Below are 56,860 nucleotides of genomic sequence, written 5' to 3' on the forward strand. Positions count from 1 at the left end.
GATCGCGGGCACCGAGGACAATCTCGCCTTCAATCTGAGCTACAAGGTCTATGACGCCGACGACACGGCTGCAACGGCCGCGACCGGCACGCTGACCGTGACAGTCGACGACGACATACCGGTTGCGAAAGTCGTGACGGCAACCCCCGTACTGGACGACGATGCACAGACGCTGTTTACCGGCAATCCGGGAGGGACGAGCGATGTCGCCGACGCGAAAGTCTTGTCGGGCGGCGCGGGGTCGCTGTTTACGGTGGGCGCGGACGGCCTGAAAGCACTCAGCTTTGCCGGCCCCAATGTAATGGCGATCTACAAGACCCCAAGCGGGCTCGCCGCACAGGAGGGAGTGCAATACGCTACGACGACGAATGCCGGGCACACGATTCTCACCGCGACCGGTGTGATCTCAGGCAGCACAGTGTTCGTGCTCGACGTTGCGCCAGACGGTTCCTACGCCTTCACTCTGTCGGAACCGCTGGTGCACCCCACCGTCGGCACGACGGAAGAGACCATGAATGTGACGATCGGCTTCACGGTCACGGATGGTGACTCCGATGCGGCAACCGGCTCGCTTACAGTGCAGGTGAACGACGACACACCGACCTTCACGCACATCACGAATGGTATCGTCGCCAATCAAGACAACAACGTTGTGGTTGGCACGCACAACCTTGCCTTCGGTGCCGATGGCGAGCAGTCGATCGAGATCACGCCGCTAACCAACATCAGCGGACTGACATATCTGCCTGTCGTCCACAATGCTGATGGCTCTGCGGATCTCATCGCGCAGGCAGGAGGATCGAATTTCTTCGATCTGAAGATCAATGCTGATGGAACCTATAAGTTTACTTTGATCGAATCTCGCCCCGTTGCCAATCAGACATTCGATTTCAGCGGCGTGTCTGGCGGTGCTAGTACCATACAGTTCACACTGGGAGATGCTACCTTCAAGGCGGTTGATACCAACAACAACGGCAGCATCGGCAGCACCGAAGAACTGAAGCCGACAAGCAATGGCTTTGGCGTCCAAAATGGAAACCTGGATGTGGGAGAGCAATTTCAGGTCAACTTCGCAACAGCAATCGACAAGCTAAACTTCTTCGTGGAGCATGAGGCCGCCGGTGCTTTCACGATGACCTGGACAACGAATACCGGGCAGTCGGGTACCGCCACGACCAGCGTGGACGGCTTGCTCACCATCGATCCGACAGGCGATTTCACCTCCATCACGTTCACTGTCACGGAAGGCAAAGCCAAATTCGACAATTTCGGCTATTCGAAGCTTATCCTGCCTTCAGACCAGACGTTCAATTTCTCCGTGTCAGGCGTGGACGGGGACGGCGATCATTCCGCCAGTCAAACGCTGTCGATCACCGCTCTGGGCGAACACCCGGCAGGCACTCCGATCAATGGGACGGCAGGCGACGATGCCATAACAGGGACGTCCGGTAGCGACACCATCAACGGCCTCGCGGGCGGGGACACGATGACCGGCGGAGCCGGCGCCGACACCTTCATCATCGGGACCGGCGACTCGACGCCCGTCATCGGCGGATCCGGCAATAGCGGCACGATCTCCGGCTATGACATCATCACCGACTTCGTCGCCGGGACCGACAAATTGACCCTGCCCGGTACGCTGGTGGCGGCCACTGCCGGCCTCATCGACGGGGCAGGAGATTCCGTCCTGACGATCGGCGGAGACACGGTTGAGTCCCATTCGGTCACGAACGGCATCGCCAGTTTCTTCGGGACCGATGCCGGCGCCTCGCCCTTGGCGATCGCCACAACATCGGGCGTGGCCGCGGCGGTCCAGTATCTCATGGGCACGGACATCGGCAATGCAGGGGCGACGCTCGCATTCACGGCAACGATCTCCGGGGTGAATCACACCTACGTCTATACCCAGACAACCGCCAGCGCCGGCGTCGGAGCGCTGGTCGATCTCCAGGGCGTCACCGTAGCGAACCTGAACACGTTGATCGGTGGATCGGTCGATCCCGTTATCCTCGACTTGAACCACAATGGCTTTACCTTCTCCGATGTCAGCCACGGTGTTCAGTTCGACATGAACGGCGACGGCACCAAGGAACAACTGGCCTGGAACACGTCGAAGGACGGCATGCTGGCGGTCGACCTCAACCACGACGGCAAGATCAATGACGGCACCGAGCTGTTCACGCCGAACTTCGGCGGCGGCCATTTCGCCAGCGGGGCTGCCGCACTGACTTCGCTCGACAGCAACCATGATGGCGTCATCGATCACAACGACGCGGCGTTCAGCAGCCTGCTGATCTGGAAGGACGCCAACGCCAACGGCACCAGCGACGCCGGAGAACTGTCAAGCCTTGCCGACAATGGTGTTGCCTCCATCAGCACCGCAGCGCATCCGGCTGTCGGCGAAATCGACGGGCAGGCCTTGACCGGCAACGGCACGTTCCAGATGACCGACGGCACGAGCGGCAACTATATAGAGGTGGAACTCGATACATCGCTGGTTGCCCCGGCGCAGCCATCGGTGGCCTCCGATGGTACCCGGACATTCGCTATCGGATCGCTCGAAGTCGCCGATCTGATCGCCGACTTCCACGACGGCGCCAACGGCGACAAGATCGATCTCTCCTCGCTGCTGAAAGGTCTGGCCGGCGTCACCGATCTCGAAGCCGGCGGCTTTGTGGAGATCTCGCAGTCCTTGGCCAATGCGGCGAATGCCGAAGTCAAGGTCGACACGAATGGCGATGGCGACAACTACCATACGGTCGCCGTGCTGGAGAACTATACGTTCCACAGTGCTGCGGAAGCGGTGAAAATACTCTACGATGACAGCCACGGCACCAAGACGGACGTGGCCTAAGGGGCGAAAGGGACGAGGTGGATGAGCATGAACAGAATTTTGCGTGTGGCTTTCGGGGCCGGGCTGCTGTCGATTGTTGCGACCGGGCTTGAAGCCGCGGACATCATCGAGGGACCTGTAGGCGACTATTGCCGCACCGTCGGCACGTCCAACCTGGTGTTGAACGACAATATCGTCGACCTCAAGCAGCAGGTGGTGAAGCTGATGGACGAATCGGTTGCGGTCGCCAAGAGCCCGGAATGGATCAACTCATCCCGGCCTGCCTTCGTCTGGGCTTCGGAAGCCAAGGTCGCCTGCGGCATGGCCTATGGCTATCTGAAGACGAACTACAAAGACGAAGACACGCTCAACAAATGCGAGTGTTTCCACGATCGCATGGTCGAGTACATGCACTGACCGGATGGGCCGCGCCTGTTGGCCATCATGACATCGGACGGATCAATTTCATCGGCGATCGCCGCAACGATCGCCCTGTCCAGCCTTGATCTGTCCGCCGCGCAGGCCGGCGCCAACTGGCTGGGCCGGTGCCGATTGCGTGCGCGGCGTGTTCGTACCCGGGCCACGACAGATGAAATGCTACCGACTATCGCGCCGCCAGGCGCGTCAAGGCGCCGACTCCCGGCTTTCGCCGATTAAAGAACAGCAAGACGGCGCGGCAAGTCCGCCGTAACATGAATTGAGGACCAGACCGGGCAATATCCGGCGGCAGACGAGTGGAGCAATCATGGAAGCTGTCCGGCAGGGCCGCAGTCCGCGGATCTGGGCAATCGCCCTGGCGCTCACCATGCCGTTGTCGGGCTGCCAGTCGAAAGGCGGCGTTTCCGAAGTGCTCGATCCGGCCGCCGTCGCCGCGCCCGCGGGACAGAATGGCGCCGCCGGCGCCGCTCCGGCCCGGGCGAGCCAGTCGCTCGGCACCGGTTCGGCCAAAGTCACGATGCTGCTGCCCTTGTCCGCTCCCGGCCCGTCAGGGGAAACCGGGCGCAAGATGCTCGACGGCGCCAAGCTGGCGATGACGGATATCGGCAATGGGTTGCTGACGCTGACGATAGAAGACACGAAAGGCGACAGCGCGCAGGCCGGCAAATTGGCCGTGCAAGCCATCACGACGGGATCCAAGGTCGTCATCGGCCCGACCGAACTGCCGGCGGCCCAGCATATTGCCACGCTGTCCGGCTCGACGCGCCCCCCGGTTCTGGCGCTTGCCGACAATTTCGCCGGCAGCGCCGGGGTTTATGCCGTGCGCCTCAGCGAAGCCGACAGCGCCGCGGCGGGTGCCGCGGGGCTCGCCGCGAAAGGCCGCAAGAAGTTCGTGTTGCTTGTCGCGGAAGGCTCGAACGCCAGCGCCGTGGAGAAGCGGGTGGCGAACGGCCTCAGCATCTATGGCGCGACGCTCGCGGTCACCCTGCCCTATCCGGCCGGCGACGGGAGCAGCAAGGCTGTCGACCAGATGGGCTCACTCGTCGACGCTCCCGACGCTGTCATTATTGCCAGCGGCGATGCCAGCCCCGCGCCCGTCCTTGCCGCCCTGAAATCAAAGGGCATTCCGGGGAAAGCGGTTTCAGTCGTCGGAACCGACCGTTGGCTGGAGCGCCCGATGGATCCACTGTTCGAGGGGGCATACATCGCCACGCTCGATCCAGGCGAAACCGGACCGATCGCCGACCGCTTCAGGACGACATACAACTACCCGGCCGACGTCAATGTGGCCTATGCCTATGATATGGTTGCCCTGACCGCAGGAATTGCCAGCGCGGTCGGACCCGACGGCTTCAGCAAACAGACCCTCGAAAACCCGAACGGGTTTCGCGGATCGACGGGTTTGTTCCGCTTTCGCGCTGACGGTTCCAGCCAAAGATCGATGCCATTCTATCGGATAGAAAAGGGTGCGCTCAAACTGGTTGCCAAATCGACGTCGGGCTTCTGACCGGCCGCCGGCGGGACCTTGCGTGAACGCCGCGCCGGCCTGATGGGCCGGCATGCCCGCCTGGTGATCGCGATCGGGGGCCTCGAGCTAATGCTCGGAATTGTCCTGATCATGCAGGCCGGAGCCTTGCTTTCTCTCGGCCGGCCTGCCCGTGCGCCGTCCCTGGAAATTGCCGGCAAGCAAGCAACCCCGACGGCCGCGGCCATTCCCGACGGACAGTTGCGGGAACCGGCGCGGCGTATTGCCGAGGGCCTTATCGCTCCCCCGCCGGTCGACGTGTCGGAAATCGAGCGGGTCGAAGCCCGGCCGCCGCTCGGAGAACTCGGCCTAGCCGTCCGCCCCAAAACGCCCATGCCGCAGGACTGGCATGAAACCCTGCTCTACCGTCCGATTGCAACGTCGTCGGCGGTTTTCGAATCGATGGGGTGGAAGGTGGTCATCAGCGGGGCTCAGGACATCGGCGTGGACCAGACCTGTTCGTTTCGCGACGAGGCCTGGCCCTGCGGCCAGCAGGCCCGCGCGGCCTTCAATGCCTGGCTGCGGGGGCGCGCGCTGAACTGTTTCCTGCCGCCGGGAACCGAGCGCTTCGCCATCGCCGCGCCGTGCCGTCTGGGCAAGCAGGATGTCGGCGCCTGGCTGGTGTCCAACGGCTGGGCGATGGCGCTGCCCGGCGGTATCTATGGCAAGGCGGAAACAATTGCCAGGAATGCCGGAATGGGTATCTTCGGACCGCCGCAATAGGCAGAGTTTGATCGTCAAAATGCAGGGTTTTTCGCAGACCGGCTTCGTCCCCGGTATGGAAAAACACCATTCGGCCTTTTTCCATCAAATTGTACAGTTCGGCGAAACCGAAATTACGGCAGGCAGGCCTTATACCAGCCGACCTGACAGGAGATTGGCCAATGACGAGACCGATGGCGACCACCACTGCCCAGCCCTGGAAGCAGGTCGCGTGGCTGACATTGCTAGGGACCGCCGGAAGCCTCGGCCTTTCCCTTGGCCTCAACTACCTCCTCCTGTTCAGCGACGCGCTGACGCCATTCGCCCGCAGCATGATCACCGCGGGACTGCTGCCGGTCATCATCGGCCTGCCGCTTTTCGCGCTGATCGGCTGGAACCGGGTCGAGATCCACCGCTACCGGCAGGAACTCAACAGGTCCGGGACGTATGACAGGCTGACGGGCTGCCTGAACGGGCCGGTTTTCACGTCGATGGTCGAGCGACGTGCAGCCAGGCGATCGGGGCCAGGACCGCGCTCGGGCGCCTTCCTGATCATCCACCCCGAACACCTTCGATCCATCAACATGCGCTTCGGCCTTGAATGGGGCGACGAGGCCTTGCGGCTCATCGTCTCGACCATCCAGTCGTCGGTGCGCGAGGAGGACCTGATCGGACGCATCGGGGCCTCGATGTTCGGGGTTTTCCTCGCTGGCGCGACCGAATCGGAGGCCAAGGAGATCGGCGAACGCATCCGCACCCGTATCGCGCAAGTCTATTTCGCGCCAAAAGGCACCGAGGATGTCCTCACCATCAAGGTCGGCGGCGTGATGCTGGAGAAGGAAATGGAGTTCTCGGACATGTTCCGGTCGGCCGAACAACACCTGTCCGACGCGCAGGATGAAGCCGGGTTCGAACTGACGCATCTCCACAGCTGACGACAGCCGGGGCGGCAAAGCGGGTCAATTCAGGGGAACTGGTGCTGCGAGAGAGGATTGAATTCTGAATACCTCTATATAAATCAATATCTTACGTCAATAGTTTGTAACATTGTGACGACCGACAAGATGACCCCGAAAGACACCTCCGGTGCCGTATTAAGGTCAGCACCCGCTGAAACCTTTACATCAGTCCATGCGCTATTAGTCGCGCAGCCGGCATCCGCCGCAGCGCTACCATTGCGACAACGCCAAGCAGCGGGCCAGGCGCGAGGATCAGGAAGCTCCAGCGCCAGCCGAAAACCTCCGCCACCGATGAAGTCAGGTGGATCGAGACAAAGGTGAGCGCGATGCCGACGCTCAACTGCAACGAGAGTGCCGTGCCGACATAGCGCGGGTCGCTCAATTCGGTGGTCATTGCGGAAAACTGCGCGGAATCGCCGATGACGGTCATCCCCCAGAGAATGGCGATGGCGATGAACAGCCAAAGCGGCCCGTCGAAGGCGAGGCCGATCGTCAGCGCGCAAAATCCCGAAAGCGTCATCATCATTGCTGCTGTTGCCGTGCGGCCGATGCGGTCGGCGACAATCCCGCCCAGGATCGAGCCGATCCCGCCAGACGCGACGACAAGGAAGGCAAGCAGGGACGCCATCCTTGGGCCATCGGTGCCTAGGCCGGGGCTTCCCGCCCTGATATAGGCCAGCATCCAGCCCCACATGGCGTAGAGCTCCCACATGTGTCCGAGATAGCCGAGATTGGCGAGAGCCAGCGGGCGGTTCTGCAGGACCGCCCGGATATGGCGGCGGTCGAAGGTAGATTTGGCGAAGGGATAAGGGCCTTCACTGCCAAGACACAGGATCAGGATTGCGCCTGCCAATGCAGCGAGCGAGGTCGCGATGATGACATCCTGCCAGGAGACATCGGTCGCAAATGCGGACAGCAGATGCGGAAACGCCGATCCTAGCGTCAGCGCCGCGAGCAAGGCACCCAGTGCCACGCCGCGCCCGCGGCGGAACCAGGTCGAAACCAGTTTGAGCGCCGGTGGATAGACACCTGCCAGGGCCGCGCCGGTGGCGAAGCGGGCAAGCAGCAGCAAGCCGACGGACGGGGTGACCAGCAGGCAGAGATTGGCAATCGCGGTGATCAGGGCACTGATGCCGATCACCTTGCGAAGCGAGACGATGTCCAGCAGGCCAGCAATGCTGGAGGCGAGCGCGCCAACCGCGAAGCCGACCTGCACGGCGCCTGTGATCCAGGCGCCTTGCGCCGGCGACAACCCCCAGACTTGCGTCAGCTGCGGCGCGATCGCGGTAGCCGAGAACCAGGCAGTCATGGGCAGGAAGGCGCCGGCGCAGATCACCGCCAGCATCGACCAGCGCCGGCCGGCGCCAATGCCGACCGGGTTTGTGGCTGCCATGGGTTCCATCTGGCGGTCTCAGACGGTGACGACGTTTTGCAACCGCTTCAGCAGCGGAAGCAGACCGGCCGGGTCGGGTCGGATTGTGTAGTCCGGGCTCACCTCCGCGTAGACGATGATGCCATCGCGCCTGATCACGAACCGCGCCGGCATCGGCAAGGTCCATGACGGGTCTTCGTTGATGGCAGGCAGATCGACGCCGAAGCTCTTGTAGAGCGCGATCAGATCGTCGGGCAGGCGGAAGCGCAGGCCAAAGTTGCTGGCGACCTCGCCGTTCGGATCGCTCAGCATCGGGAACGTTACCTGCTTGTCGCGCTTGGCCTTGCGACCGTTCGCCGGTGATTGTGGGGAGATGGAGACCAGTTGCGCGCCGGTGGCGTTGATTGCCGGCCAGGTTTCCTCCAGTGCGCCAAGTTCGATGTTGCAATAGGGGCACCAGACACCGCGGTAGAAGCTGAGCACCAGCGGACCGAGCGCCAGCAGGTCGGCCGACGAAACGAGGCCGCCGTCAGCCTCCATCAATGTGAAGGTCGGCGCGACAGCACCGACCCCCAAGGCGCGGGCGGCCTGACCGGAAGCGAGAAGCTCGGCGGTGGCGCGATGCATGATCTCGACCGCCTGTCTGGGCGCCTTCTTGCTCTCAAAGTCGGCCTTGAAGGCATCAAGCTTGTCTTGAAGCGACATGGAATTACTCCGAAGATTTCTCACCGCTCTCACAGCGGCGGAAACGTCCTCGCCTATTTCCCAAAACAGGGGTAGCCTGCCGGAAAGGATAGCAATCATTCGGAAAATGGATGGCTGACCGGCTCCAGGAACTTGAAGTGTTTGTTCGGGTGGCGGAGCGTGGCAACCTTTCACAGGTCGCCCGCGAAATCGGGCTGTCGCAGCCCTCAGTGTCGCGGATTCTGAACGATCTGGAGGGGCGCATCGGCGCCCGCCTCCTCGTCCGCACCAGCCGGAAGGTCGGGCTGACCGAGGCGGGGCATGGTTATCTTGGACAGGTCCGGCCGCTGCTTGCCGAGCTTGGGGCGGCGGCCGATACCGCGGCCGGGAATGAGGAGTTGCGCGGGCTGCTGCGCGTCGAGCTGTCCGTCACTTTCGCCGTGCGCGCGCTCATTCCGCGGCTGCCCGGCCTTCTTGCCGAGCATCCCAACCTCTCCATTGAACTTATGATGGACGATCGCAGGCGAAGCCTTGTCGAAGAAGGCGCCGATGTCGCGGTCAGGCTCGGTCTACTCGACAGCTCCAGCCTGATGGTGCGCAAGGTCGGGCAGACGCCGCGACTGCTCGTGGCCTCACCGGACTACATTGCACGGCGCGGTTTGCCGCAAAGCCCTGGCGATCTGGTTCAGCACGAGGTCATCTTCGGCCCCTCCGACAGCACCGGCGCTACTTTTCAAGAACTGATCGGCCCGGAGGCCAACTTTACTCTGCCGGAAAGCCCGCGCATCCGGGTATCGAGTTCAGCCGGCGTCACCGCCTGCGTGCTGGCCGGGCTTGGCGTGGCCTTCGGTTCCGGCTGGATGTTCAATGCCGAACTCTCGGACGGCCGCCTTCGCCGGCTGCTGCCGGAGTTTCCGCTACCGACCATCCCCATCCATGTCCTGTTCCCGGCCGGGCGCCAGCCGAGCAAACGGGCAAGAGGGTTTGCCGATTGGCTAAGCAGATCGCTCGGTTCGTCATGACTCTAGATTGTCAGAGTCTTGATTGTCTTGCCGCCGGCGGCCATTCGCACCATGGTGCAGGCCACTTTGCTGAAAACGACTTATTGCGTTAATCTTCGAATATGCACCATCGCTGATAGCCATTTCGCTGAGGGGGCGAAAATTCATGGAGATGCAGCAGGTCCGCTATTTTCTGGCCCTGTCCAACACGCTTAATTTCACCCGAGCAGCGGAAGAGTGCAATGTCACGCAGCCGGCCCTGACGCGTGCCATCAAGACCCTGGAAGACGAGTTGGGCGGGGAGCTGCTTCGGCGCGAGCGCCAGCATTCCCACTTGACCGAGCTTGGCCGGCGCATGCTGCCCCTGCTACAACAATGTTACGATGCTGCCACCTCCGCAAAATCCCTCGCCAAGGCCGTGCAAAGCAGCGACGTAGCTTCTCTCAACGTCACCATTTCCAATAGCGTCAACATAGCACTGCTGGTTTCACCGTTCACCGAGCTTTTCCGGGCCTACCCCGGAGTGCATCTCAAGATTAGTCGCGGCTCGCCGACCGCTGTTATCGACGCCCTCAAGAACGGCGAGGTCGAACTGGCGGTTGCCGGTCCGTTGGGACAGGCGTGGGATCGGCTCGACGCATGGCCGCTTTTCCAGGAAGGGATCGAACTCGTCGTGAACTCCGATCACCCTCTTGCCCGCCGAAACGAGGCGGACGTCGCGCTGAGCCAGTTGGCCGCAGAGCCCGTGCTCAGTCGGATCGACTGGGAAACGAGCGAAGATCTGTCGCGCGGTCTCTCGGCCAGAGGAATTTCGCCTCGCACCGCACATGAGGTTGAAACCGATCAGGACCTGTTGGCGCTGCTGGAAGCCAATGCAGGCGTTGGCTTTGTCTCCACAACTGCACCCCGCTCGCCCAACGTCCGCCGACTCAAGCTGCGTGATCTGGATGTTTCGCGGATCGTCGCCGTCTACGCTGTCGCCGGTCGACATCGCTCACAGGTGGCCATGACGCTCCTCAACCTCCTGCGATCGACCGACTGGTCGACGTTTGGCGTCAGCGAGCCCGCCTGAGCGCCGCGATCAAGTCGTCGATGTCCATCCGCCGACGGTAGTCGGGATCGACGAACCGATCTGTGATGGTGCCATCAGTTCCAACGACGAAAGTAGCAGGGATCGGCAGGAACCAGCTGCTGTTGCCCTGATAGTTCGGCAGATCGAGGCCGAGGCCCATCAACCGCTCCATCTCGGCTCCCACCCAGATCGCGAGGTTGAGGGACAAAGCGTAGCCATTGTCCATGTCCGTCAGGAAAGGAAACTGAGCACCAACCGAGGCCTTCATTGCCTTTGCGAATTTGCGCCGCTCCGGCATGATCACCACGACCTGGCCGCGCAGCGTCGTAATCTCCTGTTGGGCTTCGACGATGCCGATCGCATTCAGGCGGCAATAGGGACACCAATGTCCGCGCTGAAACGTAATGACGGCCGGCCCGTGGCTAAGGATTTCAGATAGGCTCACGAGCCTGCCCTCGTCATCAGGCAGCAGGAATGCGGGCATGACATCGCCGGGGGCGGGAGCACTTGCACCAGCTCCCTGTTCCCTGAGGCGCGCCACGAGCCGGTCAACCGCGTCAGCGAACTCCGAGTTCAGTCTGCGCACTGCGCTCGCGATCACCGCCAGCCTCTCGTTGAGAGGTGCATCGAGTTCGATGGCAGCCTGGACGGACTGTTCAAATGTCATTGGCTGGTCGTCGGCGCCCATTTCTGCACTTTCGCAATTTCCATGCAGCCTAACATTGAAGCCCCACGGAGACGGCCATGTTTTTCTTGCATGGAGTCGATGCCCTGCGTGCATCGAAGCTATCCGGATTCATCTTCCGTTCGGTATTGCGGCTCGAATCGTTACAGCAGATTTCCTGACTTCCGAAGCGGAAGTCTGAAAGCGGCAGCCAGGCATCGCGTGTGGCTACTGTCACAGCCATCCCAGCACCACCGCCACCGAGGATCGCGACATCATATTTTTTCACCGTCCCGGCCTACCGAGATTCAATGCAATTTGACCCGCGGTTTGGTGCGGTGCGACAGGATACCCACGATCGTATCCCGCATGGTCTTGAAGGTCCCGTGCACCGCCTTGAGATGCATCTTGTGGAGCGAATGATACATCAGCCGGGCAAGCAAACCCTCGACCTTCAGTCCGCCCACCAGGCTGCCAAAGGTGCCGTAGTCGGCCAGTGAAACGAGAGAACCGTAATCGCGGAAACGGAACGCCGGCGCCGCTTGCCCTTCGAGGCGTGCCGCGATCACCTTGACTATATGATCGGCCTGCTGATGGGCCGTCTGGGCGCGCGGCGGCAAGGGGCCCTCGCTGCCTGGCAATACACAACTCGCGCAGTCGCCGATCGCAAACACATTTTCGTCTGCCTTTGCCCGCAGCGTCTCATCCACGACCAAGCGGTTGATGCGATCGGTATCGAGGCCATCGAGCCTTTTCAGAAAATCTGGCGCCTTGATCCCGGCGGACCACACGACGAGTTCGGCCGGCACGAACAGCTTCTCTCCAAGCTTGATACCGTCTTCTGTCACTTCGGTGACCTTGATGCCGCATCGGATCTGAACGCCGAGATCTACAAGCCGTTGCGCAGAAGAGCGCGCAAGGTGTTCCGGCAAAGCCGGCAGGATGCGCGGTCCCGCCTCGACGATGGTGATGCGGATCAGCCTCTCGAAATCGATGTTGTCGAGATTGTGCGAGGCGATTTCCCGCATCGACTTGTGCAACTCGGCGGCCAGTTCAATGCCGGTGGCTCCGGCGCCAACGATGATGCAATGGAGCTGGCCCGGTGAGAGCTGCTCGTATTGCGCATTGGCACGCAGACAGGCGTCGACCATGCGCCTGTTAAAGCGGGTGGCCTGGCCTGCGGTATCGAGCGCGATAGCATGACGCGCCGCTCCTGGCGTGCCGAAATCGTTGCTGACGCTGCCCACGGCCAGCACCAGCGTGTCGTAGCCTAGCACGCGTGGCGGGATGATCTGTCTGCCATCGTCGTCGAAGCTCGGCGCCACAAAAACTTGGCGCTTGGCGCGGTCGATGCCGACGACTTCGCCGATCCGGAAGCGATAGTGGTGGGTGCTGGCATGTGCGATGTATTCCACCGCATCGTTCGACGGGTTCAACGTGCCCGACGCCACCTCGTGCAGAAGTGGCTTCCAGACATGTGTGCGGTTGCGATCGACAAGTGTTATGGACAGCCGCCGCTTGCCGAATTTGCTGCCAAGCCGCGTTGCCAATTCGAGTCCGCCGGCACCACCGCCGACGATGACTACGCGATGCCGTGAACTGTCGGCGTGAGATGGCGTCTCCGGTAGCGTGCGGAAAAGCGCGGCATTGTTGGCAAGCACAGCTTCCGGAACCAGCCGCATCCCTGGAGTGACGATCTGCATCAATATTCTCCGTCTTTCTTCTCGGCGCCGCGATCGAACCGATCATTCTTGCGATTCGTGGATGACGATGCCCTGCAGCATGTCGACGTCGCATTCCCACGGCTTCTCCGAGAGGACGCGCCGGCCATGTTCGTATCCCGCCTGCCAGCGCGTGCGGATGCCGGCGCGCGTGAAGTCGATGTCCTTGGTGTGGTCCTCGCCGTCCAGGCGTGGCGAAAGCAGCCGCACAAGGTGCATGACCGACGGGCAACCATAGGAAGCAAGTTCCTTGAACATCGGATCCTCGCGCCGTTCCTCTGGAACCAGCTTTCCCATTTCGCGCACGACGTGCCGCAGACGATGCAGTTGCTCCTGACGGGCAACATGGCTCCGGCCCCGGCTGGCGTATTGAAGGTCCTTTTGCCGGCCCATGACCTGCCAGATCGATTTGGGCTCGGTGGCGCGAGGCTGCCACATGTTGACGGCAAAGATCAGCGAGTCGCGCCGCGGACGGGCGTCGAGCACGACCTCGATGGGCGTGTTCGAATAGATGCCGCCGTCCCAGTAAGGCTCGCCGTCGATACGGACCGCCGGAAAGGCCGGCGGCAAGGCGCCCGACGCCATGATGTGCGCTGCCGACAAGGTCATCTCTCGGGTGTCGAAGTATTTGAGTTCACTGGTGTTGACGTTGACTGCGCCGACCGTCAGGCGGGTATGGCGCCCGTTGAGATAATCGAAGTCGATCAGGTCATTCAGCGTCCTCTTGAGCGGATCGGTCGTGTAATAGGAGGCGTTCTCGACGCCCACTTCGCGGTTCACTCCGAACATGGCGCCTGGATTCGGTTCGAAGAATCCCGGTATCCCCCGCATGACGGTGCCCATATTGGCGAAGACATTGCTTGGCACCATCATTCGAAAAAACTCATCGAGAGGGCTGATACGGCTGACGCCTTCCCAGAACTCCTGAAGCCTCGCCAGCCGAACCGTTGGATCGTTCCCGGCAATCAAGGCCGCGTTGATAGCGCCGATCGAGGTGCCGATGACCCAATCCGGCTCGATCCCGCCTTCGACGAGCGCCTGGTAGACACCGGCCTGGTAGGCACCCAGGGCGCCACCGCCTTGCAGCACCAACACCGTTTGCCGCTGAACGGAAGCATCGGCCGGATGGGTGACCTCCGGCAAAGGTTCGGCGATCGGAGGATTTCGGGTGATCTTGTTCATGGTTCTTGCTCCTCGTTGCCGGTTCAATGGGCCGTCCAGCCGCCTTCGATCGGGATGATGGCGCCGGTGATCGAGGCCGCATCGGTCGAGGCGAGGAACAGGCAGAGCGCCGCGACCTCGGCCACGGTGACGAACTGCTTGGTCGGCTGGGCCGCCAGGAGCACATCCTTGATCACCTGCTCCTCGGTGATACCGCGGGCCTTGGCCGTATCCGGTATCTGCTTTTCGACCAGCGGTGTGAGCACGTATCCCGGGCAAACCGCATTGACGGTGATGCCCTGTTCGGCGACCTCCAGCGCAACCGTCTTGGTCAGCCCGGCGATGCCATGCTTGGCGGCGACATAGGCGGATTTGTAGGGCGAGGCGACAAGGGCGTGGGCCGACGCAACGTTGATGATGCGGCCCCATTTGCGTTCTTTCATAGCCTGCAGCGCACGCCGGATCGTGTAGAAGGATGACATCAGATCGATCGCCACGACTGCTTCGAATTTCTCGACCGGAAAGTCATCGATAGGCGCGACATGCTGGATGCCGGCATTGTTCACGAGGATGTCGACCGCGCCGAACTCGGCGATTGCCTTGTCCATCATCGCGGTGATTGTGCTGCCCCTGCTCATATCCGCACCGTCGTAGCGAACAGGCACCCCATGGTCCGCGGCAAGTCTTGCCCGCAGCAACTCAATCTCGCCGGGATCGCCGAAGCCGTTTAAGACGATATTGCAGCCCTTCGCGGCGAAGGCTTCGGCAATGCCTTGCCCGATGCCGCTGGTCGAGCCTGTGATCAGTGCCGTCTTTCCTCTGAGCATCGTTGTTTCCTTCGATTGGAACCGCAGCCAAAATGGCCCGCAAAACGCTGCGAGCACGGGCCCTGGGCCCGGGTCTCGAGTTCTGGACCAAGTATGGCGGGCAGCTGGAGACAGCGGAAATGCCGTTGAGACATGGATTCGATAGCCGACGGTCAGATCGTCAACCTGTCGCCTGGGACATCATCACCAGATCGGGTTGTTTGACGTCGGGGCAACTAGTAAGATCACGCGGCAACGTGGGTCGTCCCGCATGCCAGCCGCTGGGGAGCTCGCAGTGGAGATCAGCCAGGTAAGATATTTCTTGGCCGTCGCCAAGGAACTGAATTTCACCAGGGCAGCAGAGCTGTGCAACGTTACGCAGCCGGCACTGTCACGCGCGATCAAGCTGCTCGAATACGAGTTCGGCGGCGCGCTTTTTCACCGCGAGCGACGCTTTACACATCTGACGGAACTTGGTCGCATGGTCGAGACCTATCTCGAAGGCGTTTTCGAGAACTCCCGGCAGGCAAAGGAGATCGCCGAGCAATATGTGCACCTTAAGAAAACGCCTCTCCGGGTCGGCATCATGAGCACGATAGCTCCGAATGAAATCATCGAACTCATCTCGTCCGTGCGCACACACCATCCCGGCGTTGAGCTTCATCTATGCGATGCCGATGCACCGAGCTTGCGACGACGGCTGCTCGGAGGCGACCTTGAGGCGGCTATTTACGCGCTGCCGTCAAATGTGCCCGATGAGGAAGTTCACTCCTTGCCGTTGTTTCAGGAACAGATGGTGATGGCTGTTCATCTCAACCATCGCTTGGCCAACCAGCCCAGCGTTCGGGTGACGGATATGAGCAATGAGACCTACATCCACCGCAACAATTGTGAATTTGCCGGTTATGCCGACGCCATTCTTTCCGAGCAGGGCGTCACGGTCAGTCCTGTTTACTGGAGCGATCGTGACGATTGGACGCTCGCGATGATCGCCGCCGGGCTTGGTTTCGGGTTCATGCCTGAGCATACCGCCAAGCACCCCGGAGTGGTGCCGTTGCCGATCACCGATCCGGAATTCTGGCGCGAGGTCAATCTCGTCACGGTGCGCGGCCGCAGGCATTCGCCGGCGGTTGGCGCGCTCGTGCGCGAGGCCACGCAGAAGAAGTGGTTCGGCGAGCGTGCAAAGGCGTTATCCGCCGCGGAATAGCCTCTGCGCGCAAACGTTCTTTCGCATGCCGGAGCGCGGGGTCTCCGGCACGTGTCCAGGCTCAGTTCTTCCTGATCGTCGAGGTCACGGACTGGATGACCTCGGTCGCCATCTTGAACTGCGGCGAGCGGTCGGTGATACCATGGCGCTTGGCGATCCAGTCGAAGTCGCTATAGGCGGCGTAAACCGCACCATCCGCTGTCTGGTAGACCAGCACGCGCACCGGCCAGTCGAGGCCGGCTTCCGGATTTGACGTGATGAAGGTCGTCCCAAGCGCCGGATTGCCAAACATCACCAGCCGCGACGGCCTGACATCGTTGCCGGCATTCTTGCCAAGTCTTGCCTGGTCGATGACGCCAAAGAACTTGATGCCCTTCTTGAGAACATCCCTCTTGATGCGCGCGACCGTCTCGCCGACGGAATAGTCGCTCTTCACCGTCACAACGCCATCAGAAGCGGCGGCCGGGATGACGGCAGCTATCAGGATGGCGGCTCCGGCAATCATGGTTTTCAGGGAGTTGGTCATGTCAGTCTCCTTTGTTGGATAGCCATTTTCGGTTCTGGGTGTCACGTTTTTGAGGGTTGCAGCACGCGCGCCACTGCGATCGCACCCGCAAGGAAGGCGGCGAGCACGGCCACGCATGCGGTCCACCCGACTCGGTCGTAAATCTGTCCGATGACGAAGCTGCCAGCGAGCCCACCCGCGTAGTAGGAGGCCAGGTAGATGCCGCTCGCGGCGGTGCGATCACGCGAGGCGGTCCGGCTGACATGTCCGGTAGCTATCGCTTGCGCCAGGAAGGTTCCCATTGCGACCAACGCCATCCCTGCAAGGACGATCGGCAGGCTGGTCGTGAGCAACAGCAGCAGCCCGGCGATTGCCATCGCAAGCGTTGCACCGATGCCGATCCTCGGGCCGAGACCGGCCGTGACACGCCCGGCGAGTGGCGTGGTCAACATCGATGGCAGGAAAACGAAATAGATCAGTCCCAGTGCCATCGGCGACAGCGACAGCGGCGGGGCAACAAGCTGGAAATTCACATAAGTGAAGGTTCCTATGAAGACGAAGAGGATCAGGAAGCCGATCGCGAAACAAGCGCGCAGTTCGGCATTTTCCAGCGGGCCCTTCCAGGACGCACGGACAGTTTGACCGATCGTATCGGCGCGCGTCGTTGCGGAAGTCTTTTGCAGCGTGTGCCAGACGAGCGCCGCGCCAAATAGATTGAGGGCCGCGAAGGTCAGGAAGTTGGTGGAGATGCCGAACGTGTCGGCGACGGCGGCCGACATCAGGCGTCCGAAAAAGTTGCTGGCGACGTTGCCCGTCACATAGGCGGCAAGCGCACTCGTCGTCTGCCGCGCGGAGAAATGCTCGGCCAGGTAGGCCATCGTCAGCGTGAACGCGGTCGACATGCACAGGCCTTGCGCCACTCGCAAAAAGGCGAAGACGACGATGCTGTCTGTTTGCGAAAGCAGCGTCGTTGGGATGGCAAGGATGGCGAGGCTGATCCAGATGCCATTGCGGCGATCTATGCCGCGCCCGAACAGAGCGATGGCGATCCCGGCTACCGCCATGCCGAACGTGCTGGCATTGACGGCGAAGCCCATGGTCGCGCGGCTGACGCCGAATTTTATCACCAGTGAGGGCAGTATTGCTTGGGTGGCGAACAGATCGACAAGCGTAAGAAATGCGATCAACGCAACAAGTCCAAAACGCCAACTGTCGGCGGCCACCGTGTGCAGGCGCGCCGTCTCTGTCTGTTCACTGGTTGTCATGACGGGGCTCCGTGGCCGGACGTCCCCAGGAGATCACCCCGAGGACGCGCTTTCGGTTGCTGATGCTGGAATCTGTTCGCCGCGCCGAGCGGCTCACATCATGTGGTCTTCGTGCATTGCCGGCGGCAGGACGTCGGCTGAATACAGCACCGCCGGCACCTTGCCGTTGTTCTTCCACCAGTGAGCGAGCTGGCCGAACTCGGCGGTCACGTCGCCTGCCGGATGCTCGATGCCGACCTTGCAGGTGCTGCGATATTCGGTGATCGAGCCTTCGACGACGATAATGTTGGCTGGGCGGACATTGTGCTCATGCCACGGCACGACGCCGCCCGGCTGCACGACGAGCTTGCGCAGGCGCAGCATATTGCCTTTCCAGGCCTCGCCCTTGCTGCTCAGATCGATCGCGGAGAGAACCGTGTCGACGACGCCGACCGGCTTGCTTGGATGTTCCTGGATGTCGGTCGTGGCGGCCTGGCCGGCTGGGCAGTCGCCGGCGAAGGCCGGAGCAGCGGAAAAGGCAGCAGTTGCTGAAAGCAGCCCGACCGCAAACGCGAGGTTGAGTTTCTTGATGGCCATCTTGTATTTCTCCTTTGTCGGTGCCCAAACGCGGGAGGCGGGGCATGACAGGGAGAGTGATCGGAGCCGCGAAGAAAGAGAAATGCTGACTGGCTTTCGATTCGATACCTGAAAACTATCGTGGACCATCACACCTGCATGTGAGGCACACGCGGCAAACCGCCTCGCGCGATCCTCTAATTCTTCGATTTTGCTTCAGGCAGCGGTCTTTTGGATCGCCTGGACGATCGCGCTCTCAGGCCAGCCATGCGCCTTGACGCTGCTTACGAAAGCCGATGCCGCAGGCGAGAACCTGCGGCCCGCAACGACAACCAGGGATACTTCCCGCCAGACCTCAGGATCAATGACGGGACGGACCTGCAACCCTGGAATCACCGCGCTGAATTCGGGGATGAAGCAGATGCCCAGTCCTCCGGACACCATATTCTGGATCCAGTCCTCGCGTTCGCTGGCGTAGGAGATCCTGAGCTTCACACCCCGATCCGTGCACAGGCCGGCGAGGTGATCGCGATACTCGCAATTGAGACGTCTGAGATAATTTTCGCCATCGAGTTCGGAGATGGCCACGTTGTCATTGCGAGCCCGCCGATGGCCGTTTGGAAAGGCGAGGACAAAGCGCTCGCGATAAAGCGGTGTGACGTCGAAGCGGTCCGGGAAGCTGTCGCTTGACGCCATGATGGCGACGTCGATCTCGCCCGACTCCAGAAGTTGGGAGAGCGATGCCGGCACGCCTTCGACCAGCTGCAGCTGGATGCCCTGCTGGCGTCTGTTGAAATCGGTCAGCAAGCCGGTGAAGCGACGCGGGCCGATGGTGCACATGACACCGACCTTGAGGTTGGCGTTTTCCAGGCACAGGAACCTCGATGCCTCCTGCCGCACTCCTGTCAGTTCGTCGAGTATCTGCTGAAAACGGGGGCGAAGAAGCACACCCAGATCGGTCAGGTGGGTCAAGCTTCGTTCACGACGAAACAGCAACCCTCCGACCTCCTCCTCGAGCTGCTGGATGGCGCGAGACAGCGCCGGCTGAGTGACGTTGCACTTTTCGCCTGCCCGCGTGAAGTTTCGTGTCTCGCACACGGCCAGGAAGTAGCGGATGTGGTGAATGTCCATGCCGATTTGTCCCGAGTTGCATACGAGGCTGTTCGTGCGTCGGAGACTGCAGCAAGGCTCGCTTTGGCGCCAATGCACTGCGGCTATAAAGTCGATAGCGGTCCGTCATGGCGCCCGTGACGGTGCGCGCGGCGGACAGCTTGTGTTGCTGACACGCTCCTCTTTGTGCCGAAGGCCCGCCGGCGACCCTCTTGGCCTCCGCTCCGAAGCGAGATCGCGGGATTCTCGCCAGCCTGGCAAGACCTTGCGGTGCGCAAGGGATTGCAGCCAATGCAATCTCCCTATGGAGTTCATGCCACCTTGGCATTTCGCTAATGGAGGATCATGCGACAGTGTCTCCATCGAACGCCCTGCCTGGCGTTTCGGGAGGAGACCCAAGATGCAAATCCAGGCCACAACCGACGAAGCCTTCATTGCCGGTGCAAGACCCGCGATGGAAGACCGCCAGCTTATCGACATTACCCTGGCAAGCGACGCGCACGGCGCATTTGTCTGGGGCGTTCTCGATCGCTTGCTGGATGAACCTCGCCTTTCCTTCCGCAGCATCACCGCATCCGGTTTCGGAGGCATGGAAGCAGCGGTTCTTGCCTACGGACTTGCTTTGGGCGGCAGGCGTGGGGCAAAGACGGCGCTTACCAATTTCTGGCGGCGCGTCAGCCACGCATCGATGTCTGTGGCCGCGATAGCCAATCCATTGAAATCGATCCTGGAGCAGTCGATCGACATTGCCGAATTGCACAAAAATAGCTGCCAGTTGAAGCTCAACATCCTGGCTTCGAATGCCAGCACCGACACCGTGACGATTTTCTCCGGCGACCAGTTGTCGATCGACGCGATCCTGGCGGGAGCGACAGTCCCATTCCTCTTTCCGGCCGTGGAAATCAACGGCGATACGTATTGGGGCGAAGGCGATTTTTCGGCATTGCCGCCGATGCAGCCGATCGAGGCTGGGCATTGGCTCATCGTCAGCGGCAAACCCTCCGGTTGCATGACACCTTGTGCGGCTTACCGCCCCGCCGCGAATGCCGTGAACCCAGCATCTGTCCTCTTCGACAGTCATCACAGAACAAGCGCTGCCCTGTTTACCAGGCCTTGGACCGACTGGGGCGAATTGACCGACATGCGTGACCGCGGACGGCAGCGAGCCGAGGACTGGCTCCTCGCCGACCACTCGGCCTCAAGCGAAAGCTCCGTCGTCGACAGCAAAAATCGATACGTCTAGGCGCCTCCCTCCGCCTGGCCGCGCCTGCTTCGCCCGCTCACGAACGCAGGCGCCAAGCCCTCCGGTTCCCCGCCGGAGGGCTTTTGCTTGGCAGGGGCTTCAACATAGTGACCGCGTATCAATTCCATGCCGAGACAGCATTTCAGCTCGGCTGCCGGATCAGGGACACTGCTTGCAGACAGGCCGCAAGGTCGGTCTTTCCCTCGAAACGCAACCAGGAGACACGTCTGTGATCAACACCAAGACCCTCATCGGATCGGCCCTCGCGGCCGCCACTTCGCTTGCTACAACTGCAGCCTATAGCGGCCCGGCTGCCAAGCCCGCCTTCGCCTTCGAAAAGTGCTACGGCGTCGTCAAGGCTGGCCAGAACGACTGCCAGACCGCGACGCATTCCTGCGCCGGCACCTCGACCGCCGACAACCAGCCGGATTCGTGGCTCTACGTGCCCGCCGGCAGCTGCGCCAAGATCGCTGGCGGCAGCGACAAGCCAAAGGCCTGACCGATCAGACTTCGAGCCAACCCCCTTGGAAGGAGCAGACCGATGTCCCGTGCATTTCAGCGCCTCTCGATCCCCCCATCAGCGGGCATCGGTCTTCGCTCACCCCACATCAGCGAGATGCTGATCCGCAGACCCTCCGCTGGCTGGCTCGAAGTGCATGCCGAGAACTACATGGGCCACGGCGCCGGCGTCGAGGCGTTGGACCGACTGCGCCAGATCTATCCGCTATCGGTTCATGGTGTTGGCCTCTCGCTGGGCAGCGCGCGAGGGGTGGACCGCGATCATCTGGAAAGGCTGCGCAAGGTCTGCGAGCGCTTCCAGCCCGATCTCGTCTCGGAACATCTGGCCTGGAGCGTGGCCGACGGCGCCTACCTGAACGACCTGTTGCCGCTGCGCTATGACGAAGAGGCGCTGGCGATCGTGGCGCGCAATGTCGAGACTGTCCAGGGCGCTCTGGGGCGGCAGGTGCTGATCGAAAACCTGTCCGCCTATGTCGCGTTTGCAGACTCCTCCATGAATGAAGCTGAATTTCTGGCCGAACTGGTGGCGCAAACGGGCTGCGGCCTGCTGCTGGATGTCAACAATGTCCAGGTTTCGGCGCACAACCTCCAATATGATGCAAAAGCCTTCATCGATGCGCTGCCAGTAGAGGCTATCCGTGAGATCCATCTTGCCGGACATGCGACCAATCACGTCGGGGCCGACACCGTCCTCATCGACGATCATGGCTCGCGCGTGCCACCGGTTGTCTGGACGCTCTACCAGCATGCCATAAGTCGGCTGGGACCGCGCCCTACCCTGATCGAATGGGACACTGATGTTCCTGTTCTCGATGTGCTGCTCGGCGAAGCGATGTGGGCCGACATGCTTTCCGCTTCGATCATGTTCAACCGCAAGCAGGCCGCAAGGCAGGCCGTCCCGACCATGGTCCTGCCAGTGTCCAGCCTGCCAACTTTCGAAAGCACGCGAACCAGCATGCCTGTGCTTGCGGCATTTGCCGCCGCCAGAACAAGACCGGCGATGCCCGTCGCCTTGCCGACAATCGGGGGAGGATATCATGCTGCCGCTTGAACATCTGCAGACCATCGTGGCGCGCTCGGTGCTGGCCATGGAGCCTCTGATCGACGCAAAAATGCTCACCGCCGGCAAGGCCGACCCAATGGCTCGCCTGCGCATCTACCAGAACAACACACGCAGTTCTTTGACTGCCGTGCTGATGGCGGTGTTCCCCGTTACGGCCCGCCTCGTCGACGAACGTTTCTTCCGCTTCATGGCGAGCGAGTTCATTCGACGGCATCCGCCGGTGGAGTCACGCCTGGCGCGATATGGCGCGGGCTTCCCTCGCTTCCTGAAGACCATCGACACCCTGTCCGACATGCCGATCGTCGCCGAAACGGCGCGGCTCGAATGGGCCATTGCCGAAGCGCTCGATACAGCTTCGCTGTCGGCCCGCAGCCTCTCAGAATACGACAGCACCGACCTTGGCCTGTCGCCGGATATCCTGCTCCAGCCCTCACTGCGACTGATCGTCTCGCACTGGTCGATCCTATCGGTGTGGATGGAGCATCAAAAGGAGACGGCGGCCGATGAAAAAATCACCTGGACAAGGCGCCCCGAACGCGTGGCGCTGTGGCGATCGGGGAACTACGTGCGGCTTTTTCTGCTCGACCGCGCGAGCTTCGCCTTCTGGCATTCGCTGAAGCACGGCTTCGGCCTTGAGCATGCCGCTGGTCGCGCCTTGGCGCTCGATCCGGCCTTCGACCTGGTTTCAGCGCTTGTGCGTCTTTTCCGCGACAGGCTCGTCACCGACGTGCGCGTCCCGGTGCTCCCCCTCTCAAACTGAAGGACACGATCATGACTGCGATACCGGAATATTCCACCCCTCGCCCTGCCGGCCTTGTTGGTCTTTACCGACGAGTGATCAAGTTGCCGGAGCATGTCCCATTTTCACTGGTCCAGCTCGCAGCTCGAGTCGCGATTGCGCATGTCTTCTGGCAGTCTGCACAATCGAAGCTGGCGTCCTGGCCGGTGACGCTGCAGCTGTTCGCCAGCGAATACAATCTACCCCTCATCGATCCGTCGATCGCGGCGCCGCTGGCGACAACGGCAGAGATCACCGGGGCGGTGCTGCTTTTCCTGGGGCTGTTCTCGCGTCTCGGCGCGCTGATGCTGCTCGGCGTTGTTTCAGTGATCGAGATCTTCGTGTTCCCGGAGAACTGGGCCGAGCATCTGCTGTGGGCCTCGCTTTTGCTGCTCGTTCTAACACGGGGCGCCGGCGTCCTTTCGCTCGACTACGTCGCAGAGCGGACCTTTTCAGCGTCTAGAAAATGACTGAGAAAGCACGGTGCGCATCCGAGGCTCGCCGACTTCCAGACACCTATGTCCTGAAATCCATGTGAATTAGGGCCCGTGCAGAAGACAACCTCGACCATCAATGGCGGGTGGCCATCACTCATGCTTTGGCGGCGCGAGGGCTTTTCGCAAACGCGGGGCTACGAAATCAAGAAAGAATCGCATCTTGAGTGGCAAAAGCCCCTGGCCTGCATGGACGAGGCTGACCGCCATGGGTTCCGGTTCGAACTGTTCAAGAACGGCCACCAACTTTCCTTGCGCGATCGCCTTTGCCGCCTGATAGGAGAGCACCCTGGTGACGCCTACACCTGCCACGGCCGCGTCGACTGCGGCTTCAGCCGTATTCACTGAAAGGCGTGAGCGAATAGCTACGGTCTGCTCGACATTCGAGCCTGGCGTGGCAAAACTCCAGGATGTGGCGGACGCCAGAACATCGAAGGTGACGCAAGAAACTCCAGCAAGATCGGCCGGCGCCTTTGGCACGCCATGGTCACCCAAATAGGCCGGACTGCCGCAGACAACGCGACGCACGGATCCTACCCGCGTAGCCACCATGCTGCTGTCTGGCAAAGGGCCAATCCGCACAGCCATGTCGACATGATCGTCGACGAGATTCACATTGCGGTCTGACAACAACAACCGGACATTGATGTCCGGAAAGTGCGACAAGAAATCATTTATCGCCGGCAGCACATGCAGTCGTCCGAATACGACCGGAGCCGTAATGATCAGATCGCCCTTTGGCGCGTTGTATTCACCAGATGCGGTTCTCTCCGCCTCGCTCACCTGCTCCAGAATTCTCTTGCAGGCGGCGACATAGGCGGCTCCGCTGTCGGTCAAGATGAGCCGGCGTGTCGATCGGACGAGCAATCGGGTGTGCAAATAGGCTTCCAACTCCGCAACTTTGCGACTGATCGTTGGAAGGGGTGTTCCAAGTTTGCGCCCTGCAGCGGAGAGACTGCCGGTTTCGGCCGCGGCGATCAGAATTGACATGGCTTCGAGGCGGTCCATGCGCAAACCCTTCCACATATTGAGAGGCCATATCTCCAAATTATCCAATACTCTCGTCTTCTGGAAGATAATAGGCAGCACCTGTCGCACCGACATCATCGAACAGGAGAGCTATGAAATGTCGCGCATCGCCATCCCGACCCGTGAAGCAGCCCCGACCGCCTCGCAACCCATTCTAGACGCCGTGAACAAGCAGCTTGGCGTCGTTCCCGGCCTTTTCCGCCTCGTATCCATAAGTCCTGCCGCTCTGGCGGGCATGACCAGCCTGTCCGGCGCGCTCACCAGAGCACTGGACGTGAAAACCCGCGAGCGCATTGCATTGGCCGTTGCCCAGGTGAACGGCTGCGACTACTGTCTGTCCGCTCATACCTATCTCGGCCTTAACCTGGCAAGGATCAGCCCCGAGGAGATCGCGCTTAACCGCAAGGGCAAGTCGAGCGATTCGACGGCTGACGCGGCGGTGCATTTCGCTGCCAGGGTGGCGGAGACCCGCGGCAAGGTAACGGACGCCGACATAGCGGCCGTGAAATCGGCAGGTTTTACCGAGGCTCAAGTCATCGAGATCGTCGCCATCGTAGCCGAGAACTTCCTGACCAATCTCATCAACAATGTCGCCGAGACCGATATCGACTTTCCCGTCGTTCTCGCCGCCGAAGCCGCCTGACCGACCCCGCTCCCACATTACGCCCGGTCCGCCGGCTAAGGTGGGCCGGGCGATTTCGGTGGTCTCGTCGAGGCTCCCGCAGCGGCGGTAACGATGCCGTGATGCTGTAACGGTCGGTCCCATTGGGCGAATAAGAGGTCGTCTCCCTAGCCCGCCATGGCGGGCTTTTTTCGGATAGCGCCGAACTCAGGCACGCCGCCCACAGAAGGGTATACCGGTAATGCATCTCCGTGGAATTATCACGAGAACTAAACTCTCCTCGTCCACCGCGGCAGCCGGATGGGCGCCGTTGCCGATAAGGTTGATCGTGGGCTTTGGCTTCCTTGCCCATGGCTATGCCAAACTCAGCAGAGGGCCGGGAAGCTTTGGCGTCGTACTTCAAACACTCGGAGTCCCAGAGCCTCAAGCGCTAGCATGGTTGACAACGCTGGTTGAACTTGTCGGCGGCGGTGCTGTCCTAGCGGGCGCATTCATTCCGCTCGTTAGCGTGCCGATGGCTATTGTGCTTTTGACTGCATTGTTCACGGTCCATTCCCAGTATGGATTCTTCTCGGTGAAATTTGCTGAGGTGACGGCCGAGGGGATCCGGTTCGGGCCTGTCGGCTACGAAATCATCCTGCTTTACCTAGCCGGCCTTGCAACGCTTGCAGTAGGCGGTCCTGGCCCTTTGTCGCTTGAGACGGTCTTGTCTCGAACCAAGGGAAATGAGCGCTCGAAATGACCACCCTTGCCCAACCCCAGCACGATCTTTCTGCAATTGAGATCGACGCCTTCGAAGACAGGATCTACGCTTGCCTGGATTGCCGATGGCGATAACCAGACAGTCGAGCGCCACCGTGAACTCATCGCCAAGGGCACGTGCTGGGTCGCGGCGGAGCTCGACGACCCGCCGATCGCATTCCTGAGCGCGGAGATCCAGGATGACACGCTGCACATTTGGGAACTTGCCGTGCGCCTTGATCGACAACGCTTGGGTATCGGACGCGCCTTGCTAGAAAAGGCCATTGCGGATGCGAGGCGTCGCTGCCTTGTCACTCTTACTCTGACGACCTTCCGAGACGTGATCTGGAACGCGCCATTCTACCAGAAGCTGGGTTTTCGGGTGATGGAAGATGCGCAGGCCGGAGAGCGGCTTCGCCAGGTGCTGCGCCGAGAGGTCGAACACGGAATGCCGGCAAGCCGACGTTGCGCCATGCGCCTTGTTCTTTCTGAAACTTGAGCGCCTTAGCATGAGGATTCACATCCCTTTGACGCGATGAGCCAGGCGCCCCTGAGCTAGCACATTCGCTCCGATGCTCTGCCGACGTATAGGCCCGCTCTCGCTGAGAATTCCAAGTCATCGGTCACGTTCCTGTGAAGCTGTAACAGTCAATCGCTACGGGGCGAATAGTGGACTGTTATCGCGAGGCCTTCCCCGGCGACGGGATATGGCTTGTCGCCCATGGCAAGTGTTTGGGATCGAGCCGGAGGAGAAAGCCGATGCTAAAGCGCAATCAGGAAAAACTGCCCGACCGGGAAAAGCTGGAGGCCCTGCTAGGAAGGATGGTCGGCGATCTCGGTGCCATCACCACCGGGGCGGCGGTCCTGCTGGGAGACAGGCTCGGCCTTTTCGCGGCAATGAGCGCGGGCGGCAAGATGACCGCCGCACAGCTCGCCAAAAGGACCGACACGCAGGAGCGGCTGGTCCGCGAATGGCTCTCGGCGCAGGCGGCGGCAGGCTATGTCGAATATGACGAGGTGGGCGACAGCTTCTACCTCAGCCCCGAGCAGGAGCAGGTCTTCGTCAACGAGGACAGCCCCGCCTTCATGGCCGGCGCCTTCGAGGTCGTCTCGGCGCTGTGGCTCGACGAGGAGAAGGTCAGACAGGCGTTTCGCTCCGGCAATGGCCTCGGCTGGCACGATCACAGCGCCTGCCTGTTTCGCGGCACGGAACGGTTCTTCCGGCCCGGCTACAACGCCAATCTGATCGTCTCCTGGTTGCCAGCGCTCGATGGCGTGGTCGAGAAGCTGGAGCGAGGCATAGACGTCGCCGATGTCGGCTGCGGCCATGGCGCCTCTACCGTGCTGATGGCCAAGGCCTTCCCGAATTCGCGCTTTACCGGCTTCGACTATCACACCCCGTCGATCGAGCGCGCCCGCGCCGCCGCGAAAGAGGCGGGCGTCGCCGGCAACACCCACTTCGAAGTTGCGGCAGCCAAGGATTTCCCAGGCACCTACGATCTCGTCGCATTCTTCGACTGCCTGCACGACATGGGCGATCCGGAGGGTGCTGCCAAGCATGTGCACAACGCGCTCAAAGCGGATGGCACCTGGATGATCGTCGAGCCCTTCGCCCACGACCAGCTCTCGGCGAACCTCAACCCGGTCGGCCGCATCTATTACGCCGCCTCGACCTTCATCTGTACGCCTGCCTCGCTTTCGCAGGAGGTTGGTCTCGGCCTCGGCGCCCAGGCGGGCGAGGCCAAGCTGCGCAAGGTGGTGTCGGGCGGCGGGTTCAAGCGGTTCCGCCGCGCCACCGAAACCCCGTTCAACATGGTTCTCGAGGCACGCCCATAAGGTTGGCCAAGCAAGAGAGTCTTCGCAATCGATTGGAGGAAGGCATGACTGCTTACAACGTCGTTCGGTTCCGCACCAAGCCGGGCAAGGAACAGGCATTCATCGATGCACACAAGAAAGCGAGCCTCGACGCCACGGGCTTCCGAAAGGCCGCTCTGATCAAGACCGGCGACCGGACCTTCTGCGTCGTCGGTGAATGGAACGACTTGGACAGCCTCGCGGCGGCACGGCCCCAGATGATCGGCCTTTTGGACACCATGCGAGACATGCTGGAGGATCTCGGCGGCGACCTTGGCATGACCGATCCTGTCTCCGGAACGGTCGTCGCCGATATCAGGACCTGAAGGGGCCCGGCTGCGGGCTTGGTGTGCACCCCCCCCCCTCGACCGCTTATGTGGGGGCCGGTCCATCAAAATCAGTGAGCGACGCACGAATTACTGGAGTGCGCTGAGCCTTCGACGTATAGGCTGTCGTGAGGCAAGGTTGAGGATCCGGCGTGACGATAGTCGACGATCGTCTTCTTGAAAGCAAGATGACCAAGGTGGAGCAGGCGCGAGCCTGGAGCCCACGCGTCATCTCGAAATTCGAGACGCTGATCAAGAGCGCCGACGACCACTCACTCTATCGCGTTAATCCGCTGACCTTTGCTCGCGACCGCGCGATCGCCGAGCCTGAAGCAATCGACCTCTTCCTGCATGCCGCCCGTTGTGGCTTGTTCGACATGAGCTGGGATGTGCTGTGTCCCCAGTCCGGGATGGTGCTCGACAGTTTCGGCGCCCTGCGCACGCTGAAGACCCACTACGTCTGTGGCCTGTGCGACGTATCGGGCGACACCAACCTCGACGACTTCATCGAGGTCACCTTCTCGGTATCGCCGAAGTTGCGGCGCCTGCCTTACCACGATCCCGAGACACTCCCTGTCGAGGATTTTCACTGGAAGCTCCACTTCGGACATGACGGGCGGCTACCGGGGCAAGACGTTCGCTTTCTTGACGTTCTGCGCGGCTTCGTTCGGGGCATAACGTTTCTGCCGCCCGGCACCACCACAGTTCTCCGCGCCGACCTGGGACCGGGCGGCCTTTCGGGCGTCAACGTGCAGACGCAGGCCGCATTCGCTGTGCCAATATCAGGCGATCCGGTGTTGGCGCCGACACTTCTGAAGATCGATTATGACGGCAAACGCTTCTTGCCGGCGTTGCCCGCTGTGCCACCTAGTCCGATTGTCATTGAGGTAGCGAATACGGGGACAGTGCGAGGTTCGTTGCTTGTCATCAACTGGCCGCCCGAGCTTGTCGCGCTGACCACCAAGCCGGCGCTCGATTTCGACCCTTATGTTTCCGGTGGAGCGCTGCTTGCGCGGCAAACCTTCCGCCAGCTCTTCCGGTCCGAACGTGTCGACGAGAAGGAGGGGCTCGGCATCCGGCAGATCACCTTCCTGTTCACGGACCTCAAGGGTTCGACCGCCATGTATGAGCGCCTGGGTGACCTCAACGCCTATGCCTTGGTCCGCGAGCATTTTGCTCTGGTCAACGCGGCGGTTCAGCAACACTCCGGAGCGGTGGTCAAGACGATTGGGGATGCGGTGATGGCTGTATTCTCGCAGCCTTCGGATGCGATTTCGGCTGCACTCCACATCTTTGAAGAAATCGATCGCTTCAACGGCGACCATGACGGGCCGGGGATCATCCTCAAGATCGGGGCCCACTGTGGACCGTCGATCGCCGTGACGCTCAACGACAACCTCGACTATTTCGGCCAGACCGTGAATGTCGCCGCGCGCGTGCAGTCCTTGGCGGAAGCCGGACAGATCTGCATTTCCGAGGCGCTCTATTGCGCGCCCGGGGTTCGCGAAATGCTTGCCGGCCATCGTGTCGTGGCTTTTGACGCGCCTCTTCGAGGTGTGGAGGGTGATGCAACCGTCTATCGCATCATGCGCGAATAGACACCATTGCGTGCCAACGCCATTTCGCACAGCCTAGGAGTTGGACCTCAGGTCGTCCGCCAAGGTCTTGAGCAATTCAAGGGGAAACTGGTGCTGCGAGAGAGGATTGAACTCTCGACCTCTCCCTTACCAAGGGAGTGCTCTACCACTGAGCTACCGCAGCCGCTGATGGCGGGGCTTCTGCCATATCGAACCGGCAAGCGCAAGGCCAAGAACAACGCTTCTGTGAATGCCTTTGCCGGATAGCTTTCAATGACATGGCGGTGCCACAATGTTGGCTATCCCTGAACGGCAGGTTTGGCCGGGTCGCCGGCCGGGACGGGACGATGAGCGACAAGACGATATCACCGAAAAAGGGCGGCACGAACCGCAAGGACCGGCTCGCCGAGCAGTTGCGCGCCAATCTGCAGAAGCGCAAGGCGCAATCGCGCTCGCGCCGCACGGGTGAAGCCGACCAGAGGCCGGACGGGCTCGGTGCCGCCAAGGAAATACAGAAAGATTAACTCAAATCGGCCACTCTTGGCCCGGATGCGTGGAAATCCTATTTCTTGAACCACACCGGCCAATGGTCTAGACGGGCCGATACTCAAACGATTGAACCGGCCTTTTTGGCCGAGAGGGACATTCTCCAATGGATCGCATCAGAATTGTCGGCGGCAACAAACTTGCCGGAAGCATTCCGATCTCGGGCGCGAAAAACGCCGCTTTGCCGCTGATGATCGCCTCGCTCTTGACCGACGACACGCTGACGCTGGAAAACGTGCCGCATCTGGCCGATGTCGAGCAGTTGATACGGATCCTCGGCAATCACGGCGTCGATTACTCGGTCAATGGCCGCCGCGAGAAGCAGAATGAAGGCTATTCGCGCACCATCAACTTCTCCGCCCGCAACATCGTCGACACGACGGCGCCCTACGAACTGGTGTCGAAGATGCGGGCGTCATTCTGGGTGATCGGGCCGCTGCTGGCCCGCATGGGCGAGGCCAAGGTGTCGCTGCCCGGAGGCTGCGCCATCGGCACGCGCCCGGTCGACCTGTTCCTCGAAGGCCTGCAGGCGCTTGGCGCCGATCTCGACGTCGACACCGGCTATGTCATAGCCAAGACCAAGAATGGCCGCCTGGTCGGCAATCGCTACGTCTTCCCCAAGGTCTCGGTCGGCGCCACCCATGTGCTGATGATGGCGGCTTCGCTGGCCAAGGGCGAGACAGTGCTGGAAAACGCCGCCTGCGAGCCTGAAATCGTCAACCTCGCCGAATGCCTCAACGCCATGGGCGCCAGGATTTCCGGCGCCGGCACGCCGACCATCACCATTGACGGTGTCGAATCGCTGTCGGGCGCGCGCGTGCGCGTCATTCCCGACCGCATCGAGACCGGCACCTATGCCATGGCCGTCGCCATGACAGGCGGCGACGTCGTGCTCGAAGGCGCGCGGCCGGAGCTGCTGCAGACCGCGCTGGACGTGATTTCGCAGACGGGCGCCGAGATCACCCAGACCAATTCCGGCATCCGCGTGAAGCGCAACGGCGCCGGCATTTCGCCGGTCGACGTGACGACCGCGCCCTTCCCGGCCTTCCCGACCGATCTGCAGGCGCAGTTCATGGGCCTGATGACGATGGCCAAGGGCAAGTCGCGTATCACCGAGACGATCTTCGAGAATCGCTTCATGCACGTCCAGGAACTGGCCCGACTCGGCGCCCACATCACGCTTTCTGGCCAGACGGCGATCGTCGACGGCGTGGCGAAGCTGAAAGGCGCGCCGGTCATGGCCACCGACCTTCGCGCGTCCGTCTCTCTGGTCATCGCCGGCCTCGCCGCCGAAGGCGAGACCACGGTCAACCGCGTCTACCATCTCGACCGCGGCTTCGAGCGGCTGGAGGAAAAACTGTCCAACTGCGGCGCGGTGATCGAGCGCATTTCCGCCTGACGATTGAAAGCCGCCAGCTTTCGCATAGAGACAGCCCCATAGGCCTTCATCCCCTGCCGGCACCGCAAACCCGAGGCAATTGCCTCGGGTGGAAGTCGTGTCGCGGTTGCACCGGCCGGAAAGACCGCCTAACAGAAGGCTGAAACCAACCTTAGGTGCAAATTCCGCATGGCCCTCAAGCTTATCGCGCTCGACGACCAGGATCTGAGCATCGTCTCGGCCCATGTCCAGGACGCCGTGATGAAGGTGTCGGACCTCGAATTCCTGCCTGCGGCCAAGCGTTTCGTGCTGACCATGAACCGTTTCGTCTGGGAGGCGAAGTCGGGCCTGTTCCGCCAACACAATGAGCGGCGGCAGGCCGTGCTGCATTTCGACCGGGTGCTGGGCGCCAAGACCAACGGCATTGCCCGCGACAAGCCGGCCGAGGTGCTGTCCCTGCTGGCAATCAGCTTCATCGAGATCAGCAAGCCGGCCGGCATCGTCGAAATCATCTTTTCGGGCGGCGGCACCATCATGCTCGATGTCGAATGCATCGAGGCCCGCCTTGCCGATATAAGCGGCGCGTGGGAAGCCACGTCGCGCCCCATTCACAAGGCTTGACCGGGCCATGGCCATCACGCTTCGCCAGTCCGACGCCGATTTCGAGCAGCGCTTCGCCGCTTTCCTGACAACCAAGCGGGAAGCGTCCGAGGATGTCGACGCAGCGGTTCGCCAGATCATCGCGCGCGTGCGCGCCGAGGGTGACGCGGCCCTGATCGACTACACCCAACGGTTCGATCGGGCCGATTTGACGAGCCTCGGCATTGCCGTGTCGAAGCAAGACATTGCAGCCGCTTACGAGATGGCTGATCCAAAGGCGATCGAAGCGCTCGAATTCGCGCGCGATCGCATTCGCTCCCACCACGAACGGCAGCGGCCGAAAGACGATCGCTACACGGATGCCGCCGGCGTCGAGCTCGGCTGGCGCTGGACAGCGATCGAGGCCGTCGGGCTCTATGTACCGGGCGGCACGGCGAGCTATCCAAGCTCGGTGCTGATGAACGCCGTGCCGGCCCGCGTGGCCGGCATCGAGCGCGTCGTCATGGTTGTGCCGGCCCCGGGTGGCATCATCAATCCGCTGGTGCTGGTGGCGGCCGACATATCAGGCGTGACCGAAATCTACCGCGTCGGCGGCGCGCAAGCGATCGCCGCCCTTGCCTATGGCACAGAGACCATAAGGCCGGTCGCCAAGATCGTCGGACCGGGCAATGCCTATGTCGCGGCGGCCAAACGCCAGGTGTTCGGAACGGTCGGCATCGACATGATCGCCGGTCCGTCGGAAGTGCTCGTGGTGGCCGACGGCAACAACAATCCCGACTGGATCGCCGCCGATCTGCTCGCCCAGGCCGAACACGACGTGTCGGCGCAATCGATCCTGATCACCGACGATCCGGCCCTCGGCAAGGCGGTCGAACAGGCGGTCGAACGCCAGTTGCAGACCCTGCCGCGCGGTGAAACCGCAGCGGCGAGCTGGCGCGATTTTGGCGCGGTGATCGAGGTCGCGACCATCGAGGCCGCGCTGCCGCTGGTCGACCGCATCGCCGCCGAACATGTCGAACTGGCCATTGACGATGCCGAAGGGTTCCTGTCGCGGATGCGCAATGCCGGCGCCGTCTTTCTCGGGCGCCACACGCCGGAAGCCATCGGCGACTATGTCGGCGGCTCCAACCACGTGCTGCCGACCGCGCGCTCGGCGCGCTTCTCGTCGGGCCTGTCGGTGCTCGATTTCGTCAAGCGGACCTCGATCCTGAAGCTCGGGCCGGAGCAATTGCGCGTGTTGGCGCCAGCGGCGATCGCGCTCGCCAAGGCGGAAGGGCTCGACGCGCATGGCCGGTCCGTCGCTATCCGGCTGAACATGTAGGCCGAGATGACGGGCTCCGATCAAACCCGCGCAAAACTGATCGATGTCGAACTCGATGAATCGATCGGCCGTTCGACACCCGATGTCGAACATGAGCGGGCGGTGGCGATCTTCGACCTGATCGAAGAGAACAGCTTTCAGCCCGTCAACGACAGCGGGGCCGGCCCCTACCGGCTGAAACTGTCGCTGGCCGAGCAGCGCCTGGTCTTTGCCGTAGCACGCGAGGACGGCACCGCTGTGGTCACCCACATCCTGTCGCTGACGCCGCTTAGGCGCATCGTCAAGGATTACTACATGATCTGCGAAAGCTATTACGACGCCATCCGCTCCTCGACCCCCAGCCATATCGAGGCGATCGACATGGGCCGGCGCGGCTTGCACAATGAAGGTTCGCAGACGCTGATGGACCGGCTCTCCGGCAAGATCGACATCGACTTCGATACGGCGCGCCGGCTGTTCACGCTGGTCTGCGTGCTGCACTGGCGGGGCTAGCCCTGGTAACCGGCGCCCTGCCCCGCTCGATCCTGTTCGTGTGCGGCATGAATGCCGTGCGCTCGCCAATGGCCGAACAACTGGCGCGCCGGATGCTGCCCGCCACCATCTTCGTCGCCTCGGCCGGCGTACGCGCCGGCGAGCGCGACCCGTTCGTCGATGCGGTGCTGGCGGAGGAGGGCCTGTCGCTGGGCGAGCGCCATCCCAGGACGCTGGACGATCTCGAGGACGACTATTTCGACCTGATCGTGACGCTGGCGCCGGAGGCGCACCATGCCGCGCTGGAGCTCACCCGCTCGCTCGCCGTCGAGGTCGAATACTGGCCGACACAGGACCCGACCAATGCCGGCGGCACGCGCGAGCAGATCTTGGCGGCCTACCGCGACGTGCGCGAGCGGCTAAAGTTGCGCATAAGCCGACGTTTCTTGGCTTCAGAGGCAAAAAACGCGACAGATTAAGCGTGTTCACAAGCGGACGATTATCATATAGGTTCCGCCGAAATTCCGGCTAGAGTCGGATGATTTCAGGTCTGTTCGACCTGAAATCATCCGACTCTAAACCAAGAAGTAGAGCATGATGTCGTCCGAAAACCGCTTCACACTTTTCGGCATCATGCTCTAAGCGCTGGAACTGCAATCCAAGCAAAGGTATCGAATGCCGAAGGAAGAAGTCCTCGAGTTTCCGGGTGTCGTGACGGAATTGTTGCCCAACGCGATGTTCCGGGTGAAGCTCGAAAACGAACACGAGATCATCGCCCATACGGCCGGCCGCATGCGCAAGAACCGCATCCGCGTGCTGACCGGCGACAAGGTTCTGGTCGAGATGACGCCATACGACCTGACCAAGGGCCGCATCACCTACCGCTTCAAGTAAGATCGAGGCTTGGCCGGAACGCGATGAGCATTTTGCAGAAGCTGGTGCTTGCCTCGGGTTCGCCGCGCCGCATTGAACTGTTGCAGCAGGCCGGCATCGAGCCGGACCGTATCCTGCCAGCCGATATCGACGAAACGCCGCTGCGTGCCGAGCATCCGCGCTCGCTGGCCAAGCGGCTGTCGAAGGAAAAGGCCGAGAAGGCGTTCGCGTCGCTGAACACCGAGACGGATCATGCGCCGAGCTTCGTGCTGGCCGCCGACACCGTGGTTGCGGTCGGGCGGCGCATCCTGCCCAAGGCCGAGACGCTGGACGATGCCGCCAACTGCCTCGGCTTGTTGTCCGGCCGCTCGCACCGGGTCTATTCCGGCATCTGCCTGATCACACCGGGCGGCAAGCTGCGCCAGCGACTGGTCGAGACGCGGGTGCGTTTCAAGCGGCTGCCGCGCGAGGAGATCGAAGCCTATGTCGCCTCGGGCGAATGGCGCGGCAAGGCCGGCGGCTATGCCGTCCAGGGTCTCGCCGGCTCGTTCGTCGTCAAGCTGGTCGGCTCCTACACCAACATCGTTGGCCTGCCGCTCTATGAGACGGTGGCGTTGCTATCGGGCGAAGGCTTCAAGATCCATCAGAGCTGGCTGACCGCACGGCCATGAATTCCGACTCCAAAATCACGCCGCTGCGGCCGAAGCGCCCCTGCCCCGAATGCGGCAAGCCGTCGGCGCGCGACACCTTTCCGTTCTGCTCGGCCCGCTGCAAGGACATCGACCTCAATCGCTGGCTGAAGGGCGCCTATGTCATCAAGGCCCGCGACGACGAGGAAGAACCCGACACCGACGAGCCCAAGTAAGACCGGGATCGCCCGTCAGGCGGCCTCGGTCTTGCGGCTGACGCGTGCCCAAGCCGGCAGCCAGTCGCCGTGAGCAGCCAGGAGATCATCGACCAGTGACCAGATCTGGTCGAGGTCGAGTTCGGCCGCCGTGTGCGGATCCATCATCGCCGCATGGTAGATGTGCTCGCGGTTCTCGCTCATCAGCGCCCGCACCGTCAGTTCCTGGACGTTGATGTTGGTGCGGATCAGCGCCGTCAATTGCGGCGGCAGGTCGCCTATGTAGGTCGGCTGGATGCCGGAGGCATCGACCAGGCATGGCACTTCGGCGGCGCAGTCGCGGGGCAGCGAGGTGATGCAGCCATTGTTGCGGACATTGCCGTAGATCACCGACGGTTCGCCGGTCCAGACCGAGTTCATGATCGAGGAGGCATACTCCCTGGACTCCTCGACCTCGATGCGCTGGGCCGAGCGGTAGGCCTGCGCCTGGTCTTTCCAGCGCTCGATCTGCTCGATGCAGCGCTTGGGGTATTCGTCGAGCGGAATGCCGTATTTCTCGATCAGATCGGGGCGACCCTCCTTGATGAAGTAGGGCGTGTATTCGGCGAAATGCTCCGAGCTTTCGGTGACGAAATAGCCGAGCCTGGTCAGCATCTCGTAGCGCACCTTGTTGGGGCAGCGCGGATTCCAGCCGGGTTTGGGCGCGCGGCCTTCGCGATAGGCGCGCACGAGATCCGGATAGAGGTCGCGGTAGGAGCCGTCGGGCTGGCGGTGCTCGAATTTCAGGTAGAAGGCCATGTGATTGATGCCGGCCGAGCGGTAGCGGATGTCCTCGTAGGGAATGCCGAGATCATGCGCCAGTTCCATCGCCGTGCCTTGCACCGAATGGCAGAGCCCGACCTGCTTGATGGTGGGGTATTTCTCCGAAATCGCCCAGGTGTTGATCGCCATCGGGTTGACGTATTGCAGCATGATCGCTTCGGGGCAGACGGCGAGCATGTCCTCGCAGATCTTCCATAGATGCGGCACGGTCCTCAGGCCGCGCATGATGCCGCCGACGCCGAGCGTGTCGGCGATCGTCTGGCGCAGGCCGTATTTCTTCGGCACTTCGAAATCGGTGACCGTGCAGGGCTCGTAGCCGCCGATCTGGAAGGCGACGACGACGAAATCGGCCCCGGCAAGTGCCTTGCGCTGGTCGGAATAGGTCTCGGCTTTCGCCTTCACGCCGAGCGTCGCGATCAGCTTGTTGACGACAATGGCGCTCTCTTCCAGCCGCTGCGGATTAATGTCCATCAGCGCGATCGTCGCGCCCGAGAGGGCTGGCCGCTGCAGCACGTCGCCGACAATGTTCTTCATGAACACGGTCGAGCCGGCGCCGATGAAAGTGATCCTGGGATGTCTTGCCATGCTAACCTCCGGCATATGTTCAAGCCACATCGAAAGCGGCTCGGACGAGCCGTTCGGTGTAGGCGGTCTTGGGATTGGTGAGGACCTCGTCGACAGGTCCCTGCTCGACGATCTTGCCGTGCTGCATGACGATAACGCGGTGGCACAGCGCGCGCACCACCTTGAGATCGTGCGAGATGAAGAGGTAGCTGAGGCCGCGCTCGTCCTGCAGCTTGCGCAAGAGGTCGATGATCTGCGCCTGGACGGAGAGGTCCAGCGCCGATGTCGGCTCGTCGAGCAGGATGAATTCGGGCTCAAGCGCGATGGCGCGGGCGATCGCGACGCGCTGGCGCTGGCCGCCGGAGAATTCGTGCGGGAACCGCGACAGGATATCGCCCGGCATGCCGGCGCTGACCAGCGCCTCGCGCACCCGGTCGACCCGCTCGGCTCGCGTCGCGCCGATGCTGTTGACGATGAGCCCTTCCTCGATGATCTGGCCGATCGTCATGCGCGGATTGAGCGAGGAGAACGGATCCTGGAAGACGATCTGCATGCGCGAGCGCAGCGGCCGCATCTCGTTGCGCGACAGGCCCTGGATCGGTTGGCCGTCGAAACGGATCTCGCCGCGCCTGGCGTCGATCAATCTCAGCAGCGCCTGGCCGAAGGTGGTCTTGCCGGAACCGGATTCGCCGACCAGCCCCAGCGTCTCGTGGCGGCAAAGCCTGAGGCCGAGATCGTCGACGGCGACCAGCTCGCGCCAGTCCGGCTTCAGGAAACCGCCGTGGCGCAGCATGAAGCAGACGCGCACGTCATTCGCCTCGAGGATGGCGCCGCTGCCCTCAGGAAGCGGTTGCGGACGTCCGCGCGGCTCCGAGGCGAGCAGCCGCTGCGTGTAGGGGTGCTGCGGGTCCGCAAACAGCCGTTCGGTGACGTTGTGCTCGCACATCGCGCCATGCTGCATGACATAAACATAGTCGGAGAATTTGCGCACCACGGTGAGATCGTGGGTGATCAGGATCACCGCCATCCGCAGCTCTTTCTGCAGATTGCGGATCAGGTTCAGGATCTGCGCCTGGACGGTGACGTCGAGCGCGGTGGTCGGCTCATCGGCGATCAACACGTCGGGATCGTTGGCCAGCGCCATGGCGATCATCACGCGCTGCCGCTGACCGCCCGAAAGCTGGTGCGGATACTGTTTGAGCCGAGCCTCCGGCTCGGGGATCTGGACATGCCGCAGCAGTTCGAGCGCCCGTGCCCAGGCCTGCCGGCGGCTCACCTTGCGGTGCACCCGGATCGCCTCGACGATCTGGCTGCCGACCGTGTAGATCGGGTTGAGCGAGCTCATCGGCTCCTGGAAGATCATCGAGATGCGGTTGCCGCGCAGCTTGCGCCGCTCGCTCTCGGGGAATTTCAGGATGTTCTGGCCGTCGTAACAAATGCTCGACCGGGGCGAAACGGTGGCCCGCCGCGACAGCAGCCCCATGACGGCGCGCGCCGTCACCGACTTGCCGGAACCGGATTCGCCGACGATGGCAATCGTCTCGCCGCGATAGAGCTGGAACGAGATGTCCTTGACCGCTTCGACAACGCCGTGCTCGACCTTGAAGGCGACCTCGATGTTGCGGGCATCGATGATGGGCTGGTCCTGGCGACCGTCATGGTCATGACGAACGGTCGGGGCGAAGGAATCGGCGAGTACGACGGTCATCCCAGCCACCTCAATACGGATCGACGGCGTCACGCAGGCCGTCGCCCAGCGCGTTGAAGGCAAAAACGGTGGCAAGCACGAAACCGACCGGCGACAGGATCCAGGGATAGGTGCCGATGACGGAATAGGTCGCGGTGTCCTGCAGCATCAGGCCCCACGAGATCAGCGGCGGCTTGACCGCGAAGCCGAGGAACCCGAGGAAGGATTCGAGCAGCACCACCGTCGGGATCGCCAAGGTGACGGCGACGATCACGTGGCTCATCACATTGGGCAAGATGTGCTGCAGGACGATGCGCCGGTCGGTGGCGCCGACCGCCATGGCGGCGCGCACATATTCGATGCGCGCCAGCGCCAGCGTCTTGCCGCGCACCTCGCGCGACATCTGCGCCCAGCCCAGCGCCGACATGACGATGATGACGAAGGCGAGGAAAACGTTGGTCGGCGCGGTGACGGGGATCAGCGTCGTCAGCGCCAAATAGAGCGGCAGCTGCGGGAAGGCCAGCACCAGTTCGACGAAGCGCTGCATCCAGACGTCGAACCGGCCACCGAAATAGCCGGAAACCATGCCGACGGTGGTGCCGATGACGGTGATGATGAAGACGACGGTCAGCGCGATCATCAGCGAGACCCGCGAGCCGTGGATGGCGCGCGACAGCACATCGCGGCCGAACTTGTCGGTGCCGAGGAAATGTACAGGCTGGCCGTCCGTCGAAGCAAAGAAATGCCGGTCCGCCGGGATCATCCCGAAGAGCTTGTAGGGCGCGCCCTCGACGAAGAAGCCAAGCAGCCTCGGATGGTCGTAGTCGGGGCCGACGACGGGCTGGAAGGTGACCGGATCGAGATCGGCCGAATCGGCCAGCGCATAGACCCGCGGCCGCGCGACGAAATTGCCGTCCTTGTCGTGGAAGGAAGGCAGTTGTGGCGGGGCGAAGCCGACATCGGTAGCCTTCGGATCCATCGGTGCCAGGAATTCGGCGAACACAGCCATCACCAGCAGCAGCACGACGAGCCAAAGCCCTGCCATGCCGGTCCAGGAGCGCTTCAGCCGGCGCCAGACGAGCGCGACATAGCTCTCATTGCCGCGCGCCGGTTTGGCGACGATGGGTCCTTCGGCCGGCAGCGGCGGGGGTGATGGATCGCGGGCAAGCATCTAGCTCTCTCCGTATTGGCGGATGCGCGGGTCGAGCAGGACGAGCAGCATGTCGGCGATGATGTTGCCGACGATCAGCGTCGCCGACAGCACCATCATGAAGGTAGCGGTGACATAGACGTCGCCGACCGCCATCGAACCGACGATCGCCGGGCCGACGGTCGGCAACGCGAAGATGATCGCCGTCTCGATCTCGCCGGTGAGCATGTAGGGCAACACCACGCCCTGATACATGACGAGGGGATGCAGTGCATTGGGCACGGCATGGCGCATGACGACAGCGCTGCCGGTCAGACCCTTGGCTCTCGCCGTCTCGACATATTGCGCGTTGAGCGTATCCAGCAGATTGCCGCGCATGACGCGCATATTGTAGGCGAGGCCGCCGAAAGTGGCGATCGCCACGACCGGCCAGACATGCTTGACCAGGTCGACGAACTTCGCCCACGACCACGGCGCGCCGCCAAATTGCGGCGAGAAGAATGAGCCGATTTCCGACACGTTGAACTGGAAGACGAGGAGATAGACGATGATCAGCGCCATCAGGAAGCGCGGCACGGTCATGCCGAGGAAGGAGATGGCCGAGAGCGTCGAGTCGATCCAGGTGTATTGCCTTGTCGCCGCCCATATGCCGAAGGTGATGCCCAGCACCGAGGCCAGCAGATGACAGACCAGCGCCAGGAGCAGCGTGCGCGGCAGGCGCTCGCCGACGACATCGGCCACCGGCTTGTTGTAGTAGAGGCTGTAACCGAAATCGCCGCGGGTGATGATGCCGCCGATCCAGTTGAGATACTGGACGGGCAGCGGCTTATCGAGGCCGTGTTCGACGCGGTAGGCCTGCGCCTGTGCATCGGCCTCGGCGAAGGACGCGCCACCCTGGTTGATCAGCTGCGAACGGATGTAGTCGGCATAGTCGCCGGGCGGCGCCTGGATGATGGCGAAGGTGACGAGGCTCAGGATTGCGAGGACCGGAATTGCCGACGCTATGCGCATAGCCAAGAATCGCAGCATGGACGGTCGGCTTCCTCATTTCGCCGGACGCTCCCATTTAGGGTCGTTCGGAGGGTTGGTCTGTCCCGGCCGCGCCAGCGGCGCGACCGGGTCTCTCTTGGTCAGGGGAGGTAAACTTACATCGGGCCCTTGTCCCCGGGCTTGCCGGGAAGCTCCTGCGGGAACAATTCGTATTTCGCCTGCTTGCCGGCCGCGACGAAGACGCGTTCGCGGACAATCGAATCCTCGGCCCAGTTGAACATGAAGATCGGCGTGCCCTGCGGAATGTTCGAGAAGCGCTTGTTGACGATCAGCGCGCCGGGATATTCCGTCAGGCCGACATTGTAGACGTGTTCGGTCGAGATCTTCTGGAACTCTTTCATCAGACTGGCGCGTTTGTCGTTGTCCTCTGACGCGACGAACTTGTTGACGATGTCGACGAGGTCTTTTTCGAAAGGCATCAGGTCGACCTCGCCGCTTTCCGGCGCACGGTGATTCCAGCTGGTTTTCGGGCCGACGGGCGCAAGCTGTTCGGTGTTCTGCACGACCGAGGTCAGTTCCTGGTCGTTGCGCCGGATCAGCCAGTCGAAACGGCCGGAATATTGCGAGGCGTCGCGCTGGGTTCCGTTGAGGCCGTTCAGCACGACCCTCAAGCCCAGCTTTTCCATTTGCGCGACGACACCTTCGGCAAGGCTTTTGTCGGTGCCGTAGTCGTTGTTGACCAGCATCACGATCTCGACGTTCTTGCCGCCGGCGGTGCCGGCCGGGAAGTTCACGAAACCGTCGCCGTCGGTGTCCTTGAGGCCGGCCTTGGCAAGTTCGGCCTTGGCGCCCGCGAGGTCGAACGGATAGTAGACGGTCGACTTGCGGTCATAGAAGCTGGTGCCCGAGGAGAAACCGCCGGGATAGATGGCGGTGAACGGCCCCTTGACCAAGGAGGCGCCCAGCGCCTTGCGGTCGAGCGCCATGGTGACGGCCTTGCGGAAGTCCTCATTGCGGTTCAGCTCACGAACTGCCTGGCTTCGCTCGTCCGGGTTGCCCCAGCCATTGGCGGAATAGTTCATGCGCAGATTGTAGCCGATGAGGCGTGGACCGAAGGCGAGCCGTGCCGGCGCGTTCGCTTCAGCGGCGCGCTTCAGCGAGGCGACAAAGTTTTCCGGCTGCTCGAGGTTGGAGAAGTCGCCCGAGCCGGCGACCGCCTGGACGTCGCGGTCGGCCCAGGTCGACAGCTTGTATTGCAGTTCGTTGAGATAAGGCAGTTGGTTGCCCTTCTCGTCGACCTTCCAATAGTAGGGGTTGCGGCGCATGACGATGATGTCGTCCGGCCGGTATTCGACCGGAACCCAGGCGCCCATCACCGGCATGTTCATATATTCCGGCGGGAAGGCGTTCTTGAACTGGTCGTAGGTGTTCTTCGAATATTTCGGATGCTGCGGCTTCAGTATGTGCGCGGGGCCTGGGCAGAAGGTGCCGTAGGCCATGGCGTAGAGGTATTGTTTCGGGAAGGCTTCCTTGAACGTCCACTCGACAGTGTAGTCGTCGATCTTCTTCAGCGTCGTGCCGACGCCGAAGGTTTCCGGCGTCGCGCCATTGAGCGGCGAGACGTTCGGGTCGACCACCTCGTCATCCCAATAGAACATGACGTCGTCAGCGTTGAAGGCCACGCCATCGGACCATTTGGCCCCCTCGATCAGATGCATGGTCAGCTTGTGGCCGTCCTTCGACCACTCCCAGCTTTTGGCGAGGTTCGGCAGCGGCTCGGTGTCCTTGGCTTCGACCTGGAACAGCGGCGCCGTGCGCGTCAGGCATTCGGAGAGGCCGATATCGATGCCGCCCCAGCCTTGCGTCTGGCCGGCGCCATAGTTCCAGCCTTCCGGCCGGCCGCCGATGACATGGCGCATGGTGTCGCCATAGACGCCGACGCCGTCAGGCATGTTGGCCGTCTTGAAGACCAGCGGCTCCTTCGGCAGCCTGTCCTTCACCGGCGGCAGCTTGCCGGTCTTCACGTATTTTTCGGTCACCCAATCCGGCTCGTGATATTCCGGCAGGGCCTTGAACTCCAGGATGGAGTCGCGCGCGACGTATTTGATCTTGCCCTCGGCCGGAAAGGTCGCCGGCACCGGCGGGACTGTCGGCTCTGAAGCGAAAGCGTTGAGTGCCGGAACCGAGACGCTCAGCGCCAGTCCGGCGGCAATGCCAATGCTGCGTAGGTTTCTCATAATCTCCTCCCTCATGTTCAGACGTTTTCTGCTGCTCGTCTTCTGCCCGAAACTGGCTGCGGTGGACCTGCCTCCCGTGTGTCCGCCGCGCCCGGATTTTTCAGCCGGCCTGTTTGAGCGCGGCTTTTTCGGCACGCAATTCCTCGATCGAGCGCACGTTTCGCCGCGCAGCACCGGCCCATTCACGGGTCTTGACCGCGGATTTCGACAGCCGCTCCTTGGCGGCCGGAACCGCATGCGCATATTGCGGCAGCCATTGAGCCTGGGCGACGACCATCTCGTCCACCATCTGCCAGACTTCCTCCGGCGTCGACACCGCACCGACCAGAGGGTCGTGCAGCACGGCGAGCTTCAGGAGATCGATGTCGCCTGATATCGCGGCATGGACCGACATGCGCTGGACGTTGATCGAGGACATGCAGGTGGCCGCACAGGCTTCCGGCAGCGTGATGCCGGCGGCCATGTTGATGCCGAAACGGTCGACGAAGCCGGGCGACTCGATGATGGCGTCCTGCGGCAAATTGATAATCACCCCATTGTTCCTGACGTTGAAGTGGCCGCGATAGACGCGGTTGGTCTCCAGCGCCTCCAATATGTGGCTGGCATGCTCGTTGGAGCGCTTTTCCGGGTCGATCGGCTTCGACGCCGCTTCGAGGAATTGCGGATACTCCGTCTCGAACCAGTTGCGGGTTTCGGTGGAGTAGCGGAGATAGCCGCCGGTCTCGCCATGGATCCAGTCCGACATGTCGATCCAGCGCGTGATCTCGTCGGGGCGCTTGCGGTACCAGGGCAGATATTCGGAGAGATGGCCGTTGCTCTCGGTCGAATAGACGCCGAAGCGCTTCAAGACATCGATGCGCAGCTTTTCCTGCTGCGAATAGACCGGATGCGCCTCGAAGGCGGCGATCAGCTCATCCTTGCCGATCCTGCGGCCATTCAGCCGCAAATCGATGAACCAGGTCTGGTGATTGATGCCGGAACAGACATAGTCGAGCTCGTGTCTGGACTTCGCACCCAGCACCTCGGCGATCTGCTCGGCGCCATGCTGGACGCCGTGGCAGAGGCCGACCGTGTCTACCTTGCCGTATTCGATCGCCGCCCAGGTGTTCATGGCCATCGGGTTGGCGTAGTTGAGGAATTTGGCGCCCGTCGCGGCGACCTCACGTATGTCCTTGCAGAAGTCGAGGATCACCGGGATGTTGCGCTGACCATAGAGGATGCCACCGGCGCAGATTGTGTCGCCGACGCACTGGTCGATGCCATATTTCAACGGAATGCGGATGTCGTCGGCATAGGCCCCCAGACCGCCGACCCGCACACAGCTGATGATATAGCGCGCGCCTTCGAGCGCCCTGCGGCGATCGGTTGTCGCCGTCACCCTCGTTGGCAATCCGTTCGCCTCGACGACCTTGTCGAGGATCGCCTTGATCATCCCGAGATTGTGTTCGCTGAGGTCGGTCAGCGCGAATTCGACATCCCTGAATTCGGGCACGCACAGGATGTCCGTGAACAGTTTCTTGGTGAATCCGACACTGCCGGCACCGATGATAGCGATTTTGAAACTCATCTCCCGCACCTCATCCTATTCCAGTAACAGGCCGGGAGTGACAGGGGGGCGGTCGCAGCCACATGCCATGGCATGTGTGCGAGACAAGCCGGATTCTGGCCTGTCGACCTCCCTGTCCGCTCCTCGCCTGCGGATCTCTCTCGCTTTTCGAGGGGGATTATGCCCTTATTCACGAGCGCGACCAGAGAAGGATTATGCTTTCAAGGGTAATTTTGTGCTACGAGATTTGATCGCCAACGGACAGTCGATGCGCACGATCTCGCTGCCGCGCGGCCGGCAGCGCCTGCATGCCATGCCGACAAGCACCGGCTATGAGGTGCGCGAGGACGAGATCTATGACTGGGACGGACGCAAACGCGGCCAGACGCCGTTCACCGTGCTCCAGCACACGATCAGCGGCACCGGCCGGCTGCGCTACGAGAACCGCAACTACCGCCTGCAGGAGAACGACACGCTGCTGGTGCTGGTGCCGCACAACCACCGCTATTGGCTGGCGAGCGACGAGCGCTGGGAATATTTCTGGATCTCGATGAACGGCGAGGAGGCGCTGCGCATCCACAAGTCGATCCTCAGCATCTCCGGTCCGGTGTTCCGGCTTAAGCCGGCCACGATCGACCACCTTGCCGATTGCAGCCTGCGCCTCATCAAGGGGGCGGCCTCAGCGGGTGCCGCGTCCGCTATCGCTTACGAGGCGGCGATGGCGCTCTATGACGATGTCTTCGGCTCACATGCCTTTGCCGAAAAACAGAGCGCCATGCAACCGGTCATCGACCATATCAACGCCAATCTCGACAAGCCGCTGCCGGTGGCGGAGCTCGTCCAGATCAGCGGCCTCAGCCGGGCTCATTTCTCGCGCTGCTTCGCCGAGAGCGAAGGCCTGCCGCCCGCTGAATTCGTGCTGCAGCAGCGCCTGCAGCGGGCGGCGAAGCTGTTGACCAAGGCGGACTTCCTGCCGGTGAAGGAAGTCGCCATCCTGTGCGGCTTCGAGGATGCGAACTATTTTTCGAAGGTCTTCCGCCGCCTCTACGGCACCACGCCCAGCCAGTTCCGCACCACGGGCATGTATGCCAGTCTGCGAACGCCGGCCAGGCGCGGCGTCAGGGTATCGGACGACGAGATATGATGCCGCTTTGAGGCCTGTTCCATCAGGCCGCGTGCAGGTTGCCGCCGTCCAGCCACTCGAGATCGGCAGGCGAAAGCGCGATATCCAGCGCCCGCAGGCTGTCCTCCAGCTCGCCCAGCGTGCGCGGCCCGATCAGCGGAACCGACGGGAAAGGCTGGTTGAGCACATAGGCCAGCGCAACGTGGATCGGGCTCTTGCGCAGCCGCGCGGCGAGCTCGATGGCGCGGTCGCGGCGGCCGAAATTGCGCTCCGAATACCAGACCCGCACCAGTTCCTCGCTGTCGTGCCTGTCGCGCCCGGCGCGCTCGGTGAAGAAGCCACGGCCCTGGCTCGACCAGGCGAAATTCGGCATCTGCCTGGATGTCAGCCAGGCCTTCCAGTCGTCGGTGGAAGAGGCGACACAACCCGCCCAGATCGGCTCCAGCATTTCGGCCAGCGAAAAATTGTTGGAAAGCGCGCCGGGCTTCTGCTTGCCGGTGCGCTCGGCATAGGCAATCGCCTCGTCCATGCGCTGCATCGTCCAGTTCGAGCCGCCGAACGGGCCACGGATGCGACCGGCCTTCACCTCACGGTCCATGGCATCGACGAACTCGCCGACCGGCACATCCGGATTGTCGCGGTGCATGAAATAGATGTCGACATGATCGGTCTGCAGGCGATCGAGCGACTGGGCAAGCTGCTTGCCGATCACGTCGGGATAGCAGAGCGGAGAATGCGCGCCCTTGGCGATGATCACCGACTGCTCGCGCACGCCGCGGCTCTGCAACCACTGGCCAAGCAGTGTCTCGGTGTAGCCGCCACCGTAGACATAGCCGGTGTCGAAGAGATTGCCGCCGGCCTCGAAGAAGGCATCGAGCAGGATCGAGCCCGAGGAGAACGTGCGGAAATCCTCGAAGCCGAGCGCCACCACCGATGCCGGCTTCGCCAGGCCCGGAATGGCGCGCTTGCCGATCGCCGTGCCGCCCGACCGCAGAGGCCGGCCGGAGATGGTGCTGGTGCGCAACGGGGCCTTTTCGATCTCGTACTCCAGCCCGACGGCAGCGCGCCATCTGTCGAGCACGCGCAAGGTGCCGAGACTGTCGGCCCAATCCATGCCCGGCCAGGCGAACTCCTGCCGGCCGGCAAGGATGGCCTCGCCGGCGCCGTCGACCTCGAAGGAATAGACATGGCGCTTTTCATCGACGCTGATCGTCTCGCGCGACCCGTCGGCGCCGATCACGTCGATCCGGCCGAGGCCGACATCGCGATTTCCGCCGGCGAACCAGAAGTCCGGCACTTCGATGCGGCCCTTGGTGCCGAGGATGCGCAGCACATTGTCCTGGTTCAGCGAGATGCTGCAGGAAACCTCGGCGACGATGCCTCCGGGAAAATGCAGCAGCGCCGAGGCCCATTCGTCGACGCCGGACTGGCCAAGATGAGCGGTACCAACCACCTTGTCGGGCTCGGCGAAAGGTTGTCCCGATGCCGCCCCGGCAATCAGCCGCGCCATCGAGACGGTGTAGCCGCCGACGTCCAGTATGCCGCCGCCGGCGGAATCATTGGCATAGAGACGGTGTTCCGGCATGAAGCCCGGCATGGCGAAGCCGAAGCTCGACTTGATCATCCTGACCTCGCCGATGACGCCCGATTTGATCAGTTCCACCAGCTTCAGCGTCTGCGGGTGCAGCCGGTACATGAAGGCTTCGCCGAGAAAAGTGCCGGCCTTGCGCGCGGCATGGAACATGGCGTCGGCCTCGAAGGCGGTCAGTGCCAGCGGCTTTTCGCACAGCACGTGCTTGCCCGCTTCCGCAGCCCGGATCGCCCATTGCGCGTGGCCGGGATGCGGGATCGCAATGTAGACGGCATCGATGTCGGGATCGGCAAGCAGCGCTTCATAACCGTGGACGATGCGGGCGCCGGGAAATTTCCCGGCAAGGCCCGGCTTGTCGGGATTGCGCGCGCCGATGGCTACCAGTTTTCCGGTGCGCGAAGCGGCCAGGCCGCCGGCGAACGCCTGGGCGATGCTGCCCGGGCCGAGAATGCCCCAGCGAATGGGCGTGGTTGCGGTCATTGTCATTCTCCTTGAAGGCTGGAAGGGGGCAGCCGGTCAGCGCAGCCGCAGCCCTTTTTCGTCGAACAGGTAGGATTTGCGGATGGAAATGGTGACCTCGGACGTCGTGGGAACCTTCGCCGCGTCGCGTTGGATCACCACGTCTTCGCCATGGGCCGTTCGGGCGTAGAGAAAGCTCGTGCCACCGAGATGCTCGACCACGTCGATGGCGACGACAAGGTCGGTGCCACCTTCTCCGGCACTGCCGAAATGCTCGGGCCGCACACCTACGATAACCTTGCTGCCCGCTTCCGGCGCGGCGCCGGCCAGCGGCTGGGTGATACGGGTTTTCTCCTGGCCCGCAAGCTCGACCACGACCCCACGCGCATCGTGCCCGACGATTTGCGCCTTGATGAAGTTCATTTTCGGCGAGCCGACAAAGCCGGCCACGAACAGATTGTCGGGATCGTCATAGAGATCGAGCGGCCGGCCGATCTGCTCGATATGCCCGGCGCGCAGCACGACGATCCGGTCGGCGAGCGTCATCGCCTCGGTCTGGTCGTGCGTGACGTAGATCATCGTGGCGCCGAGTTCCTTGTGCAGGCGCGAGATCTCGACGCGCATCTGGACGCGCAGTTCGGCGTCGAGATTGGACAGCGGCTCGTCGAACAGGAACACTTGCGGCTCGCGCACGATGGCGCGGCCGATGGCAACGCGCTGGCGTTGGCCGCCGGAGAGTTTCTTCGGGCGCCGGTCCATCAATTCGCTGATGCGCAGGATCTCGGCCGCGCGCTTCACCCGCCGGTCGGTGTCGGCCTTGGGATTGCCGGTCATGCGCAGCCCGAAGGAGAGGTTTTGCTCGACGCTCATATGCGGATAGAGCGCATAGGACTGGAACACCATGGCGATGCCTCGATCGGCCGGCTCGACATCGTTGACCAGTTTGCCGCCGATGGCAATCTCGCCGCCGCTGATGTCCTCGAGCCCGGCGATCATCCTGAGCAGGGTCGACTTGCCGCAGCCGGACGGACCGACGAAGACGACGAACTCGCCGTGCTTGATGTCGATGTTGGCGCCATGGACGACTTCGAAGACGCCGAAGCGCTTGACCACATTGCTCAGCGTAACGGTTGCCATGCTGCCTCTTACTTGACTGCGCCGGCGGCGATGCCGGCGATGAAATGGCGCTGCAGGAGCACGAAGACGATCAGCATCGGCACGGTGAGCATCACGGCCCCTGCCATGATACCGCCCCACGACACTTTGGTGAGGCCGATCAGCGTGCCGAGCGCCACCGGCGCCGTCATCAAACCCGGCTGGCTGTTGATCAAAAGCGGCCAGAGATAATTGTTCCAGGAGGCGAGGAACAGGATGATGGCGAGTGCGGCCAGCATCGGCCGCGCCAGCGGCAGCGCGACGAAGAGGAAGATGCGCCACTCCTTCACGCCTTCGACACGGGCGGCGTCGAACAGATCATCCGGCATCATCGAAAAGCTTTGCCGCATGAACAGCACGCCGAGCGAATTGAAGAGCGGCGGCACGATCAACGCCACCCAGGTGTTGGCGAGCTGGAAGTCGCGCGCCACCATGATGAATTGCGGGATCAGCACCACCGCATAGGGCAGCGTGATGGTGCCGAAGATGATCCCGACGACCACGCCTTTGCCGAAGAACTGGTAGCGCGCCAGCGCCCAGCCGGCCATCGACGTCAACAGCACCGACAGGAAGGTGTAGGTCACTGCCACCGAGACGGAGATGCCGATGGCGCCGACGAAATTGGTGTCGCGCTGCAGATTGTTGAAATTGTCGACGAAATTGCCGTGCGGCAAAAGCTCGATGCCAGGGCTGAAGATGCCGTTGTCGGGCATGGTCGAGAACACCACCATCATCCACAGCGGGAACAGCCAGATCAGCGCCAGCGGGGTGAGGAAAAGATGCAGCGCGATGCTGCGCCTCAGGCGGGCGGAGGAGAGCGAACTCATTGCTTTTCCCTCGTCAGCCACAGTTGCACCAGCGTGATCGCGATCGCCAGCGCCGCCATGGTGTAGGCGACGGCCGAGGCATAGCCGAAATTGAGCGAGCGGAACCCCTGGCGGTAGAGCAGCAGGCCGAGCGTCTCGGTGCCGCCGCCCGGCCCGCCGCGCTCGGTGATCAGGAAGGGCTCGGTGAACAATTGCATGGTGCCGATGATCGACAGCACCAGGCAGAACACGATGACCGGTTTCAAGAGCGGCAAGGTGATGTAGAAGAACTGCTTGAGCTTGCTGACGCGGTCGAGCGTCGCCGCCTCGTAGACATCCTCGGGGATGGATTGCATGCCGGCCAGAAGGATGATGGCGTTGTAGCCGGCCCAGCGCCAGGTGACCGCGATCATGATCAGCGCCATGGCCGGCGTGACATTGGAGAACCAGTCGACCTTAGGGAGCCCGACGCTGTTCAGCAGCTTGTTGACGATGCCGAAATCGAGGCTGAACATCAGCCGGAACACCGCCGAATAGGCGACCTCGCCGACGACGACCGGAGCGAAGAACGCAAAGCGGTAGAGACCCCTCGCCTTCAAGAGCGGCGAATTCAAAAGCACGGCCATCACCATGGCCAGCGCAATCATCACCGGCACCTGGATGACGAGGATGAGCAGCGTGTTCTTCAGCGCGTTAAAGAAGGCCGGATCGCCGATCAGCCGGCCCCAGTTGAAGCCCGGCGCGAAACGCCAGGGCACGGTGCGTGTCGCCTGGAAGGAGATCATGAACGACGAGATGATCGGCCATACCCAGAAGACGGAGAAGATCAGCAGATAAGGCGCCAGGAAACGATAGGCCGTGGCGTTGCGGTTTCGCATCCTGCTCCTCCTCCCTCATATCCGGTGTTTCAGACAAGCTCGCAGGCGCAGAGTCCGGGCGGCAAGAGCCGTCCCGGACCCCGTCCCTGGGAGGTTATGATTTGACCGGCAATCCGGTCGCCGCCGCGATCTGTTTTGCGGCGTCGTCGAGTGCCGCCTTGGCGTCGGGATAGCCTCCGGCCAGATATTTGGTCTGCACCGCGCGGACGATGATTTCGGCATCGCTCTGGAACTGCGTGCCGCGGCTGGGGACGACCTTGGGCAAGGTGCCCAGAATATCCTTCCATACCGCCTGGCCACCCCAATAGGGCAGGCCTTGGCTGACGTAGGGGTCATCCAGCGCCGAGACCAGCGAAGGGACCAGGCCGAACTCCTTCAGCATGGTGATCTGGCCTTCATTGGTTCCAAGCGTGTATTTCAGGTATTCGTAAGCCGCTTCCTTGTTCTTCGAGGCCGAGGTGATGGCCAGCGACGAGCCGCCGAGATTGGCGGCGCGGGGACCGTCGGCCGTCAGGCTCGGCATCAGATAGACGCCCCATTTGCCGTTCTCGCCGGCTGATTCGGTGCGGATGGTGCCTTCATACCAGCCGCCATACACTTGGGTGGCGACGGTGCCCGCCGTGTTATTGGTGATCTTGGTGCCCCAGTCGGCGGACGACACGATGCCGGCGTCCTTCATCTCCTTGACCTTGGTCAGGGCGTCGACGCATTTGGGTTCGCTGACCGTGATCGACTGGCCGTCCTCGGCGAAATAGGCGCAGCCCTGCTCGTTGGAGATCATGCGGAAGAATTCAGTGTCGCCGTTGAAATCGGCATTGGTCATCGAGACGCCCGGATTGGCGGCCTGGATCTTCTTGCCGGCGGCGATGAAATCGTCCCAGGTCTTGATCGATGCCGGATCCACCCCAGCCTTCTCGTAAAAGTCGCGGCGATAGAAGGCGGCGACCGGGCCGGAATCCCACGGCATGGCATAGGCCTTGTCGCCGACCTCGAGCTCGGTGCGCTTGAAATCGGGGAATTTCTTCTGGTCCTCGGCACTGTAGCCCAGCGTATGCAGGTCCACGAAGCAGTCGGGGAACTGGCTCCAGTAATTCTCGGCTTCGCCATTCTCGATGGTGACGATGTCGGGCAGGCCGACGCCGCCGGCCGCACAGCCGGCGATCGACTTGTCGTAGGTCGGCTGGTTGCCGAGATCCTGAACCGTGACCTTGATGTCGGGATGCAGCTTGTTGAAGCCGGCAACCGTCGCCTTCAGCGACGAAGCGGCGACATTCCAGCTCCAGATGGTGATTTCGCCGGACTGCGCAAAGGCCGGGGCTGAGCCCAGGGCAAGCGCGAGCGCGGCGCAGGTCAGTGTGATGCGCATTGAAATCCTCCCATTTCATTTGCTCTCTCTGCGAGCGTGGCTACACTATTCGGCGCGGAAGGCTTGTCGCCGACAAAGGGAATACGCAATTGGCGGAAAGTAAGATGCCGGAGCGGCCGTTTTACCAGCCAGGGGCCAGCAGCGTGGAAGGCCTGCCGCTGCTCCTGCAGATGTTTCACACCGCTCCGCTGGTGATGCTCAAGCCGCATTGGCATGCCCAGGTCGAGGTGAATTTCATCGTCCGCGGCAGCGTGCACTACCGCATGAACGAGCACGAAATCTCGCTTTCGGCCGGCGAGATGTGCTTCTTCTGGGGTGGCCTGCCGCACCAGATGGACGATCTCAGCGACGACGCCATCTATGCCGGCGCGCATCTGCCGCTGGTGCATTTTTTCCGCCTGCATCTGCCGGCGGACGTGCGCCACCGGCTGATGACGGGTGCGACGCTGGTGACCAGCGCCACCGACCAATCCGACAACGACAATTTCGCCCGTTGGAACAGCTATGCCCGCTCGGGCGATCCGGCCAAGGCCGAGCATGCCGTCAACGAGCTTCTGCTGCGGCTGGAGCGGGTGCGGTTCGAGCCCTACCGGCTGGTGCCCGAGACGGCGGCCGGGCAGGAAGCCGGCAGTGCCTTCGACCAGCAATCCTCCCGCAATGTCGGACGCATGTGCGACTTCATCGCCGAGAATTTCCTCTACGACATCGATTGCATGAACATAGCGGCGGCCGCCGACATCCATCCCAAATACGCCATGAGCCTGTTCAAGAAATCGACCGGCATGACGCTCAACGAATATGTCAACCTTCTGCGGCTGAGCTACGCGCAGGCATTGCTGATGCATCAGGATGCCAACGTGCTGCGCGTCGCCATGGACTCCGGCTTCGGCTCGCTCAGCGCCTTCAACAAATCCTTCCGCAAACTGGCCGGCATGACCCCCTCCGATTTTCGCAGGAGCGTGACCGGCGCCAGGTAGAAGCGACGATCGGTCGCCGCCTTCCGGATCCCGCAGTTGCTGCGGCGCCGGGACGGAGGCAAAAAAGGCCGGAAGGGCCCAGCCCTCGCGCCATAACGGCAATGAAAGCGCCTGAGGAAGCCAGCCTTTCCACAGCCTCGCTTTTCCTGCCGGAAATCGCCACCTAGGCGCTGGACAGGCTAAATTCCCGTGCTATAACCCACGCGCTTTCAAGGGGCGCCCCACGGTGCCTTCATGAAATCCGGTTCACGCGTTTTCGTTTGCCGGAACAGGCCCAGATAGCTCAGTTGGTAGAGCAGCGGACTGAAAATCCGCGTGTCGGTGGTTCGAATCCGCCTCTGGGCACCATTTCCCTTTCCCATAGCTTCTCACAGCATCCCACCAATCAACATAATCAACGAGTTAGCTTGTCTGAGCTGCTCATGCGGACCCGCCGCGTGCCGTTGCAACGCATCGGTTTGTGGGTAACGATCCAGACGTTCCCCATTGCCCGGGAGGTTCGTTACCCATGTCGCGCAGGGAGGAGAAGATCACGGCTCTCATAGAAGCGCACTACCTTTGGCTTGATCTCCGAGGAATACGTCAAGCGGATGCAGGAGCGGGACGCCGCAGCGGCCGCCACCAAAACCAAATGGCTCCTCGAAGACTTGGCCTGCCCGCTCGCCAAACGTCCAATCAAAGAGATCACTCCAGCGGAGATTCTTCAACTTCTCCAGAAGATCGAAAAGAGCGGCGGACGGGAAAACGGCGCGGCGTCTGCGCGGCGTGATCGGCAGTGCCTTCCGGTTGGCGATTGTCACCCTGCGGGCCGAGGGCGACCCGACCCTGCCCTCCGGGGCGCCTCCAGCCGCCTAAGGCCAATGGTCGTGCCGCTATCACGGATGAAAAGAAATTCGGTCAGCTCCTCGTGGCGATCGATGAGTACGATGGCTGGCCGACCATACACGCCCGAGACCAGCGGCAAGGCGGAGGCTTCATCCAGACGAGCCTGCGCGAATGGGTTTATGCTCGAGCCTACAACACTTCTCATGAACGCACCGCAGAACTGCCACGATAGCTTCATCGCTACAATTGGCACAGGCCACACGGCAGCTTAAAATCAAGACCGCCTATCAGCCGCCCCGGGCTAACAACCTGTTGAGGTTCCACAACTAACCAAACGGGGCTTACCGCGGCTGCGACGAAATCGACCGCATCGCAGGGGCGTGATCAAGGTCCACTCACCTGACTTCATATGTGCGCCACATAGGACTGAATAAATCCGTTCGCTGGCGTTCGGCATCTGTCGGCATATACAGTTTGACACCAACGCCACGTCCAACGGATCTCCGGCATACTGCCGACTGAATATTTCAAAGGACCGTCAGGGCCAGTGAGGTTCGTGACCGCACTTTCTTCGTCTCAATCGATTGAACATAAAGAGTATCCCCTTACGGCCGATGCGCGAAAAGCCGCGTCGTGACCGGCAGGTGTCACAGCCTTCCTACTCCGTTGTACTGCCTTTCTTTCTGCGCCGATTGATGTGCGATTGCGCGACGGCCATTCGCAGCTCGGGTGTCATCTCCAATGGCGCATTCTCTGCCTCGTGTGGGTTCTGCAGCCCTTGGACGTGGACGGTGGGGAATGGGAGTTCGATGCCCTGCTCCTTGAAGGCTTGGCGGAGGCGTAAAAAGAATCTGCCTTTCATACTGAAGGCGCCTCCCGGTCTGGTTGTGACCTTGACCCTTAATACGATGCCGTACTCGCCGAACTCCTGTACGCCCTGCATCTTGATCGGTTCGATCACCCAGTGTTTGAATTCTGGATCTTCCGCCAGTTCGAGGCCTATCCGCTTGATCAGCTTGCGGGCGAACTCGACATCGGTATCATAGCCAACGGTGATGTTGAACTTGTCGGTGACCCAGTCGCGGCTCTGGTTCTGCACCGCCCCGAGTTCACCGAAAGGTATTGTGAACAGCGGGCCACGATGGTGGCGCAGCTTCACCGAGCGCAGCGAAAAGCTCTCCACCGTACCCCTGTAGCTGCCCGATGAAATGTACTCGCCGACACGAAACGCATCGTCGAGCAGATAAAACACCCCTGAGATCACGTCCTTGACGATGGTTTGTGCCCCAAATCCGACAGCGACGCCAACGACGCCGGCGCCGGCGATCAGCGGGCCGATCTGGATACCGATTGAGGCGAGCATCATCAGCACGGCCATCACGACGATCACTGCAAGCAGGATGTTTTGGATGATCGGCAACAGCGTGCGCAGCCGTGCCTGCTGCGGATCGAGGGTCGGGACGTCCTCGTCGCCGATCACCGCATGCGGTGTTTCAATGCCCAGCTTTCGCTCGATCAAGGCTTTGATGATCGACCACCCGAAATCGGCGGCAAGCGCAATGACCACGACGTTGATCAGGCCGCGCAATATCAGCGTGGTCGTCGGATCGCTGTCCTGCATGGACTGCATGTCCAGACCCCAGACACGCGCGAGAAGGTAAGCCGCCGCCAGGATCAAAATCATCCGGATCCCGCGATCGATGACAGCGATCGTCACCGCCGGAATCGTCGGCCGGCCGGCATCTTCGGATCCTGGCCGCAGGACGAAATTGACCCCGCGCTGCGTCAGCACGATTGCCAACGGCAAGACGAATGCGGTGAAGGTAAACCAGAAGAGTATATAAAGGCCGGCTATGCGCTCCAGGAACAGAACGATGAAATAAGCAGTCAACAGCCATGTCGCTGCCGTGTGACCGTGCCCGCCGTCCCGCCGTGTTCTTGGCCGACGCCAGACGGCGCGCAGAAAGAGCAGCAGCAGGATGAAATCGGCGCCCAGAGACAGGACCATCATTCCGTCCTGATCGATGCCGAGACCCGGCAAGAGGTTAAAGGCGGCGGCGAAGAAGGCGAAGACGCCGACGATCCGCGATAGCCAATAGGACCAATGGTCGGCGGTCTCGTTGGCGATCGGCAAGGCACGAACCTCGACGGCGTTCTCGACATGCATGAAGGAAGGGACGAGCAGGGCTATGACGTACGTGCGCACACCCCATGTAACGACGGCAGCCATCAGAAATGTCAGCACAATCTGGCGGATAAGCATTGGCCAGTCGAACAATATGAACGCGCCGGCGCTGCCCACCGCGAACGAGACGATCAGCAGGCTGGAATAAAGCGTGCGACCACCAATCTTCTTGGCCCGCCCGATGGGCGTATCCTTCGATTGGGCGATAATCCAAAGACGAAATGGGCGGGTGAGTTTGTACGTGGCCCAGGTCAGCGCCAGGCCGGCGGCGATGAAAATCGCAATCAGCAAAAATACGCCGGCTGGCCCCCTGCTGGACATATCCTCCATGGTCGCTTCCCGAACGCGTGCGAACTGGCCTGGCAGCGAGGGTAGAGTTCGCACGATCCGCTCGATATGATGCTTGATCCGATCGAGCGTAGAGGATGCCATCGTATTCATCTGGCCCGGCGCGGCCACCGCGTCGGACGATGCATCGGCCGGCGAAGCTCCTGCCGCGGCGGGCGCTGCCGTTGACCCGGGGGCCTGATTTCGCTGTTCGGCCACCCAGGCCTTCACTGACGGATCGTCGAGAAGCTCGAATAACTGTTTGACCCTTTCAGGCGGGACGGTTGGCGGTGACTGCGCCTGTGTCGGGCCA

General features: G+C 62.0%; 55 protein-coding genes, 2 tRNA genes and 1 pseudogene (1 of these 58 cut by a window edge). 32 read left to right on the forward strand and 26 right to left on the reverse strand.

The window, feature by feature from the left end; genetic code table 11:
• The 5 genes from CK226_RS30290 to CK226_RS30310 all read left to right on the forward strand — a co-directional run.
• On the forward strand, positions 1-2,854 hold a 2,854-nt coding region (locus CK226_RS30290), incomplete at its 5' end, for a type I secretion C-terminal target domain-containing protein (RefSeq protein WP_143750391.1).
• A 27-nt stretch (positions 2,855-2,881) separates the two neighbouring features.
• The gene (locus CK226_RS30295; protein ID WP_245318312.1) at positions 2,882-3,250 is read left to right on the forward strand and encodes a hypothetical protein; all 369 of its coding nucleotides are present in this window, start codon (positions 2,882-2,884) and stop codon (positions 3,248-3,250) included.
• Positions 3,251-3,578: 328 nt separating this feature from the next.
• On the forward strand, positions 3,579-4,778 hold the full coding sequence (locus CK226_RS30300) for an ABC transporter substrate-binding protein (protein WP_095793787.1): 1,200 nt from the start codon (positions 3,579-3,581) through the stop codon (positions 4,776-4,778).
• An 18-nt stretch (positions 4,779-4,796) separates the two neighbouring features.
• A complete protein-coding gene (locus tag CK226_RS30305) occupies positions 4,797-5,519 on the forward strand; it encodes a thermonuclease family protein (protein WP_245437897.1) in 723 nt (240 codons plus the stop codon).
• Positions 5,520-5,680: 161 nt separating this feature from the next.
• Positions 5,681-6,433 carry a GGDEF domain-containing protein gene (locus tag CK226_RS30310; protein ID WP_245437898.1) on the forward strand — a complete coding sequence of 251 codons (753 nt, stop codon included), beginning with the start codon at positions 5,681-5,683 and terminating at the stop codon, positions 6,431-6,433.
• A 184-nt stretch (positions 6,434-6,617) separates the two neighbouring features.
• Here the strand turns inward: CK226_RS30310 and CK226_RS30315 are convergent, their stop codons facing one another.
• Both CK226_RS30315 and CK226_RS30320 read right to left on the reverse strand, forming a co-directional pair.
• The gene (locus CK226_RS30315; RefSeq protein ID WP_095793842.1) at positions 6,618-7,850 is read right to left on the reverse strand and encodes an MFS transporter; all 1,233 of its coding nucleotides are present in this window, start codon (positions 7,848-7,850) and stop codon (positions 6,618-6,620) included.
• Between the two features lie 18 nt (positions 7,851-7,868).
• Positions 7,869-8,534, reverse strand: coding sequence for a peroxiredoxin-like family protein (locus CK226_RS30320; protein WP_095793789.1), 666 nt, complete (start codon positions 8,532-8,534; stop codon positions 7,869-7,871).
• A gap of 110 nt (positions 8,535-8,644) precedes the next feature.
• Here CK226_RS30320 and CK226_RS30325 point away from each other — a divergent pair, with 110 nt between their 5' ends.
• On the forward strand, positions 8,645-9,535 hold the full coding sequence (locus CK226_RS30325) for a LysR family transcriptional regulator (RefSeq protein ID WP_095775306.1): 891 nt from the start codon (positions 8,645-8,647) through the stop codon (positions 9,533-9,535).
• 145 nt (positions 9,536-9,680) lie between these two features.
• The gene (locus CK226_RS30330) at positions 9,681-10,586 is read left to right on the forward strand and encodes a LysR family transcriptional regulator (RefSeq protein ID WP_095775305.1); all 906 of its coding nucleotides are present in this window, start codon (positions 9,681-9,683) and stop codon (positions 10,584-10,586) included.
• On the opposite strand, the gene CK226_RS30335 is transcribed toward CK226_RS30330, so the two are convergent.
• Genes CK226_RS30335 through CK226_RS30350 form a run of 5 tightly spaced genes read right to left on the reverse strand, consistent with a single transcriptional unit; the run spans position 10,570 to position 14,959 of the window.
• Positions 10,570-11,274: a peroxiredoxin-like family protein gene (locus CK226_RS30335; RefSeq protein ID WP_095793790.1), complete on the reverse strand. Its 705-nt coding sequence runs from the start codon at positions 11,272-11,274 to the stop codon at positions 10,570-10,572. The genes CK226_RS30330 and CK226_RS30335 overlap by 17 nt on opposite strands.
• A gap of 28 nt (positions 11,275-11,302) precedes the next feature.
• The gene (locus CK226_RS34605) at positions 11,303-11,539 is read right to left on the reverse strand and encodes a hypothetical protein (protein ID WP_142877456.1); all 237 of its coding nucleotides are present in this window, start codon (positions 11,537-11,539) and stop codon (positions 11,303-11,305) included.
• A gap of 19 nt (positions 11,540-11,558) precedes the next feature.
• On the reverse strand, positions 11,559-12,953 hold the full coding sequence (locus tag CK226_RS30340; protein WP_095793791.1) for an NAD(P)/FAD-dependent oxidoreductase: 1,395 nt from the start codon (positions 12,951-12,953) through the stop codon (positions 11,559-11,561).
• A gap of 42 nt (positions 12,954-12,995) precedes the next feature.
• Complete coding sequence (locus CK226_RS30345; protein WP_095793792.1) at positions 12,996-14,153, reverse strand: patatin-like phospholipase family protein; 1,158 nt, start codon at positions 14,151-14,153, stop codon at positions 12,996-12,998.
• Positions 14,154-14,176: 23 nt separating this feature from the next.
• The gene (locus CK226_RS30350; RefSeq protein ID WP_095775301.1) at positions 14,177-14,959 is read right to left on the reverse strand and encodes a 3-hydroxybutyrate dehydrogenase; all 783 of its coding nucleotides are present in this window, start codon (positions 14,957-14,959) and stop codon (positions 14,177-14,179) included.
• A gap of 274 nt (positions 14,960-15,233) precedes the next feature.
• Between CK226_RS30350 and CK226_RS30355 the strand changes: the two genes are divergently transcribed.
• Positions 15,234-16,145: a LysR family transcriptional regulator gene (locus tag CK226_RS30355; protein ID WP_095793793.1), complete on the forward strand. Its 912-nt coding sequence runs from the start codon at positions 15,234-15,236 to the stop codon at positions 16,143-16,145.
• Between the two features lie 61 nt (positions 16,146-16,206).
• On the opposite strand, the gene CK226_RS30360 is transcribed toward CK226_RS30355, so the two are convergent.
• The 4 genes from CK226_RS30360 to CK226_RS30375 form a co-directional block, all read right to left on the reverse strand.
• Positions 16,207-16,671, reverse strand: a complete 465-nt coding sequence (locus tag CK226_RS30360) for a DUF302 domain-containing protein (protein WP_095793794.1) — start codon at positions 16,669-16,671, stop codon at positions 16,207-16,209.
• Positions 16,672-16,712: 41 nt separating this feature from the next.
• Positions 16,713-17,915, reverse strand: coding sequence for an MFS transporter (locus CK226_RS30365; protein WP_095793795.1), 1,203 nt, complete (start codon positions 17,913-17,915; stop codon positions 16,713-16,715).
• A gap of 93 nt (positions 17,916-18,008) precedes the next feature.
• On the reverse strand, positions 18,009-18,491 hold the full coding sequence (locus tag CK226_RS30370; protein ID WP_095775297.1) for a cupin: 483 nt from the start codon (positions 18,489-18,491) through the stop codon (positions 18,009-18,011).
• Positions 18,492-18,686: 195 nt separating this feature from the next.
• Positions 18,687-19,601: a LysR family transcriptional regulator gene (locus tag CK226_RS30375; protein ID WP_095793796.1), complete on the reverse strand. Its 915-nt coding sequence runs from the start codon at positions 19,599-19,601 to the stop codon at positions 18,687-18,689.
• Positions 19,602-19,980: 379 nt separating this feature from the next.
• On the opposite strand from CK226_RS30375, the gene CK226_RS30380 reads away from it, so the two are divergent.
• From CK226_RS30380 to CK226_RS30400, 5 genes are all read left to right on the forward strand, one after another.
• Entirely contained in the window at positions 19,981-20,823 is an 843-nt protein-coding gene (locus CK226_RS30380; RefSeq protein WP_095793797.1) for a hypothetical protein, read from the forward strand.
• A gap of 229 nt (positions 20,824-21,052) precedes the next feature.
• On the forward strand, positions 21,053-21,322 hold the full coding sequence (locus CK226_RS30385) for a DUF2282 domain-containing protein (RefSeq protein ID WP_095775294.1): 270 nt from the start codon (positions 21,053-21,055) through the stop codon (positions 21,320-21,322).
• Positions 21,323-21,364: 42 nt separating this feature from the next.
• The gene (locus tag CK226_RS30390; RefSeq protein WP_095775293.1) at positions 21,365-22,393 is read left to right on the forward strand and encodes a DUF692 domain-containing protein; all 1,029 of its coding nucleotides are present in this window, start codon (positions 21,365-21,367) and stop codon (positions 22,391-22,393) included.
• Positions 22,380-23,165, forward strand: coding sequence for a DNA-binding domain-containing protein (locus CK226_RS30395; RefSeq protein ID WP_095793798.1), 786 nt, complete (start codon positions 22,380-22,382; stop codon positions 23,163-23,165). Before CK226_RS30390 ends, CK226_RS30395 begins: the two co-directional genes overlap by 14 nt.
• An 11-nt stretch (positions 23,166-23,176) precedes the next feature.
• A complete protein-coding gene (locus CK226_RS30400) occupies positions 23,177-23,653 on the forward strand; it encodes a DoxX family protein (protein WP_095775291.1) in 477 nt (158 codons plus the stop codon).
• A gap of 117 nt (positions 23,654-23,770) precedes the next feature.
• Here the strand turns inward: CK226_RS30400 and CK226_RS30405 are convergent, their stop codons facing one another.
• Positions 23,771-24,685: a LysR family transcriptional regulator gene (locus tag CK226_RS30405; RefSeq protein WP_095793843.1), complete on the reverse strand. Its 915-nt coding sequence runs from the start codon at positions 24,683-24,685 to the stop codon at positions 23,771-23,773.
• A 118-nt stretch (positions 24,686-24,803) separates the two neighbouring features.
• Between CK226_RS30405 and CK226_RS30410 the strand changes: the two genes are divergently transcribed.
• The 6 genes from CK226_RS30410 (at position 24,804) to CK226_RS30435 (ending at position 29,847) form a co-directional block, all read left to right on the forward strand.
• The gene (locus CK226_RS30410) at positions 24,804-25,349 is read left to right on the forward strand and encodes a carboxymuconolactone decarboxylase family protein (RefSeq protein WP_095793799.1); all 546 of its coding nucleotides are present in this window, start codon (positions 24,804-24,806) and stop codon (positions 25,347-25,349) included.
• A gap of 220 nt (positions 25,350-25,569) precedes the next feature.
• Positions 25,570-26,070 (forward strand): DoxX family protein, encoded by a 501-nt coding sequence (locus tag CK226_RS30415; RefSeq protein WP_095775289.1) that lies wholly within the window; start codon positions 25,570-25,572, stop codon positions 26,068-26,070.
• A 6-nt stretch (positions 26,071-26,076) separates the two neighbouring features.
• Positions 26,077-26,568 carry a GNAT family N-acetyltransferase gene (locus tag CK226_RS30420; protein WP_095793800.1) on the forward strand — a complete coding sequence of 164 codons (492 nt, stop codon included), beginning with the start codon at positions 26,077-26,079 and terminating at the stop codon, positions 26,566-26,568.
• Between the two features lie 260 nt (positions 26,569-26,828).
• Positions 26,829-27,905 carry a class I SAM-dependent methyltransferase gene (locus CK226_RS30425; RefSeq protein ID WP_095793801.1) on the forward strand — a complete coding sequence of 359 codons (1,077 nt, stop codon included), beginning with the start codon at positions 26,829-26,831 and terminating at the stop codon, positions 27,903-27,905.
• A 44-nt stretch (positions 27,906-27,949) separates the two neighbouring features.
• The gene (locus tag CK226_RS30430; protein ID WP_095793802.1) at positions 27,950-28,249 is read left to right on the forward strand and encodes an antibiotic biosynthesis monooxygenase; all 300 of its coding nucleotides are present in this window, start codon (positions 27,950-27,952) and stop codon (positions 28,247-28,249) included.
• Positions 28,250-28,401: 152 nt separating this feature from the next.
• Complete coding sequence (locus tag CK226_RS30435; protein WP_095793803.1) at positions 28,402-29,847, forward strand: adenylate/guanylate cyclase domain-containing protein; 1,446 nt, start codon at positions 28,402-28,404, stop codon at positions 29,845-29,847.
• Positions 29,848-29,935: 88 nt separating this feature from the next.
• Here CK226_RS30435 and CK226_RS30440 read toward each other — a convergent pair.
• Positions 29,936-30,010, reverse strand: a tRNA-Thr gene (locus tag CK226_RS30440).
• 163 nt (positions 30,011-30,173) lie between these two features.
• On the opposite strand from CK226_RS30440, the gene CK226_RS30445 reads away from it, so the two are divergent.
• From CK226_RS30445 to yacG, 9 genes are all read left to right on the forward strand, one after another.
• Positions 30,174-30,350, forward strand: a complete 177-nt coding sequence (locus CK226_RS30445; RefSeq protein WP_095793804.1) for a hypothetical protein — start codon at positions 30,174-30,176, stop codon at positions 30,348-30,350.
• A gap of 128 nt (positions 30,351-30,478) precedes the next feature.
• Positions 30,479-31,771: a UDP-N-acetylglucosamine 1-carboxyvinyltransferase gene (gene murA, locus CK226_RS30450; protein ID WP_010914066.1), complete on the forward strand. Its 1,293-nt coding sequence runs from the start codon at positions 30,479-30,481 to the stop codon at positions 31,769-31,771.
• 168 nt (positions 31,772-31,939) lie between these two features.
• The gene (locus CK226_RS30455; protein WP_095775284.1) at positions 31,940-32,371 is read left to right on the forward strand and encodes a DUF2948 family protein; all 432 of its coding nucleotides are present in this window, start codon (positions 31,940-31,942) and stop codon (positions 32,369-32,371) included.
• A gap of 7 nt (positions 32,372-32,378) precedes the next feature.
• The gene (hisD, locus tag CK226_RS30460) at positions 32,379-33,671 is read left to right on the forward strand and encodes a histidinol dehydrogenase (protein ID WP_095793805.1); all 1,293 of its coding nucleotides are present in this window, start codon (positions 32,379-32,381) and stop codon (positions 33,669-33,671) included.
• A 6-nt stretch (positions 33,672-33,677) separates the two neighbouring features.
• On the forward strand, positions 33,678-34,163 hold the full coding sequence (locus tag CK226_RS30465; RefSeq protein WP_023776484.1) for a UPF0262 family protein: 486 nt from the start codon (positions 33,678-33,680) through the stop codon (positions 34,161-34,163).
• Positions 34,151-34,621 (forward strand): low molecular weight phosphatase family protein, encoded by a 471-nt coding sequence (locus CK226_RS30470; RefSeq protein WP_095793806.1) that lies wholly within the window; start codon positions 34,151-34,153, stop codon positions 34,619-34,621. Before CK226_RS30465 ends, CK226_RS30470 begins: the two co-directional genes overlap by 13 nt.
• Positions 34,622-34,817: 196 nt before the next feature.
• A complete protein-coding gene (infA, locus tag CK226_RS30475) occupies positions 34,818-35,036 on the forward strand; it encodes a translation initiation factor IF-1 (RefSeq protein WP_006200926.1) in 219 nt (72 codons plus the stop codon).
• A 23-nt stretch (positions 35,037-35,059) separates the two neighbouring features.
• On the forward strand, positions 35,060-35,686 hold the full coding sequence (locus CK226_RS30480) for a Maf-like protein (protein ID WP_095775281.1): 627 nt from the start codon (positions 35,060-35,062) through the stop codon (positions 35,684-35,686).
• A complete protein-coding gene (gene yacG, locus CK226_RS30485) occupies positions 35,683-35,880 on the forward strand; it encodes a DNA gyrase inhibitor YacG (RefSeq protein ID WP_095775280.1) in 198 nt (65 codons plus the stop codon). The genes CK226_RS30480 and yacG overlap by 4 nt, the downstream gene beginning before the upstream one ends.
• Positions 35,881-35,895: 15 nt before the next feature.
• Here yacG and CK226_RS30490 read toward each other — a convergent pair whose 3' ends face one another.
• The 6 genes from CK226_RS30490 to CK226_RS30515 all read right to left on the reverse strand — a co-directional run bounded on the left by CK226_RS30490 (position 35,896) and on the right by CK226_RS30515 (position 44,876).
• On the reverse strand, positions 35,896-37,266 hold the full coding sequence (locus tag CK226_RS30490) for an alpha-glucosidase/alpha-galactosidase (RefSeq protein WP_095789766.1): 1,371 nt from the start codon (positions 37,264-37,266) through the stop codon (positions 35,896-35,898).
• A gap of 19 nt (positions 37,267-37,285) precedes the next feature.
• Positions 37,286-38,953 (reverse strand): ABC transporter ATP-binding protein, encoded by a 1,668-nt coding sequence (locus tag CK226_RS30495; protein ID WP_095793807.1) that lies wholly within the window; start codon positions 38,951-38,953, stop codon positions 37,286-37,288.
• A 10-nt stretch (positions 38,954-38,963) separates the two neighbouring features.
• The gene (locus tag CK226_RS30500; protein ID WP_095793808.1) at positions 38,964-40,103 is read right to left on the reverse strand and encodes an ABC transporter permease; all 1,140 of its coding nucleotides are present in this window, start codon (positions 40,101-40,103) and stop codon (positions 38,964-38,966) included.
• Positions 40,104-41,111, reverse strand: a complete 1,008-nt coding sequence (locus CK226_RS30505; RefSeq protein WP_095775276.1) for an ABC transporter permease — start codon at positions 41,109-41,111, stop codon at positions 40,104-40,106.
• A gap of 116 nt (positions 41,112-41,227) precedes the next feature.
• Entirely contained in the window at positions 41,228-43,309 is a 2,082-nt protein-coding gene (locus tag CK226_RS30510; protein ID WP_095775323.1) for an ABC transporter substrate-binding protein, read from the reverse strand.
• 100 nt (positions 43,310-43,409) lie between these two features.
• Positions 43,410-44,876, reverse strand: coding sequence for an alpha-glucosidase/alpha-galactosidase (locus tag CK226_RS30515; RefSeq protein ID WP_095793809.1), 1,467 nt, complete (start codon positions 44,874-44,876; stop codon positions 43,410-43,412).
• 67 nt (positions 44,877-44,943) lie between these two features.
• Between CK226_RS30515 and CK226_RS30520 the strand changes: the two genes are divergently transcribed.
• On the forward strand, positions 44,944-45,999 hold the full coding sequence (locus CK226_RS30520; RefSeq protein ID WP_179296060.1) for an AraC family transcriptional regulator: 1,056 nt from the start codon (positions 44,944-44,946) through the stop codon (positions 45,997-45,999).
• Positions 46,000-46,021: 22 nt separating this feature from the next.
• Here the strand turns inward: CK226_RS30520 and CK226_RS30525 are convergent, their stop codons facing one another.
• The 5 genes from CK226_RS30525 to CK226_RS30545 form a co-directional block, all read right to left on the reverse strand.
• A complete protein-coding gene (locus CK226_RS30525) occupies positions 46,022-48,049 on the reverse strand; it encodes an aldo/keto reductase (protein ID WP_095793810.1) in 2,028 nt (675 codons plus the stop codon).
• Positions 48,050-48,085: 36 nt separating this feature from the next.
• Positions 48,086-49,165: a sn-glycerol-3-phosphate ABC transporter ATP-binding protein UgpC gene (gene ugpC / locus CK226_RS30530; protein ID WP_095793811.1), complete on the reverse strand. Its 1,080-nt coding sequence runs from the start codon at positions 49,163-49,165 to the stop codon at positions 48,086-48,088.
• 8 nt (positions 49,166-49,173) lie between these two features.
• Complete coding sequence (locus CK226_RS30535; RefSeq protein WP_095793812.1) at positions 49,174-50,010, reverse strand: carbohydrate ABC transporter permease; 837 nt, start codon at positions 50,008-50,010, stop codon at positions 49,174-49,176.
• Complete coding sequence (locus CK226_RS30540; RefSeq protein ID WP_095775271.1) at positions 50,007-50,867, reverse strand: sugar ABC transporter permease; 861 nt, start codon at positions 50,865-50,867, stop codon at positions 50,007-50,009. The genes CK226_RS30535 and CK226_RS30540 overlap by 4 nt, the downstream gene beginning before the upstream one ends.
• A gap of 94 nt (positions 50,868-50,961) precedes the next feature.
• The gene (locus CK226_RS30545; protein ID WP_095793813.1) at positions 50,962-52,233 is read right to left on the reverse strand and encodes an ABC transporter substrate-binding protein; all 1,272 of its coding nucleotides are present in this window, start codon (positions 52,231-52,233) and stop codon (positions 50,962-50,964) included.
• Between the two features lie 104 nt (positions 52,234-52,337).
• On the opposite strand from CK226_RS30545, the gene CK226_RS30550 reads away from it, so the two are divergent.
• Positions 52,338-53,210 (forward strand): helix-turn-helix domain-containing protein, encoded by an 873-nt coding sequence (locus CK226_RS30550; RefSeq protein ID WP_095793814.1) that lies wholly within the window; start codon positions 52,338-52,340, stop codon positions 53,208-53,210.
• 272 nt (positions 53,211-53,482) lie between these two features.
• Positions 53,483-53,558, forward strand: a tRNA-Phe gene (locus CK226_RS30555).
• A gap of 191 nt (positions 53,559-53,749) precedes the next feature.
• On the opposite strand, the gene CK226_RS35205 is transcribed toward CK226_RS30555, so the two are convergent.
• A complete protein-coding gene (locus CK226_RS35205) occupies positions 53,750-54,010 on the reverse strand; it encodes a hypothetical protein (RefSeq protein WP_179301162.1) in 261 nt (86 codons plus the stop codon).
• 135 nt (positions 54,011-54,145) lie between these two features.
• On the opposite strand from CK226_RS35205, the pseudogene CK226_RS30560 reads away from it, so the two are divergent.
• Positions 54,146-54,365 (forward strand): annotated as a pseudogene (locus tag CK226_RS30560) (integrase core domain-containing protein); the annotation flags it as partial.
• 328 nt (positions 54,366-54,693) lie between these two features.
• Here the strand turns inward: CK226_RS30560 and CK226_RS30565 are convergent.
• Positions 54,694-56,860: the 3' portion of a mechanosensitive ion channel family protein gene (locus CK226_RS30565; protein ID WP_245437901.1), read on the reverse strand. It continues 128 nt past the right edge of the window; the window shows 2,167 of its 2,295 coding nt (coding positions 129-2,295); the start codon falls outside the window, past its right edge — the gene reads right to left on this strand; the stop codon is at positions 54,694-54,696.

Origin of the sequence: Mesorhizobium sp. WSM4311, from assembly GCF_002295115.1 — a bacterium.
Lineage (GTDB): Bacteria > Pseudomonadota > Alphaproteobacteria > Rhizobiales > Rhizobiaceae > Mesorhizobium.

Excerpts from the sequence above, each read along its gene's own strand:
- CK226_RS30295 (WP_245318312.1), top strand. The coding sequence starts at position 2,882 with ATGAACAGAATTTTGCGTGTGGCTTTCGGGGCCGGGCTGCTGTCGATT.
- CK226_RS30300 (WP_095793787.1), top strand. The coding sequence starts at position 3,579 with ATGGAAGCTGTCCGGCAGGGCCGCAGTCCGCGGATCTGGGCAATCGCC.
- CK226_RS30310 (WP_245437898.1), top strand. The coding sequence starts at position 5,681 with ATGACGAGACCGATGGCGACCACCACTGCCCAGCCCTGGAAGCAGGTC.
- CK226_RS30315 (WP_095793842.1), bottom strand. The coding sequence starts at position 7,850 with ATGGCAGCCACAAACCCGGTCGGCATTGGCGCCGGCCGGCGCTGGTCG.
- CK226_RS30320 (WP_095793789.1), bottom strand. The coding sequence starts at position 8,534 with ATGTCGCTTCAAGACAAGCTTGATGCCTTCAAGGCCGACTTTGAGAGC.
- CK226_RS30325 (WP_095775306.1), top strand. The coding sequence starts at position 8,645 with ATGGCTGACCGGCTCCAGGAACTTGAAGTGTTTGTTCGGGTGGCGGAG.
- CK226_RS30330 (WP_095775305.1), top strand. The coding sequence starts at position 9,681 with ATGGAGATGCAGCAGGTCCGCTATTTTCTGGCCCTGTCCAACACGCTT.
- CK226_RS30335 (WP_095793790.1), bottom strand. The coding sequence starts at position 11,274 with ATGGGCGCCGACGACCAGCCAATGACATTTGAACAGTCCGTCCAGGCT.
- CK226_RS30340 (WP_095793791.1), bottom strand. The coding sequence starts at position 12,953 with ATGCAGATCGTCACTCCAGGGATGCGGCTGGTTCCGGAAGCTGTGCTT.
- CK226_RS30345 (WP_095793792.1), bottom strand. The coding sequence starts at position 14,153 with ATGAACAAGATCACCCGAAATCCTCCGATCGCCGAACCTTTGCCGGAG.
- CK226_RS30350 (WP_095775301.1), bottom strand. The coding sequence starts at position 14,959 with ATGCTCAGAGGAAAGACGGCACTGATCACAGGCTCGACCAGCGGCATC.
- CK226_RS30360 (WP_095793794.1), bottom strand. The coding sequence starts at position 16,671 with ATGACCAACTCCCTGAAAACCATGATTGCCGGAGCCGCCATCCTGATA.
- CK226_RS30365 (WP_095793795.1), bottom strand. The coding sequence starts at position 17,915 with ATGACAACCAGTGAACAGACAGAGACGGCGCGCCTGCACACGGTGGCC.
- CK226_RS30370 (WP_095775297.1), bottom strand. The coding sequence starts at position 18,491 with ATGGCCATCAAGAAACTCAACCTCGCGTTTGCGGTCGGGCTGCTTTCA.
- CK226_RS30375 (WP_095793796.1), bottom strand. The coding sequence starts at position 19,601 with ATGGACATTCACCACATCCGCTACTTCCTGGCCGTGTGCGAGACACGA.
- CK226_RS30380 (WP_095793797.1), top strand. The coding sequence starts at position 19,981 with ATGCAAATCCAGGCCACAACCGACGAAGCCTTCATTGCCGGTGCAAGA.
- CK226_RS30390 (WP_095775293.1), top strand. The coding sequence starts at position 21,365 with ATGTCCCGTGCATTTCAGCGCCTCTCGATCCCCCCATCAGCGGGCATC.
- CK226_RS30395 (WP_095793798.1), top strand. The coding sequence starts at position 22,380 with ATGCTGCCGCTTGAACATCTGCAGACCATCGTGGCGCGCTCGGTGCTG.
- CK226_RS30400 (WP_095775291.1), top strand. The coding sequence starts at position 23,177 with ATGACTGCGATACCGGAATATTCCACCCCTCGCCCTGCCGGCCTTGTT.
- CK226_RS30405 (WP_095793843.1), bottom strand. The coding sequence starts at position 24,685 with ATGGACCGCCTCGAAGCCATGTCAATTCTGATCGCCGCGGCCGAAACC.
- CK226_RS30410 (WP_095793799.1), top strand. The coding sequence starts at position 24,804 with ATGTCGCGCATCGCCATCCCGACCCGTGAAGCAGCCCCGACCGCCTCG.
- CK226_RS30415 (WP_095775289.1), top strand. The coding sequence starts at position 25,570 with ATGCATCTCCGTGGAATTATCACGAGAACTAAACTCTCCTCGTCCACC.
- CK226_RS30425 (WP_095793801.1), top strand. The coding sequence starts at position 26,829 with ATGCTAAAGCGCAATCAGGAAAAACTGCCCGACCGGGAAAAGCTGGAG.
- CK226_RS30430 (WP_095793802.1), top strand. The coding sequence starts at position 27,950 with ATGACTGCTTACAACGTCGTTCGGTTCCGCACCAAGCCGGGCAAGGAA.
- CK226_RS30445 (WP_095793804.1), top strand. The coding sequence starts at position 30,174 with ATGAGCGACAAGACGATATCACCGAAAAAGGGCGGCACGAACCGCAAG.
- murA (WP_010914066.1), top strand. The coding sequence starts at position 30,479 with ATGGATCGCATCAGAATTGTCGGCGGCAACAAACTTGCCGGAAGCATT.
- CK226_RS30455 (WP_095775284.1), top strand. The coding sequence starts at position 31,940 with ATGGCCCTCAAGCTTATCGCGCTCGACGACCAGGATCTGAGCATCGTC.
- hisD (WP_095793805.1), top strand. The coding sequence starts at position 32,379 with ATGGCCATCACGCTTCGCCAGTCCGACGCCGATTTCGAGCAGCGCTTC.
- CK226_RS30465 (WP_023776484.1), top strand. The coding sequence starts at position 33,678 with ATGACGGGCTCCGATCAAACCCGCGCAAAACTGATCGATGTCGAACTC.
- infA (WP_006200926.1), top strand. The coding sequence starts at position 34,818 with ATGCCGAAGGAAGAAGTCCTCGAGTTTCCGGGTGTCGTGACGGAATTG.
- CK226_RS30480 (WP_095775281.1), top strand. The coding sequence starts at position 35,060 with ATGAGCATTTTGCAGAAGCTGGTGCTTGCCTCGGGTTCGCCGCGCCGC.
- yacG (WP_095775280.1), top strand. The coding sequence starts at position 35,683 with ATGAATTCCGACTCCAAAATCACGCCGCTGCGGCCGAAGCGCCCCTGC.
- CK226_RS30490 (WP_095789766.1), bottom strand. The coding sequence starts at position 37,266 with ATGGCAAGACATCCCAGGATCACTTTCATCGGCGCCGGCTCGACCGTG.
- CK226_RS30495 (WP_095793807.1), bottom strand. The coding sequence starts at position 38,953 with ATGACCGTCGTACTCGCCGATTCCTTCGCCCCGACCGTTCGTCATGAC.
- CK226_RS30500 (WP_095793808.1), bottom strand. The coding sequence starts at position 40,103 with ATGCTTGCCCGCGATCCATCACCCCCGCCGCTGCCGGCCGAAGGACCC.
- CK226_RS30505 (WP_095775276.1), bottom strand. The coding sequence starts at position 41,111 with ATGCTGCGATTCTTGGCTATGCGCATAGCGTCGGCAATTCCGGTCCTC.
- CK226_RS30510 (WP_095775323.1), bottom strand. The coding sequence starts at position 43,309 with ATGAGAAACCTACGCAGCATTGGCATTGCCGCCGGACTGGCGCTGAGC.
- CK226_RS30515 (WP_095793809.1), bottom strand. The coding sequence starts at position 44,876 with ATGAGTTTCAAAATCGCTATCATCGGTGCCGGCAGTGTCGGATTCACC.
- CK226_RS30520 (WP_179296060.1), top strand. The coding sequence starts at position 44,944 with ATGGCATGTGTGCGAGACAAGCCGGATTCTGGCCTGTCGACCTCCCTG.
- CK226_RS30525 (WP_095793810.1), bottom strand. The coding sequence starts at position 48,049 with ATGACCGCAACCACGCCCATTCGCTGGGGCATTCTCGGCCCGGGCAGC.
- ugpC (WP_095793811.1), bottom strand. The coding sequence starts at position 49,165 with ATGGCAACCGTTACGCTGAGCAATGTGGTCAAGCGCTTCGGCGTCTTC.
- CK226_RS30535 (WP_095793812.1), bottom strand. The coding sequence starts at position 50,010 with ATGAGTTCGCTCTCCTCCGCCCGCCTGAGGCGCAGCATCGCGCTGCAT.
- CK226_RS30540 (WP_095775271.1), bottom strand. The coding sequence starts at position 50,867 with ATGCGAAACCGCAACGCCACGGCCTATCGTTTCCTGGCGCCTTATCTG.
- CK226_RS30545 (WP_095793813.1), bottom strand. The coding sequence starts at position 52,233 with ATGCGCATCACACTGACCTGCGCCGCGCTCGCGCTTGCCCTGGGCTCA.
- CK226_RS30550 (WP_095793814.1), top strand. The coding sequence starts at position 52,338 with ATGCCGGAGCGGCCGTTTTACCAGCCAGGGGCCAGCAGCGTGGAAGGC.